64 protein-coding genes and 1 riboswitch (1 of these 65 only partly in view) are annotated in these 56,667 nt (G+C 42.3%); of the genes, 12 read left to right on the forward strand and 52 right to left on the reverse strand.

Translation table 11 applies throughout. From position 1 onward, the window contains the following. Positions 1 to 1,090 (forward strand): DNA/RNA helicase domain-containing protein (locus ERX35_RS07570; protein ID WP_149459323.1); only part of this gene is annotated, 1,090 nt, incomplete at its 5' end. Between the two features lie 133 nt (positions 1,091 to 1,223). After that, on the forward strand, positions 1,224 to 2,780 hold the full coding sequence (locus tag ERX35_RS07575) for a DNA cytosine methyltransferase (protein ID WP_149459324.1): 1,557 nt from the start codon (positions 1,224 to 1,226) through the stop codon (positions 2,778 to 2,780). 30 nt (positions 2,781 to 2,810) lie between these two features. Here ERX35_RS07575 and ERX35_RS07580 read toward each other — a convergent pair whose 3' ends face one another. The 8 genes from ERX35_RS07580 to ERX35_RS07615 all read right to left on the reverse strand — a co-directional run bounded on the left by ERX35_RS07580 (position 2,811) and on the right by ERX35_RS07615 (position 9,505). Next, positions 2,811 to 4,055 carry an MvaI/BcnI family restriction endonuclease gene (locus ERX35_RS07580; protein ID WP_149459325.1) on the reverse strand — a complete coding sequence of 415 codons (1,245 nt, stop codon included), beginning with the start codon at positions 4,053 to 4,055 and terminating at the stop codon, positions 2,811 to 2,813. Further along, on the reverse strand, positions 4,052 to 4,525 hold the full coding sequence (locus ERX35_RS07585; protein ID WP_149459326.1) for a helix-turn-helix transcriptional regulator: 474 nt from the start codon (positions 4,523 to 4,525) through the stop codon (positions 4,052 to 4,054). The genes ERX35_RS07580 and ERX35_RS07585 overlap by 4 nt, the downstream gene beginning before the upstream one ends. Positions 4,526 to 4,712: 187 nt before the next feature. After that, on the reverse strand, positions 4,713 to 5,564 hold the full coding sequence (locus ERX35_RS07590; RefSeq protein ID WP_149459327.1) for an HNH endonuclease: 852 nt from the start codon (positions 5,562 to 5,564) through the stop codon (positions 4,713 to 4,715). Between the two features lie 45 nt (positions 5,565 to 5,609). Beyond that, a complete protein-coding gene (locus ERX35_RS07595; protein WP_170234577.1) occupies positions 5,610 to 5,828 on the reverse strand; it encodes a helix-turn-helix domain-containing protein in 219 nt (72 codons plus the stop codon). Positions 5,829 to 5,961: 133 nt separating this feature from the next. Next, positions 5,962 to 6,945 carry a restriction endonuclease gene (locus ERX35_RS07600; RefSeq protein WP_149459329.1) on the reverse strand — a complete coding sequence of 328 codons (984 nt, stop codon included), beginning with the start codon at positions 6,943 to 6,945 and terminating at the stop codon, positions 5,962 to 5,964. A gap of 176 nt (positions 6,946 to 7,121) precedes the next feature. Continuing rightward, positions 7,122 to 7,472 carry a hypothetical protein gene (locus tag ERX35_RS07605; protein WP_149459330.1) on the reverse strand — a complete coding sequence of 117 codons (351 nt, stop codon included), beginning with the start codon at positions 7,470 to 7,472 and terminating at the stop codon, positions 7,122 to 7,124. After that, positions 7,469 to 7,681: a hypothetical protein gene (locus ERX35_RS07610; RefSeq protein ID WP_149459331.1), complete on the reverse strand. Its 213-nt coding sequence runs from the start codon at positions 7,679 to 7,681 to the stop codon at positions 7,469 to 7,471. The genes ERX35_RS07605 and ERX35_RS07610 overlap by 4 nt, the downstream gene beginning before the upstream one ends. A gap of 117 nt (positions 7,682 to 7,798) precedes the next feature. Beyond that, the gene (locus ERX35_RS07615) at positions 7,799 to 9,505 is read right to left on the reverse strand and encodes an acyltransferase family protein (RefSeq protein WP_149459332.1); all 1,707 of its coding nucleotides are present in this window, start codon (positions 9,503 to 9,505) and stop codon (positions 7,799 to 7,801) included. A 224-nt stretch (positions 9,506 to 9,729) separates the two neighbouring features. Here ERX35_RS07615 and ERX35_RS07620 point away from each other — a divergent pair, with 224 nt between their 5' ends. Continuing rightward, positions 9,730 to 9,936, forward strand: a complete 207-nt coding sequence (locus ERX35_RS07620) for a VraH family peptide resistance protein (RefSeq protein WP_149459333.1) — start codon at positions 9,730 to 9,732, stop codon at positions 9,934 to 9,936. 47 nt (positions 9,937 to 9,983) lie between these two features. On the opposite strand, the gene ERX35_RS07625 is transcribed toward ERX35_RS07620, so the two are convergent. The 5 genes from ERX35_RS07625 to ERX35_RS07640 all read right to left on the reverse strand — a co-directional run bounded on the left by ERX35_RS07625 (position 9,984) and on the right by ERX35_RS07640 (position 12,946). Continuing rightward, positions 9,984 to 10,253 (reverse strand): hypothetical protein, encoded by a 270-nt coding sequence (locus tag ERX35_RS07625; RefSeq protein ID WP_246143143.1) that lies wholly within the window; start codon positions 10,251 to 10,253, stop codon positions 9,984 to 9,986. After that, a complete protein-coding gene (locus tag ERX35_RS07630; protein ID WP_149459335.1) occupies positions 10,253 to 10,846 on the reverse strand; it encodes a glucosaminidase domain-containing protein in 594 nt (197 codons plus the stop codon). Before ERX35_RS07630 ends, ERX35_RS07625 begins: the two co-directional genes overlap by 1 nt. A gap of 221 nt (positions 10,847 to 11,067) precedes the next feature. After that, positions 11,068 to 11,199 (reverse strand): hypothetical protein, encoded by a 132-nt coding sequence (locus ERX35_RS11655; protein WP_281290589.1) that lies wholly within the window; start codon positions 11,197 to 11,199, stop codon positions 11,068 to 11,070. Then, entirely contained in the window at positions 11,196 to 12,071 is an 876-nt protein-coding gene (locus ERX35_RS07635) for a helix-turn-helix domain-containing protein (protein ID WP_149459336.1), read from the reverse strand. The genes ERX35_RS11655 and ERX35_RS07635 overlap by 4 nt, the downstream gene beginning before the upstream one ends. A gap of 164 nt (positions 12,072 to 12,235) precedes the next feature. After that, a complete protein-coding gene (locus ERX35_RS07640; protein ID WP_149459337.1) occupies positions 12,236 to 12,946 on the reverse strand; it encodes a transaldolase in 711 nt (236 codons plus the stop codon). A gap of 145 nt (positions 12,947 to 13,091) precedes the next feature. Between ERX35_RS07640 and ERX35_RS07645 the strand changes: the two genes are divergently transcribed. The 3 genes from ERX35_RS07645 to ERX35_RS07655 are packed head-to-tail and all read left to right on the forward strand — an operon-like array spanning position 13,092 to position 14,083. Next, positions 13,092 to 13,394, forward strand: coding sequence for a hypothetical protein (locus tag ERX35_RS07645; protein WP_149459338.1), 303 nt, complete (start codon positions 13,092 to 13,094; stop codon positions 13,392 to 13,394). A 42-nt stretch (positions 13,395 to 13,436) separates the two neighbouring features. After that, positions 13,437 to 13,778 (forward strand): fluoride efflux transporter FluC, encoded by a 342-nt coding sequence (locus ERX35_RS07650; RefSeq protein WP_170234578.1) that lies wholly within the window; start codon positions 13,437 to 13,439, stop codon positions 13,776 to 13,778. Continuing rightward, positions 13,775 to 14,083, forward strand: a complete 309-nt coding sequence (locus ERX35_RS07655; protein ID WP_149459340.1) for a fluoride efflux transporter FluC — start codon at positions 13,775 to 13,777, stop codon at positions 14,081 to 14,083. Before ERX35_RS07650 ends, ERX35_RS07655 begins: the two co-directional genes overlap by 4 nt. Before the next feature lie 367 nt (positions 14,084 to 14,450). On the opposite strand, the gene ERX35_RS07660 is transcribed toward ERX35_RS07655, so the two are convergent. Both ERX35_RS07660 and ERX35_RS07665 read right to left on the reverse strand, forming a co-directional pair. Then, complete coding sequence (locus ERX35_RS07660; protein ID WP_149459341.1) at positions 14,451 to 15,290, reverse strand: aldo/keto reductase; 840 nt, start codon at positions 15,288 to 15,290, stop codon at positions 14,451 to 14,453. A gap of 78 nt (positions 15,291 to 15,368) precedes the next feature. Beyond that, positions 15,369 to 16,280 carry a nuclease-related domain-containing protein gene (locus ERX35_RS07665; RefSeq protein ID WP_170234579.1) on the reverse strand — a complete coding sequence of 304 codons (912 nt, stop codon included), beginning with the start codon at positions 16,278 to 16,280 and terminating at the stop codon, positions 15,369 to 15,371. 214 nt (positions 16,281 to 16,494) lie between these two features. Between ERX35_RS07665 and ERX35_RS07670 the strand changes: the two genes are divergently transcribed. Beyond that, a complete protein-coding gene (locus tag ERX35_RS07670) occupies positions 16,495 to 16,734 on the forward strand; it encodes a hypothetical protein (protein WP_149459343.1) in 240 nt (79 codons plus the stop codon). A 35-nt stretch (positions 16,735 to 16,769) separates the two neighbouring features. On the opposite strand, the gene metK is transcribed toward ERX35_RS07670, so the two are convergent. After that, positions 16,770 to 17,963, reverse strand: a complete 1,194-nt coding sequence (metK, locus tag ERX35_RS07675; protein WP_149459344.1) for a methionine adenosyltransferase — start codon at positions 17,961 to 17,963, stop codon at positions 16,770 to 16,772. A 101-nt stretch (positions 17,964 to 18,064) separates the two neighbouring features. After that, a riboswitch (SAM riboswitch) is annotated at positions 18,065 to 18,172 on the reverse strand. A gap of 184 nt (positions 18,173 to 18,356) precedes the next feature. On the opposite strand from metK, the gene pckA reads away from it, so the two are divergent. Beyond that, positions 18,357 to 19,955: a phosphoenolpyruvate carboxykinase (ATP) gene (pckA, locus tag ERX35_RS07680; protein ID WP_149459345.1), complete on the forward strand. Its 1,599-nt coding sequence runs from the start codon at positions 18,357 to 18,359 to the stop codon at positions 19,953 to 19,955. A 54-nt stretch (positions 19,956 to 20,009) separates the two neighbouring features. Here the strand turns inward: pckA and ERX35_RS07685 are convergent, their stop codons facing one another. From ERX35_RS07685 to ERX35_RS07695, 3 genes are all read right to left on the reverse strand, one after another. After that, positions 20,010 to 20,834, reverse strand: coding sequence for a formate/nitrite transporter family protein (locus ERX35_RS07685; protein WP_149459346.1), 825 nt, complete (start codon positions 20,832 to 20,834; stop codon positions 20,010 to 20,012). Between the two features lie 92 nt (positions 20,835 to 20,926). Then, a complete protein-coding gene (locus ERX35_RS07690; protein WP_149459347.1) occupies positions 20,927 to 21,688 on the reverse strand; it encodes an alpha/beta hydrolase family protein in 762 nt (253 codons plus the stop codon). Then, entirely contained in the window at positions 21,688 to 22,122 is a 435-nt protein-coding gene (locus ERX35_RS07695) for an NUDIX domain-containing protein (protein ID WP_149459348.1), read from the reverse strand. Before ERX35_RS07695 ends, ERX35_RS07690 begins: the two co-directional genes overlap by 1 nt. Positions 22,123 to 22,182: 60 nt before the next feature. Here ERX35_RS07695 and ERX35_RS07700 point away from each other — a divergent pair, with 60 nt between their 5' ends. Both ERX35_RS07700 and yidD read left to right on the forward strand, forming a co-directional pair. Continuing rightward, positions 22,183 to 22,938: a hypothetical protein gene (locus tag ERX35_RS07700; protein ID WP_149459349.1), complete on the forward strand. Its 756-nt coding sequence runs from the start codon at positions 22,183 to 22,185 to the stop codon at positions 22,936 to 22,938. Positions 22,939 to 22,947: 9 nt separating this feature from the next. Continuing rightward, positions 22,948 to 23,169: a membrane protein insertion efficiency factor YidD gene (yidD, locus tag ERX35_RS07705; protein WP_149459350.1), complete on the forward strand. Its 222-nt coding sequence runs from the start codon at positions 22,948 to 22,950 to the stop codon at positions 23,167 to 23,169. 41 nt (positions 23,170 to 23,210) lie between these two features. Here yidD and ERX35_RS07710 read toward each other — a convergent pair whose 3' ends face one another. From ERX35_RS07710 to ERX35_RS07735, 6 genes are all read right to left on the reverse strand, one after another. After that, the gene (locus ERX35_RS07710; RefSeq protein WP_149459351.1) at positions 23,211 to 24,176 is read right to left on the reverse strand and encodes an enolase C-terminal domain-like protein; all 966 of its coding nucleotides are present in this window, start codon (positions 24,174 to 24,176) and stop codon (positions 23,211 to 23,213) included. Continuing rightward, positions 24,163 to 25,554, reverse strand: coding sequence for an o-succinylbenzoate--CoA ligase (menE, locus tag ERX35_RS07715; RefSeq protein ID WP_149459352.1), 1,392 nt, complete (start codon positions 25,552 to 25,554; stop codon positions 24,163 to 24,165). The genes ERX35_RS07710 and menE overlap by 14 nt, the downstream gene beginning before the upstream one ends. A gap of 67 nt (positions 25,555 to 25,621) precedes the next feature. Then, a complete protein-coding gene (gene menB, locus ERX35_RS07720; RefSeq protein WP_149459353.1) occupies positions 25,622 to 26,440 on the reverse strand; it encodes a 1,4-dihydroxy-2-naphthoyl-CoA synthase in 819 nt (272 codons plus the stop codon). Next, positions 26,433 to 27,212: a 2-succinyl-6-hydroxy-2,4-cyclohexadiene-1-carboxylate synthase gene (gene menH, locus ERX35_RS07725; RefSeq protein WP_149459354.1), complete on the reverse strand. Its 780-nt coding sequence runs from the start codon at positions 27,210 to 27,212 to the stop codon at positions 26,433 to 26,435. The genes menB and menH overlap by 8 nt, the downstream gene beginning before the upstream one ends. Beyond that, positions 27,178 to 28,854, reverse strand: coding sequence for a 2-succinyl-5-enolpyruvyl-6-hydroxy-3-cyclohexene-1-carboxylic-acid synthase (gene menD / locus ERX35_RS07730; RefSeq protein ID WP_149459355.1), 1,677 nt, complete (start codon positions 28,852 to 28,854; stop codon positions 27,178 to 27,180). The genes menH and menD overlap by 35 nt, the downstream gene beginning before the upstream one ends. After that, the gene (locus tag ERX35_RS07735; protein WP_170234580.1) at positions 28,851 to 30,083 is read right to left on the reverse strand and encodes an isochorismate synthase; all 1,233 of its coding nucleotides are present in this window, start codon (positions 30,081 to 30,083) and stop codon (positions 28,851 to 28,853) included. The genes menD and ERX35_RS07735 overlap by 4 nt, the downstream gene beginning before the upstream one ends. 189 nt (positions 30,084 to 30,272) lie before the next feature. On the opposite strand from ERX35_RS07735, the gene ERX35_RS07740 reads away from it, so the two are divergent. Then, entirely contained in the window at positions 30,273 to 31,193 is a 921-nt protein-coding gene (locus ERX35_RS07740; RefSeq protein WP_149459357.1) for a 1,4-dihydroxy-2-naphthoate polyprenyltransferase, read from the forward strand. A gap of 75 nt (positions 31,194 to 31,268) precedes the next feature. Here ERX35_RS07740 and ERX35_RS07745 read toward each other — a convergent pair whose 3' ends face one another. Together ERX35_RS07745 and ERX35_RS07750 are read right to left on the reverse strand one after the other, a co-directional pair. Then, positions 31,269 to 31,532 (reverse strand): hypothetical protein, encoded by a 264-nt coding sequence (locus ERX35_RS07745; protein ID WP_149459358.1) that lies wholly within the window; start codon positions 31,530 to 31,532, stop codon positions 31,269 to 31,271. Positions 31,533 to 31,550: 18 nt separating this feature from the next. Next, entirely contained in the window at positions 31,551 to 32,036 is a 486-nt protein-coding gene (locus ERX35_RS07750; RefSeq protein WP_170234581.1) for a PH domain-containing protein, read from the reverse strand. Between the two features lie 417 nt (positions 32,037 to 32,453). Here ERX35_RS07750 and ERX35_RS07755 point away from each other — a divergent pair, with 417 nt between their 5' ends. Continuing rightward, entirely contained in the window at positions 32,454 to 32,852 is a 399-nt protein-coding gene (locus ERX35_RS07755) for a hypothetical protein (RefSeq protein WP_149459360.1), read from the forward strand. A gap of 16 nt (positions 32,853 to 32,868) precedes the next feature. On the opposite strand, the gene ERX35_RS07760 is transcribed toward ERX35_RS07755, so the two are convergent. The 25 genes from ERX35_RS07760 to ERX35_RS07885 form a co-directional block, all read right to left on the reverse strand. Further along, complete coding sequence (locus ERX35_RS07760; RefSeq protein WP_149459361.1) at positions 32,869 to 33,513, reverse strand: hypothetical protein; 645 nt, start codon at positions 33,511 to 33,513, stop codon at positions 32,869 to 32,871. Between the two features lie 176 nt (positions 33,514 to 33,689). Next, complete coding sequence (locus ERX35_RS07765) at positions 33,690 to 33,953, reverse strand: hypothetical protein (RefSeq protein WP_149459362.1); 264 nt, start codon at positions 33,951 to 33,953, stop codon at positions 33,690 to 33,692. A 105-nt stretch (positions 33,954 to 34,058) separates the two neighbouring features. Then, a complete protein-coding gene (locus ERX35_RS07770) occupies positions 34,059 to 34,631 on the reverse strand; it encodes a hypothetical protein (RefSeq protein WP_149459363.1) in 573 nt (190 codons plus the stop codon). Next, complete coding sequence (locus ERX35_RS07775) at positions 34,632 to 35,027, reverse strand: DUF6941 family protein (RefSeq protein WP_149459364.1); 396 nt, start codon at positions 35,025 to 35,027, stop codon at positions 34,632 to 34,634. Between the two features lie 137 nt (positions 35,028 to 35,164). Next, complete coding sequence (locus tag ERX35_RS07780; RefSeq protein ID WP_149459365.1) at positions 35,165 to 35,965, reverse strand: CHAP domain-containing protein; 801 nt, start codon at positions 35,963 to 35,965, stop codon at positions 35,165 to 35,167. Between the two features lie 33 nt (positions 35,966 to 35,998). Beyond that, on the reverse strand, positions 35,999 to 36,370 hold the full coding sequence (locus tag ERX35_RS07785; protein WP_149459366.1) for a hypothetical protein: 372 nt from the start codon (positions 36,368 to 36,370) through the stop codon (positions 35,999 to 36,001). Beyond that, a complete protein-coding gene (locus ERX35_RS07790; RefSeq protein WP_149459367.1) occupies positions 36,367 to 36,807 on the reverse strand; it encodes a hypothetical protein in 441 nt (146 codons plus the stop codon). The genes ERX35_RS07785 and ERX35_RS07790 overlap by 4 nt, the downstream gene beginning before the upstream one ends. A 24-nt stretch (positions 36,808 to 36,831) precedes the next feature. Further along, positions 36,832 to 37,116, reverse strand: coding sequence for a hypothetical protein (locus tag ERX35_RS07795; protein WP_149459368.1), 285 nt, complete (start codon positions 37,114 to 37,116; stop codon positions 36,832 to 36,834). A gap of 113 nt (positions 37,117 to 37,229) precedes the next feature. After that, positions 37,230 to 40,100: a hypothetical protein gene (locus tag ERX35_RS07800; RefSeq protein ID WP_149459369.1), complete on the reverse strand. Its 2,871-nt coding sequence runs from the start codon at positions 40,098 to 40,100 to the stop codon at positions 37,230 to 37,232. 11 nt (positions 40,101 to 40,111) lie between these two features. Next, positions 40,112 to 40,330, reverse strand: a complete 219-nt coding sequence (locus ERX35_RS07805) for a hypothetical protein (protein WP_149459370.1) — start codon at positions 40,328 to 40,330, stop codon at positions 40,112 to 40,114. A 10-nt stretch (positions 40,331 to 40,340) separates the two neighbouring features. After that, complete coding sequence (locus ERX35_RS07810; protein WP_149459371.1) at positions 40,341 to 42,056, reverse strand: phage tail spike protein; 1,716 nt, start codon at positions 42,054 to 42,056, stop codon at positions 40,341 to 40,343. Further along, positions 42,057 to 42,494 (reverse strand): hypothetical protein, encoded by a 438-nt coding sequence (locus tag ERX35_RS07815; protein ID WP_149459372.1) that lies wholly within the window; start codon positions 42,492 to 42,494, stop codon positions 42,057 to 42,059. It lies immediately after the preceding gene. After that, positions 42,491 to 49,186, reverse strand: a complete 6,696-nt coding sequence (locus ERX35_RS07820; RefSeq protein WP_149459373.1) for a phage tail tape measure protein — start codon at positions 49,184 to 49,186, stop codon at positions 42,491 to 42,493. Before ERX35_RS07820 ends, ERX35_RS07815 begins: the two co-directional genes overlap by 4 nt. A gap of 42 nt (positions 49,187 to 49,228) precedes the next feature. Continuing rightward, positions 49,229 to 49,441, reverse strand: a complete 213-nt coding sequence (locus ERX35_RS07825; protein ID WP_149459374.1) for a hypothetical protein — start codon at positions 49,439 to 49,441, stop codon at positions 49,229 to 49,231. A 26-nt stretch (positions 49,442 to 49,467) separates the two neighbouring features. Beyond that, the gene (gene gpG, locus ERX35_RS07830; RefSeq protein WP_149459375.1) at positions 49,468 to 49,917 is read right to left on the reverse strand and encodes a phage tail assembly chaperone G; all 450 of its coding nucleotides are present in this window, start codon (positions 49,915 to 49,917) and stop codon (positions 49,468 to 49,470) included. 65 nt (positions 49,918 to 49,982) lie between these two features. Continuing rightward, a complete protein-coding gene (locus ERX35_RS07835; protein ID WP_149459376.1) occupies positions 49,983 to 50,225 on the reverse strand; it encodes a hypothetical protein in 243 nt (80 codons plus the stop codon). A 13-nt stretch (positions 50,226 to 50,238) separates the two neighbouring features. Beyond that, positions 50,239 to 50,883, reverse strand: a complete 645-nt coding sequence (locus ERX35_RS07840; protein WP_149459377.1) for a major tail protein — start codon at positions 50,881 to 50,883, stop codon at positions 50,239 to 50,241. Positions 50,884 to 50,904: 21 nt separating this feature from the next. Further along, positions 50,905 to 51,300 carry a hypothetical protein gene (locus ERX35_RS07845; RefSeq protein ID WP_149459378.1) on the reverse strand — a complete coding sequence of 132 codons (396 nt, stop codon included), beginning with the start codon at positions 51,298 to 51,300 and terminating at the stop codon, positions 50,905 to 50,907. Further along, positions 51,293 to 51,673 (reverse strand): HK97-gp10 family putative phage morphogenesis protein, encoded by a 381-nt coding sequence (locus ERX35_RS07850; protein ID WP_149459379.1) that lies wholly within the window; start codon positions 51,671 to 51,673, stop codon positions 51,293 to 51,295. Before ERX35_RS07850 ends, ERX35_RS07845 begins: the two co-directional genes overlap by 8 nt. Then, a complete protein-coding gene (locus ERX35_RS07855) occupies positions 51,670 to 52,020 on the reverse strand; it encodes a phage head closure protein (RefSeq protein ID WP_170234582.1) in 351 nt (116 codons plus the stop codon). Before ERX35_RS07855 ends, ERX35_RS07850 begins: the two co-directional genes overlap by 4 nt. After that, the gene (locus ERX35_RS07860; protein WP_149459381.1) at positions 52,007 to 52,330 is read right to left on the reverse strand and encodes a head-tail connector protein; all 324 of its coding nucleotides are present in this window, start codon (positions 52,328 to 52,330) and stop codon (positions 52,007 to 52,009) included. Before ERX35_RS07860 ends, ERX35_RS07855 begins: the two co-directional genes overlap by 14 nt. Positions 52,331 to 52,343: 13 nt before the next feature. Beyond that, positions 52,344 to 53,474, reverse strand: coding sequence for a phage major capsid protein (locus tag ERX35_RS07865; protein WP_170234583.1), 1,131 nt, complete (start codon positions 53,472 to 53,474; stop codon positions 52,344 to 52,346). A gap of 117 nt (positions 53,475 to 53,591) precedes the next feature. Continuing rightward, positions 53,592 to 54,257 carry a head maturation protease, ClpP-related gene (locus ERX35_RS07870; RefSeq protein WP_149459453.1) on the reverse strand — a complete coding sequence of 222 codons (666 nt, stop codon included), beginning with the start codon at positions 54,255 to 54,257 and terminating at the stop codon, positions 53,592 to 53,594. 16 nt (positions 54,258 to 54,273) lie between these two features. Next, positions 54,274 to 55,524, reverse strand: a complete 1,251-nt coding sequence (locus tag ERX35_RS07875; RefSeq protein WP_149459383.1) for a phage portal protein — start codon at positions 55,522 to 55,524, stop codon at positions 54,274 to 54,276. A gap of 182 nt (positions 55,525 to 55,706) precedes the next feature. Continuing rightward, positions 55,707 to 56,667 carry the 3' portion of a terminase large subunit gene (locus ERX35_RS07885; RefSeq protein WP_149459385.1) on the reverse strand. The gene runs 734 nt beyond the window's last position, so the window shows 961 of its 1,695 coding nt (coding positions 735–1,695); its start codon lies off the right edge, out of view — the gene reads right to left on this strand; the stop codon is at positions 55,707 to 55,709.

Below are 56,667 nucleotides of genomic sequence, written 5' to 3' on the forward strand. Positions count from 1 at the left end.
TGGTAATGAAATTGAAGAATGTGAATTAGGTGAGTTAGTTTCACTGTTAGAAGCTTTAAGTTCTGAAAATTATCAAACAAATTTAAAACAGATTATTAAACCAAACAATTACTTGGTTTCACCGTTCAATGATGTTGATTTATTTATGAACTCAAAATACTTTCTAGCTCCGATTCAAAATGAGAGAAAAAAACTATTTCTTTCTTCACCTCATAAATACTTTACTGTAAGCGGCCCTGCTGGAAGTGGTAAGTCTTTGTTTATTTATGATTTAGCAAAAACTCTTTATTCAGAGAATAAAAATATAAAAATAATACACTGCGGCTATTTGAATTCTGGTCATGAAACTCTAAATAGTTTATATGGCTGGGATATTTGTATGGCTCATCCAAATACCATAGAGGATAAAGAGAGTTTTTCCAATTTAGATGTTTTATTTATTGATGAAACTCAAAGACTTTATAACAATCAATTAAGAAATTTGATAGAGTATTCACTAGAATATGATTATAAAATAGTTTTTAGTTTTGATAATTTTCAAATTCTGTCGAATTCAGATCCAGCTAGAGAAAATGAACTTTATATAAACAATAACCTCGAAAACTTAGTTGAGCTGAGATTAAATGATAAAATTCGCTCTAATGCTGATATTAATATTTTCACAAAGCAAATATTCAATTTCCAACCAAATAGGAAACAAGTCATTAAAAAAGTGACCATCGAATATATAATCGAAGATGAAAATGTCATGAATTTCATACAGGCACTTGAAGAAAAAGATTGGGTATATATACCTTTCACCAGAAGCAGAGACAATATATCTTATCATCGATACTGTTATCACAATGATCATTTAAATTCACATAGAGTAATTGGTCAGGAATTCGATAAGGTAGTTGTTATACTAGATTCCAGCTTTTATTTTGATGTGAATAACATTTCTTACAGAGGGGATGCATATTATCTTCCAAGACAAATGTTATATCAAAATATGACAAGAGCTAAAGAACAACTCAAAATAGTAATAGTTAATAATTTCGATTTATATAAATCATTAAATAGAATAGCAATGGGCTTAGATCCACAATAGATGCCTTGGCTATATCACTTGTCTAATTAGATTTTCTACTTAATATAGGCTAACATCTAATTTTAAGCACTGCCTGGACTTTTACTGTTATATTTGCTATACTGTGATAAGTAATCCGAAAGGCGGCGTTAAAATGCCCTATGCAATTGACTTATTCTGTGGTGCCGGTGGATTTAGTGAAGGTATATTACAAGCAGGTTTTGATATAGTCTTTTCAAGCGATAAAAGTCCAATGGCACAACAAACTTATACTAACAGACATACACAATTAGGAATACTAGATGGGATAGATACTCATTTTGAACTGGCTGATATAAAAGAACTAACTGCGGAATTAATTTTCGATTCTATCAATAGATTAAAGTACGGTTCAATATTTGAAGTGGGTTCAATAGATGCTATTTTTGGTGGTCCTCCTTGCCAAGGTTTTAGTAGGCTTGGAAAGAGAAACTCAAGCGATCCTCGAAACATGCTTTTCCATGAATATTTAAGGATAATTAGAGATGTAAGACCAAAATATGTCGTGATGGAAAATGTAACTGGCATACTAGATATGTCTATGTTAGACTTTCCAAGCGTCATTGACGATGGGACATATGAAGGTCAGCATTTAGTGCCTTCTATATTAAAAGCTGAACTGAATTCTTTAGGTTATAATGTTCTTGATATTGAGATTTTAAATGCTGCGAATTATGGCGTTCCTCAACAAAGAAACAGAGCTATTTTTTTAGCATACAGAAATGATGTTTCTCCTATAAAATATCCTAAAATTCAAAATGACTATGTAACGGTGCATGATGCTTTCGGAGATTTATATAGTAACCATGCCTATTCAACTAATTATTCTTCTGATAGTGTTAAAGGACGTACTAATTCTAGAAAAACTAATTTACCAATTAAATCATTAGCACCTTCTAATATGGAAGTATCTAAACATGACGAATTAATTACTGAACGATTTTCATTATTTAGATATGGTGAGAATAGAATAAAAGTTTTAGATCGTATTAGAACTAGTGGTATAAATTTATTAGAACTTTCTCCAAGATTATTTTATGACACACTTTTTCAGTTGAACAATCTTACTAATGTTCAAACTATAAAAGACGAGTTAGAAAAATTAGAAGTTTTACCGACTAAAGAGCTGACTTCAAATTGGCTTACATTAACTAATAAGCAACTTTCTTTGTTAAGACAATATGATTCGAGCTACTCTTTATTTACTACCAAGCAATTTAACCAAGAATTAAGTACTTTATCAAAAAAGCTCGGTATTTCCATAGAGCAAACTTTAATTTTCTGGAACAATATTAAGGATTCCTTAAATACTGTTTATAGTGAGCAGCTCCTTCATCAAGAATTATTAAATGGAAATATAACTGATGAAATAGCAAATTCTTTATTAACGAAAAAGAATATTAGAAGTCGTTTAAATCCTGAGTCGATTTCACCCACAATGGTAACTTTGCCGGATGATTATATACATCCAGATTTCAACAGAATATTGACCGTAAGAGAAATGGCAAGGTTACAATCGTTTGATGATAGCTTCGAGTTTCTTGGCAAACGTACAACGGGGGGTAGTAAAAGAGCATTGGAAACTCCCCAATTCACCCAAGTCGGTAATGCTGTCCCTCCCTTGCTTGCAAAAGCAGTTGCTGATGAAGTAATGAAAGCATTAATGATGTGAACTTCCCTATTAATTTCAATAGGGAAGTTTTTATATTAATTCTATCTTTTCAATACTACCAAAAAGTAAAGCCCTTGATTTACTTTTTATTCTCCAAGCATTACCATGATTCTTCCCACTGTACTTACCTTTAGGAGTCGTATAACCTCTCCAATCATAGGTGATAACTCCTGTTTTTATCATTGCAAGAAAAGTAGCAAATTGAGGAGACCTTGTAAGCTCTACGGAGTGATATTTAAACTCGCATATATCTCCATTTTGTCTTTGATCAGCCTTGACCCATAAAGTAGCTGGGTGCTTTGCATGCAATTCTTTTTCTAGACCCTCAAATGTCCAAAATGCTACTACTTCACTTACTTTATCAGTTATTTTCTTCCTTATTTCAACTCTCTTCTCTTCATCAGCAACTTCCAAGTAAAAACCTATACTGTTCTGCGGAGAAATCTTTGTCCCTATAGTAACGTATAGACTCTTATGATCGGGATGTTTGTCTGAGAAGTAACCATAGTGTCGAGTAAATGCTGAAACTCTTGATTTATCAATAGGTTCAATGCTAGCTATATAAGTTCCTTCAAAATTCGGACGTAAAGTAAATAAAGTATCTAATGTTTTACCCAGTTTTGATTTAATTTCAATTTTTTCATCAAAATCAGCTTTTTTTGAATTATTCGCTTTGATTCCCAGCAAAAATTCTAATGTATCTCCTACATCCTTTGGTGCTACTTTTCCTATCCCTTTAGAGTTTGGATGATATCCTTGTCGAGCAATATCTTTAATTAATGGCAATAATTTATCTACCGAACTCTTAATATCATCTATCCCGAAAAATGAAGTGAGAAGTTCTTTACTGGGTGTATTTCTTGATGTATTTACTAAAATCACTTTAGGTTTATCATCTATGACAGCCACAGTAAAATACAGTAAATCTCCTCGAGCAAGTACTCCCTCCTCTACGAGCTTTTTAATTCCGTAAATGGAGAATCTAGGATCACTTCTTTTTCCTTTTACTTTATAAAAATTCATTCGTACATTTAGCTGATTGTTATTGTATATCAAAGTCGCAAAAGCAGAATGACCATTACTGCCACCATTTAGAAGTTTTTCGTAATCCAACACATTATAACGTTTTAGTAGTTCGCGTAATAAAACATTAGCATCAATATTATTTTTATTGAACATTGTGTCAGTTAACCTAATAAGTGCATATTCTCTGCTATTATATTTATGGATTAGTTGTATAATTTCCAATTCGTCAGTATATGGCTCAAAAATCATATCTTAATTCCTCCTCTTGTAAATAGTTTTTCTAATGGTTGATCTACTGTCTCTGATATTTTTATTAAAGTTCTTAAAGTCGGATCTATTGTTTTACCGGTCAATAACTCACTTAAAGTTGATTCACTTGCTCCTGGACTTGCTGACAAGCTCTTTTGAAATCTCTTTTTAGAGATGCTTTCTAAATTGTTTTTAAAAATTTCTAAGTAATTATCATCAATAAACTTGTTTTCTCTAAGGAAACTTTCATCAACATCAAACCTTGAGAACATACTTGAAAAATTTACATCTAATGCCCAAGCTACTGAGATACAAGTTGATAATTTAAAGCTGGGTTGAATGTTTTGTGAACAACTAGAGATTTTAGATATCGTTTGTCTTGATAAATTAGATTCTTTAGCTAATTGATTTTGAGTTATTTTTTTAATAACTAAAATTTTTCCTACGTTCTCACAGAAAAGAAATTCCATTCAAGTTTCCTCCTATTGAATTACAGTTATTTTATTCTTTTATGCCTTTTTAAAATTCGGTTTAGTTTACATATTTAAAGGCAAAAAAGCCGATGTACCCTTAAAGGAGACATCGGCTTTTAACTAACTAAAATATTCTAATGTAGGCACCTAATACATCAAAAACGTTGTAAAGTTATCATTTAAATTAAATTATTTGATAATAGGTATATAAATCGTGATAGTTAATATTAATTCCATAGGATTTATAAAAAACACTTCTTTTCTTAAACAATGTGTTAACAATTTCTTTTCTCTGTTCTTTTTTTGCATAATGGATTTTCCTATGACAATTCGGACATAAGCAAGTTATATTATGGGCAAAGTCAATGCTATAATCATATAAATCCTGTACTGCCATAGGTATTAGATGATGGGCTTCTATGTATGGTTTATTATTATAGTCGCTTATAAATGTTTGATGATTACTATTATATTCACACGTCCAGTTCGCTAATTCCTTAGCTTTATTGACTTCTATAATACTTCTAGGATATTTCATACTCGCATTATGATTAACTTTATTTTCTTTTAATAGTGGCTCTACTTTTTCATTTCTTTCTTTATAAGAATAAATCTCTTCTTTATTCATTTTAATGTTTTCATTTAATCCATTAATGTAATCATCTATGGGCTGTTCATATAACATTTTCAAATTTGTCAAAAATGAGAGATAACATCTTATAGCAGCATTAGGAAATCTAGCTTCTTTCACGTTATATTCACTAAACCCCTCAAATTTAGTTAATTTTTCGATGAGCTTGTATGAATAAAAGGAGTATGGATCATTTATAGTTGTGCCGGAAATATCATCAGCTATTAAAAAAATCCTTATTAAATATCTAGTATAAGAGCCAGCTTTTTCACTTTTACCATCCTTTGCTCTACCAGCCTTAACAGTTAAAGTAGAAGCAAATTTTTGATATTCTATGAAAAATTCTTGATGCTTAGCTTTCATAGCTATAAACTCTTGTTCCGTGGCTGCTATTTTTCTAAACAACCCAAGCCCTCCTTATCTTATATCGTTTTATTTTGTTTCTCGCTATCACTTTTTTCTGTCCGGTATCTTAACTATTTCATCTACTGTCATACCGAAAAACTCTGCAATCTTCACTAATTCCACTCCTGTGATGACCTGCTCACCATTCTCTATCTTTGAATATTTCGACGATACATGGCCTAACATCGCTGCGACATCTTTAGCTTTAATCTCCAAGTTTTCTCTATGCCACTTGATAGCTGTGACTAACTCTTCATTATCCATCATTTTACCTCACTTTTTTAAAGTGAGGATATCAATTTACATATAATAAAAACGAATTCTTCCCATCTTGGAAAGAATCCGCAATTCGCTCTATATTTATGATATAATAAAGGATTAATATTAACCCTAAAACTTAATTAAAACTTTCTTCATTAAAATTGAAACCCGATTCAACCAGCATTTCAGCAAATTCTTTTCCTTGAATAATTCTTATTCCATTATCTAAAGGTTCATTTTCAGCATTTTCTATTACTTCCCCAGTGTTTATTAACCACTTTATTACTTGATAATTGTTAGAATCCTCATCTTTTTCTACTTGGTATTCCACTAATTGTTTGACACCATCTAGATTTGAAATTCCCTTATGAAGTTTCGCTTGTACATAGATCATAATTTTTATCTTTTCAAATACAGCTTTAACATCAACATCAGCTATAAATTCGTTACTAGGCATTTTCACATTTTTAGCCGGTATAGTGACCTTATCTGCTCCGACATTTTTGAAATATTCTTTAATTAATTTTTCAAATGTAATATCCGTTAATGAATTTTCGATATAATCTTGTACTACTTCAATCAATTTAATTTTTGTTTGAAGCACTTTATTAGATACTTTTATCTTTTTTCGATAATGATCGATAACTTCTTCTACATCTTCCTTCAAGTCACCATGAAGCACTAAATTAGAGCCCTTAAACTTAAGTTTTTTATGTAATTCTCCAGTTATGTAATCTTTTCTTGAAATACCTTCCTCTATTGACTCCACTTCAACAACGAATCCTAAATCGTACGTATCTATGTGAGATACAGGCTTTCCCTTTACTTTGTAAATAGATACCTCGTTCGGTGAAGGAACTATAACAGTATCTCCTTCTCTTAGCGACAAGAAATTAAATAGAAACCAAGCTCTATGGCCCGACAATCCTTCTTTACCAACTTCTTTTACTGCGATTCTATATACTTCTCTTCCTTGTTTTGCGGCTTCAGCAAGCTTCTTTTTTTCTTCCCCGGTAAGTGTTCCCCATCCTATTGATAGCAGCCTTGTTTTATCATCTTTTGTTCCCAATAACTTTCTTGCTCGGTCTCCTTCATGAGTAATACGATGAATTAAATACATTTATAATCCCCCTTTAGATTTGTAGTTAACCACTATCATTAAAAGAAATATTTCATAAGCATTATATAATATTTGAAGCACTTTTATGTAAAATAACCTATTATTGAGAAAAAACGGATTCTTCCCATCCTGGAAAGAATCCGCAATTCACTCAATATTTATCATATAATATATAGTTACCCTTTGATTACTTCTATCATCTGCTCCTCAGGTAACTGCATGAGATGTTCTGCTGTCAGCTGGTCTACACTGATGATACTTCTATCTTTAACATAATACGGCTCAATATTACTGCTTAATGCATGTGTGATTTCCACAGTGCAGTTCTGGTGTGCCGCCATATGTTCTTGTATCACCATTAGCAGCTGTCTGAATGCTGTTTTACCCGGGTCATAATGCATCTCATACTGAAAGATGAATTGGTTGAGTGATGTTTTGTCTTTATAAGCTCGGTAATTCCCAGCTAATGCCTCCATCACTGGACTAATTATATCGTGATTAGATCCGATATAAATATAATAAGTCACATCTGTTCCTCCTCGATAGGTCGCTGATAGAGCATCAGATCCACTTTCGTCACTGACTCCCCGATGGTCACGACTTTGCCGCGCCACAAGTTGAACTCATAGTAATAACCTTTGTCTTTCAGCTGGGTGATTTTTAAGGGCTCATGTCTGTCGAAATACTTCGCGTAATGATTCTCCAGATAACGTACAATCAGCGGCTCAGGCAACATGGTCTCTACCCCTTTTTGACGTTATTGTAGCTTATGAGCTGTCCTCAAAGATTTATTTTTCCACTATGGAAATTTTACACAATAAATCTACATGTTATATTATAATATATTTTTACGTCACTCTGCTGTCAGCGCCTGTTTGATCAAGTTCTTCATCGCTTCCACTCCCGGCGCCTCTAGGTGGATGCCGTCTGATGCGAAGTATTCGGGATGGTTCACTGATGCTGTGTACCAGTCGATCACGTGTACATGGCGGTGTGTTTCAGCCGCTTCTTTCATCAGCTGATTGACATGCGCCTCATAATCCAGCGGCACTTTCGTCGTCACCAGGAAGACATCCGCTTTGTCGAAATAGCTGAGCAGTTTGTCCAGGTGTTCTTTTGTGAAGTCGCCGTTTGTACCGACATGCAGCACGACTTTGCGGGCCGGATGATTGAACGACTGATACTCGGCAGCAAGCGGAATCGCCTGATAGATATTGCGGCCGACTTTGCCGTCTATCTCTGCATCCGGGTATTCTTCTTTCAGCGCATAGTAGATGTCAACGAGCAGCGAATCGCCGATGAACAGCGGCGCCAGCTGCTGTTCTGCTGTAGTACCGGGATGTAGTTTAGCGAGCGGCTTCGGTTCAGGCAGTATGCTTGCCGTCGATGTCATCCGTGCTTCCTGGATCGGCGCATGGTAGTCGACGTATTTGTAGCCGGTGAATAACGTCACAGCGGCCAGTGCCAGTGCGACTGGCGCTGTTTTTAGCGATACGCCTTTTCTGAACGGCTGTTCGACCAGGTGATAGCTGAGGACGGCGAGACCGATTGTCAGCGCGATATCGATGCCATATATGTATGACGGCAGCTCACCTTTGTTGAAATGTGCATGTGTCAGCACGATGACCGGGTAGTGCCAGAGATACAGGCTGTATGAATAGCGGCCGATAGTCGTCAGCAGCTTCCAGCTTAAGAGCTGATTCAGCAGGCTGCCCGGAAAGACACATGAGGCGATGATGACCAGCGTGATGATGCCGAGTACACCGAACCCGCCCTGGTATAAGTAGCCGCTTGAATCACGGACGACTACGAAGGCGCCCATCAGCGTGAAGAGCGCCGTGAAACCTAGAATACTCATAATTGTTCTCGTCATGACCCCCGGTTTCGCCTTCAACTGGTGGACCGGCCAGATAAACGCGAGCAGCACCCCGAGCATTAATGTCTGCAGCCGGGTGTCCGTCCCGAAATAGAGGCGTGACGTGTTCATGCCCGGCTCGTATAAGTAGTTCATCCATAGACCTGAACAGACCGCAAGGAGCGCGAAATAGAACAGTGTCAGCTTGCGGTTATTTAATGTCAGAAAGAGCAGCAGCATACAGGGAAATACGAAGTAGAACTGCTCTTCGATGGCAAGTGACCATAAATGCTGCAGCGGCTTCGGATTAAATGACTGAAAGTAATCGACCGTATCATAAATGTACCACCAGTTGGTCACATAGAGCAGGACGGCGACGATGTCTTTTCTCAGCTGTTCAATGAGCGCCGGCTGAAAGAACAGACAGTAGTTGAAGACTGTCACGATCATCAGCAGCACGGCCGGGAACAGCCGCCGTATTCTTTTCATATAGAAGGTTGTCAACCGGATAGTGCCGGTCTCGCGATGTTCTTTTAAGAGCAGTGTTGTAATCAGGAAGCCGGAGATGATGAAGAACGTGTCGACCCCTAGAAAACCGCCGGGCAGTATCGCCGGATTTAAATGATAAATGATAATAGCAATGACGGAAATGGCACGCAGACCATCGAGCCCCGGCATATAAAATAAATGGTTTTTCGATTTCATGGCATTACCTCGTTTTGTAATATTAACGTAATATAAATGTAATATATTTCATAGAATTAATCAACAATAAGTAAATAAAAGTAAATTTTCCGATAACTTGATGGGTCTCCTCTATTGTACTCAGCAGCTTAAAGTTTTCTTAAATTAAGTGTCTATTCGTGATTCCATAACTTGGACGGAGTATAATTAAAGCTGTACTAATTAATTGATAAGGAGATGAGCATATGGATTTCAGAACAATAGTAGATTTTTTGAAGGACAGACAGTGGGAGAACAGAGAGCTCGGCATGGCCTTATTATTCATTGTCATCGCAAGTATATTCACTACACCGATTCTTGGCGTGCCGCTCGGAATCGCCGCTTACCTTTATGTCTATCAGCGGGAGAACATCGCACAGTATAAACGTAACAGAGACCAGTTTAAAAAATAATAAAAGAAGCTCCCTGGCGTTCACGGTTAAGTGATGCCGGGGAGCTGCTATTTTTTATAGTAATATCTTGTAAAGAACCTGCCTTCCAGACCCATCTTCTTATAGTAAGCTGCCATCTGCCGGGCATTATGATAAGCCCACATGACGTCTGTGGCATATTGATGGTGGCCGGGATTTACCGGATTGAAGCGCATCGAATACAGCGTGTGCTGATTGTCACGTGATAAGTATTCACTGTGAATAAACTCAGCGCCTCCTCTCACAGCCTTCTCCGGCGTGTCCCAGCCGCGCTGCTGCGCCAGCCGGGCACCGTCCATCACTGGGTTTTGGTCATAAGCGCCGATACCGAAGAAGTTATAATAACGCCGGCCCGGCCCGACTCGTCTCTCTCGCCTTTTTTGTTCAGCTTGATTCCCCGCGCAAGTTCACTTCTGCCCTTGCCGGTTTCAAGCATCGCATGGCTGATCAAATAAATCTCGTTGACATCTTCTTTCTTTGACGCCTGATGAAACGCATGACCCATCCCGTCCAGTATGCCCTGTCCTTCAAGCAGCTCATCAAGCGCCGATGCACGAATATGCTGCGACATCTTCAAGTTCAGGAATTGATAGCGCTGCTCTGGATGGAAATACAGTTTATCCGGCTGCATGAAACGGTCGATATCACCTGCATCTGCCCTTGTCCATGTGACACCGTCAGAAATCACAGGCCCTGCTTTCAACTGAAGATTCCGTGCCTGCTTGTATGTAGCATTCACAGTGATCCGCCTGTCTTCCATGCTTTCTTCATAAGCCGCAGTAGACATCTTAATCATCGTATAAATAGCAACCCCGATCAATACAAGAATGCCAGTCATAATCCATTTATTCCTGAGTTCAAGCTGTCGGTTCGTCATCCGTCTCTGTGCCAAAATAAACCTCCATGTTTAACCCGGTTTTAAAAGGGGTAATTTGTAACTATACCCCTCTTTACTATCTTGCTATACACCTGCAGCTCACTCCTGCAGGTGCTTTTTTCATCTTAACTTTAGCAAATAGCCGCGCCAAAAGAAAGATATCCTTTTCACAGAAATCTGTTGCAAGAAAAAACAAAATAAAAAAGCCGAACCCTGGAGGGCTCGGAGTGAAATTCTTAGTGGAAGTTTCCTTCATCTACTTTAACATAGTTAACACTTGTCTGATCAGTCACTTTAAATGTGTTGACTCCGAATAATACAGCTAATAATGATAATGCAACTAATCCTTTAGATAATTTGTTTTTCATTTTGCTTCCTCCATTTTAGGTAATAAATTTTTGAATGCTGTTAATTCTTGTTCATATAATTCGATTAAACCAATCTCATTCTTAATTTTTGCTAGACCGTAGCCGAGAATAAATAAATCTTTATCTCTGTCACTAATACTATTGATGTCCTGCTTGGCACCACAATACAAGTATAACAAGCGATCAAACAAATACATAATGTTATTGTCCAGGCACATAGTTATACCCTCTTGTGCAAACTCTATGCATCTATGATAATCATTGCTCATCATTAATAATCTTGCATATTGATAATACACTTTTACAGCTGTTTCATTATAAAGTTCATTACTTTTAATAATGTACTTCGCTTTTTCGATAGCTCTATCTGCTTTTTGCAGTTCATTAATATCCCGGTAGAAGATTGCAAGTGAGTTGTAAATGCTTGCTTCCAGTTCAGCATCTTTAAAATTAATATCTTTACCGGCTAGCTCTTCAAGGCGCTGGATAGAATCAAGCAAATCCTTTGAAGTGTAGGCTGAACACACTGCTTTCACCCAGTTAAAATACCGATATTCATAATCGGAGATTATAGTCTGTAACTGTGCATCAACAAATACTTCTAAAGTGTCAAACTCTCGTGACTCCAAGTAGTCCTGACATATCTTCTTACCTCTAATGGTGTTATTGAGTTTCTCCACTCCGAAAAAGTAATCCATGCTTACATTCAGTTTATTCGCTATTAAAAACAGTGTTTCTGAACTCGGCATGATTTCATTTTTCTCAATTCTACTGACTTGACTTTGCGTGCAAATATCTTTTGCCAGCTCGGATTGAGTCATTTTCACTTCTTTTCGTCTTTTAATAACTTTATCTCCAATGCTAATCGGCACAACTTCCCTCCTTCCATTGCGTAAATATTCTGAATAAGGTGCTATAAATAATATACCTCATAAATATATTATATGCAATATTGCATGAACACATTTAGAAATATTTTTCAGTTAATGTCAAATAAAAAATATCCTCCCTTTAAAGGAGGATATCGTCGTCATTCTTATAAAATTTTCAAGCCGCTTTTCTCGATATCTTTTGCGAAGCCTTTTACTGTATCAACTGACAATTCGTTAACGTCGCGACCGATATTCGGAATCTTCTTAACGACATCACCCGGACATGTAATGATGTCACAGCCGATTTCATCCGCTTGAATGACATTGTACAGTTCACGGCAGCTTGCCCATAACAGCATAACGCCTTCTTTAGAGTGACATACTTTTTCTGCTTCTTTCATCAGCGGCAGCGGGTCTACGCCTGTGTCCGCGATTCTTCCCGCAAATACAGATACGTAAGTCGGCACTCCTTCTTTTACCGCTTCAGTGATTTCTTTCACCTGTTCAATTGTGTACACTGCCGTCACGTTCAACTGAACGTCCTGTGCAGATAATTCTTTGATCAGCGGGATCATTGATTCGCCGTGTGTATTAACGACTGGAATTTTAACGAAGACATTGTCGCCGTATCCTTTTAAAATCTCTGCTTCTTTACGCATTGTGTCAAGATCATCCGCGAAAACTTCAAATGAAATCGATGCATCCGGAATGGCTTTTACTGCGTCCAGTGCAAACTGCTTATAATCAGTCACACCCGCTTTCGCCATGAGTGAAGGGTTTGTTGTGAAACCATCCACCTCTTTGTTATTGTAAGCTGATTTCATCTGCTCGATGTCAGCACCGTCCGCAAATACTTGTACTTTCAAGTCTTTCATTGTGATTCCTCCTGTAATTGAAGTTTTGTCATTTTCACTATAACTTTTATCTTTTCTAATTACAAACGAAAGAATCCAGTATTACAGTCGTGTCAATTTCCATTCTGCATGCTAAAATGGTTTCATACTACTTGAGGAGGCTTCTATGTATAAAGGACATAAATTTTTCTACCTCTCTATTATCTGTGTCTTACTCAGTATATTTCTGAGCGTTCATAATCCGGTCATTAAAAGTTTATTCGGCTCAATCAATGCGATTATTTTATTTACAGGTCTGGTCAATGCCATTTTACTCGTCATCAGCATCGTATTAATTGATAAAGCGATCAAGCATCCGGAGCAGTCATCTGAAGGTGTCTACAGATGGACGAAAGTCTGGCCGTGGGTCATTCTTGTAGTGATTATTTATCACTTATTGTCCGGTTTATTTTTATTCGGCATTATTTAGAAATTGTACGCTTTGTGCAGTTTCTTTTCTATGGAGGTTAGCATGAAATATTTGTATGTATGCATATTTGCATTTATAGGCGGCGCACTGCGCTATGAGATAAGCATGCTGGTCGACATCGGCGGGACATTAGCCGTTAATCTCGCTGGTGCCTTTATTCTCGGGCTGCTGTCTGTTAAGTTGATGGCGCTGGATCAGAATTTAAGGACCGGCATTACAGCGGGATTTGTCGGCAGTTTCACAACGTTTTCGACGTTCAGCAAGGAAAGTATTGAACTGCTGCAGACAACTGTCTGGTCAGGAATAGGATACATCGCTGTAACTATTATCTTTGGAGTGCTGCTGGCCTATGCCGGCATGAAAGTCGGGGAGGTGACGCAATGATCACAGTAGGTATCGGAGCTATGATCGGTGCGTGTATCCGTGTATTTCTAAGTCAGTATAACGGCAAGTTTCCGTGGATGACTCTACTGGTTAACACTATAGGCTCACTGCTGCTCGGTATATTCGTAAGTACTGATCATTACTTGTTCCTCGGAACCGGGATGATGGGCGGTCTGACGACATTCTCGACATTTTCAGTGGAAACAGTCACGTTACTGCGCACTCATTTGATGACAGGAGTGCTGTATATCGTATCATCCATCACATTGCCACTGTCTTGTTTTCTTATAGGGACGCAGTTTTAATATATTATTGCAAGTTTTTATAGTTTGAAGGCCACTTCTTCAGTATTTCTGCTGATTTTTTGTAATTTTGGCCTTCAGGAGGCGTTTGAAGGCCACTTCTTTAATATTTCGACTGGTTTTCTAGTAATTTTGGCCTTCAGGAGGCGTTTGAAGGCCACTTTTTTAATATTTCGACTGGTTTTCTAGTAATTTTGGCCTTCAGGAGGTGTTTGAAGGCCACTTCTTCAGTATTTCGACTGTTTTCTAGTAATTTTGGCCTTCAAGCCAAAAAAATAAAAAAAGAAAAGACAAACCCATTCTGAAATGAGTTTGTCTACAGTCTGAGGCCCTCTCTATAGAAGGGCCTTTAGTGATTAACATGGCTGTATTATGCGCCTGTGAATTCAGCTGGGTCCGGACCGATTCGACGGTCCTCGTTCAACTGTTCAATCTCGTATAAATCTTCCTGGGATAACTGGAAATCAAAGACGTTCAAGTTTTCTTCAATACGGGCAGGTGTCACAGATTTCGGAATGACGACGACATCGTTCTCGATATTCCAGCGGATAACGACCTGCGCCGGTGTCTTACCGTGTTTCTCAGCGATGTTACTGATGACCTCGTTCGTCAATATTTCACCGTTCATTAATGGAGACCATGATTCCATGACGATCTGTTTGCCCGCTAAATAGTCGCGTAACTGCTTCTGGTCAAAGTAAGGATGGAATTCCACCTGGTTGATAGCCGGTTTGACGGCAGCCTGTGCCAGCAGTGCTTCCATATGTTCAACGCTAAAGTTGCTGACGCCGATGTTTCTTACTTTGCCTTCGTTGTACAGCTGCTCCAGCGCTTTCCATGTATCGATGAACTTCGCTGTATCTGTTCCCGGCCAGTGGATTAAATATAAATCTAAATAATCAAGCCCGAGTCGCTCAAGTGATGCTTCATACGCTTGGATTGCCGTATCAAAGCCGAAATCATCCAGCCAGATTTTAGATGTGACAAACAGTTCGCTGCGATCGATTCCAGCTGCTTCAAGGCCGAGGCGGATTCCTTCGCCGACTGACTGCTCGTTCTTATAGATCATTGCTGTATCGATGCTTCTATATCCTGAAATAATCGCATGTTTCACCGCATCCACTGCTTCCTGTCCTTCCTGCACTCTGAAGACTCCTAGTCCTACTTGCGGCATAGTATTACCATTATGAAATGTTACTGTTGTTTCCATGTGTCGACACCCCTTTGATTAGTTATCATTCTATACCCTGACTCCCACTAAAAAAACCGACCTGCCGGCCGGTTAATGTTATGGATTTAAATGTTCGATTCTATCGCGGATCTCTTCCAGTTCGTCTACTGAGTACTGGAAGCGGCCGTGGAAGACATATTTCTCGAAGAAGAGCTCAAGTTCTTCTTCACCGATGACTACTTTCACTTTCTTATCCCGCGAGTAGTTGTTCATCGTTCCGGCATCGTGACCTTCTTTATTGAAATATGCGATAGAAGTCACTGGATATTTCAGCTGGAATGTCTCCTCCACTAATTCTGCGCGGCGTTTCAAATCTTCAATATTGTCTCTTAACGAACGGAAATAAACTGTGTTCTTCTCATCGTCCCGTTCCATCACCAAAGTCTGTTCAATATAAGGATCAATATCAAGCAGGCTGAAGACATGTTCAAACATCGGCTCAGCCGAAAACTGTGTCTGATCGACGCCGTGATAAATATGACCTTTCCAGTAATGAGAATCGAGAATGTAAATACCTGTTCTTGTCAGCACGATATGCGCGATTTTCTCTGTGCGCTTCAAGTCACGGCCCGGTATGAAAATGTTGGCAAGTACATGCATGTCTTCTGGTCTGATACGCTCATTTCTCACGAGACGTTCTTTCAGCTGAATCAGCGTCATATCTGTTAAATATTCGCCGCCGTCTTTTGACAGATGTTTTAAACTATCAATCTGCAGTGCCTGCTTTGAGACAGTTTCGTCGTATGATTGTTTCTGCTGCGCAAAAGCTTTATCCTGCTCCAGCCGTTCTTTCTCAGCTTTATCCTGCAGTTCAGCTGACAGCTTCTGCTTTTCGTCGGCATGCTGTTCAGCAAGTCGGTTCTGTTCACGTTTCGCTCTAGTCTGTGCGACCAGCCATAGTATAAGGAACAACAGTGCCAGTGCACCGAGTGCAATCATAATGTAATGAAGCGGTGTTAGTTCAGTCATGTAATTCTCCTTTATGTATATAGATTCCTTCATATTATAAGCAAAATTTACGTTTACTTCAGTAAATTTAACGTATTTCCACATGATAAATTTTTTTAATGGAATATTTACACTTTTTAAAATAATTTATCCTATATTTATAATCACTTCATATGTTTAAGAGATAATGACTTTAGCCCTGCACATAGGGACATCATCCTCAGGAGGTTTAAAATTGAAAAATTTAAAACAATTTTTACTAGTCGGTTCATTTGCTTCAGCTTTATTGTTAGGTGCCTGCAGTAACGACAGTTCTTCAGACAAATCTTCTGAAGATACTTCTACTGAAGAGACAACTGAAGACGCTACAACAGAAGAAGAGACAACCGAGGACACTACAACTGAAGAGATGACAACTGAGGAAGAAACAACAGAGGATACAACTACTGAAGACACAACTACTGAAGCGGCATAATAAGAGCCCCCATTATAAATGGGGGCTTCATGCTGTTATTTAGTAAGTGCCGCTTTCAAGCTGTCCACTTTGTCTGTTTTCTCCCAAGGAAGATCGATATCTGTACGGCCGAAGTGTCCGTATGCTGCTGTCTGTTTGTAGATTGGACGGCGCAGGTCAAGCATTTTGATGATGCCTGCCGGGCGTAAGTCGAATGTGCTGCGTACTGCTTCCACTAATTCCACTTCAGAGTAGTCACTTGTACCGAATGTATCGACAGCGATAGATACAGGATGTGCAACACCGATTGCATAAGCAAGCTGTACTTCTGCTTTATCAGCAAGTCCTGCTGCAACAATGTTCTTCGCAACGTAACGTGCAGCGTAGGCGCCTGAACGGTCTACTTTCGTTGCATCTTTACCAGAGAACGCACCGCCGCCGTGACGTGCATAACCGCCATAAGTATCTACGATGATTTTACGGCCGGTAAGACCTGCATCCCCTTGTGGTCCACCGATAACGAAGCGGCCTGTCGGGTTGATGAAGTATTTTGTCTCATCATCAATTAATTCAGCTGGTACGACTGGTTTGATGACATATTCTTTAATGTCTGCCTGGATCTGCTCCAGTTCGATTTTCTCGTGGTGCTGAGAAGAGATGACGATAGTGTCGATACGCTTTGGTTTGTTGTTTTCGTCGTATTCAACAGTGACTTGTGTTTTACCGTCAGGACGCAGGTAGTCTAAAGTGCCGTTTTTACGGACTTCTGTTAAACGGCGTGCCAGCTCATGTGATAATGAGATTGGTAATGGCATTAAGCTTGCTGTTTCATTACATGCATAACCGAACATCAAGCCCTGGTCTCCTGCACCGATTGATTCGATATCTGAATCAGAGAGTTCTTCTCTGTCTTCAAGCGCACGGTCAACCCCCTGCGCAATATCAGGTGACTGCTCATCGATTGCAGTAAGGACTGCCATCGTCTGGAAGTCATAACCGAATTTCGCACGTGTATAACCGATTTCCTTAACTGTTTCACGCACGACTTTAGGAATATCTACATAAGTAGAAGTAGTGATCTCTCCTGCGATCAATGCCATACCTGTTGTCACAGACGTTTCACAGGCAACACGTGCTTTAGGATCTCCTTTTAAGATTTCGTCAAGAATTGCATCAGAAATCTGGTCTGCAATTTTATCTGGATGTCCTTCTGTTACTGATTCAGAAGTAAATAACTTACGATCTGCCAATTTAATTTCTCCTTTTATATAAAGTGATTTACGGTTTATCCATAGAGAAAAGCCTTCTCCACAATTAAGAGAGAAGGCCCTGAATCATACAAGTCCATTCACTCTTATCGTTCAGAATTAATCTGCAGACGGTTTGGCACCTTGTTTCCCGAAAGAATAGGTTGCTGGGCTTCGTAGGGTCCATGTCCCTCCACCACTCTGGATAAGAGAATCCGCAAGTAAGATAATACTAAACTATTTGTTAAACGTCAATAAATTATTGTTATCCAAAATTTTCTGTCTTTAAATTCACTTGTAACTATCGTTTCAATAGTATAGACTATTAAGTCTCTTATGTTATACTATTTGATGAAACTGCTTACATTGCAGAAAATATTACTGGGGGATTATAACATGAACGATACGTCGACGTATAAAGAAAGTCTGGATCAATTACTTACAAAACCTTCTACTTTAAAGCAGCTGTCACGCACACAGCTCATTCAGGAAATACTGAACAATGGTGAAGGTGTTCTTACAGACTCAGGAGCCGTAAGAACAGAAACAGGGAAATATACGGGTCGTTCGCCTAAAGATAAATTTATCGTCAGAGAAGCAGAGACAGAAGACAAGATCGACTGGAATGCGATCAACCAGCCTATCGAAGAAGACGTCTTCTTAAAACTGCTTAATAAAGTGACTGACTACTTAAAATCAAAAGACAAAGTTTATGTCTTTAACGGTTATGCCGGCGCAGACGCTGCGACTCAGCTGAAACTTTCCGTCATCAACGAAATGGCATGGCATAACTTGTTCGCCCGCACGATGTTCATCCGTCCTGAAACGACAGAGGAAGGTCTGAATATCACACCGGACTTCACTATCGTCTCTGCCCCGCACTTCAAGGCAGACCCTGAAGTCGATGGTACAAAATCAGAGACATTCATCATGACAAGCTTCAAACATAAAATCATCTTAATCGGTGGTACGGAGTATGCCGGTGAAATGAAAAAAGGTATTTTCGGTGTCATGAACTACTACTTACCGGATAATGACGTCATGAGCATGCACTGTTCAGCGAACGTCGGTGAAAATAAGGACGTTGCTTTATTCTTCGGTCTGTCAGGCACAGGTAAGACGACTTTATCTGCTGACCCGCAGCGTAAACTGATCGGTGACGATGAGCACGGCTGGAATGACAACGGCGTCTTCAACATTGAAGGCGGCTGCTATGCGAAGACAATCGACCTGACACGCGAAAAAGAGCCGCAGATCTATGATGCCATCCGTTACGGTGCGATTCTGGAAAACGTCAAAGTCGATGAAGAAGGCTTCCCGAACTATGAAGATAAATCACTGACTGAAAATACACGTGCAGCATATCCGATTGACAATATTGATAACATCATACTGCCTTCTATTGCGGGTCATGCGAAAACAATCATCTTCCTGACAGCTGATGCATTCGGGGTGCTTCCTCCAATCGCTAAGCTGACGAAAGATCAGGCAATGTATCACTTCTTAAGCGGATTCACATCAAAGCTTGCTGGAACTGAACGCGGTGTCACAAGCCCGCAGCCGGTATTCTCGACATGCTTCGGTTCACCGTTCCTGCCGATGCACGCGACGGTTTATGCGAACAAGTTAGGCGAACTGATCGACAAACATAACGTCGATGTCTACCTGGTCAACACAGGCTGGACAGGCGGAGAATATGGTGTCGGCTCACGTATGAACTTGACGCATACACGTTCTATGGTCCGCCGTGCTATCAGCGGCGCACTGAAAGAAGTGGAATACAGAACAGACGATATTTTCGGACTTCATATTCCTGCTCATGTGCCGGGCGTACCGACTAACTTATTGATGCCGCGCGAAGCATGGGTATCTGATGATGCTTATGACGAGAAAGCGAAAGAACTTGCTGTCATGTTCAAAGAGAACTTCAAGAAGTTCGGCGAACGCTCTGCAGCAATCGAAGCACAGGGCGGCTTCACTTATAAAGGTGAATAAATCGAAATTAAATAAGCTCCCATTCAAGCAGTCGCTTGAATGGGAGCTTATTTTTTATCTTGTATAATCGTTTCTTCTGCCGTTTAAGTAGGCAAAGACAAGACCGACGAAAATACCGCCGCCGATATAGTTGCCGATAAAGGCAAACACTAAGTTTTTAAGAACATCGAGCCATGATAAGGCATCGATATTATAGTACATCATTCCGGCAAAGAGACCCGCATTGTAGACAACGTGCTCAAAAGCCATAAAGACGAAGATAACAACACCAAGTGCAATGAAGAATGCTTTAGCCAGCGCTTCTTTACATTGAATCGCCAGGAAAATCCCCATGTTGATGAAGAAGTTGGCAAAAATCCCTTTGATCATAATTGCCAGCCATGTCGATTCCACGGTTTTTGATGCTACGGATTTAGTGAGAGCTCCCACCATCTCCGGTGTCATGACATTAGTGCCTTTCATCAGGCCGAATAAAATAAAACCTCCGATAATGTTGCCGATGAAGCACAGCAGAAATATTTTAGCTGCTTTACTCAGTGAGATTGTTCTGTAATACAGACCGACCGTAAAAAACATGAAGTTACTCGTCAATAGTTCGGCTTTAGTCAGCACAATCATGACGAGAGCGATACTGAATGCAGCAGCCCCCATTAAGTTGATGACGCCGTGATTGACACCGTCAAACTGCGTTTTAATGGCAAGCATAAACACTGTCATAATGGCGAGTAAGACACCTGCCATTATTGACTTCAGCATAAAGCGTCCTAGACTTCTGTCTGCTGACGTTTCTTTCGTTGCGACTTGATTGAGAATATCGTGGATATTGTCGATATTTGTGAACGTATCCTCAACTGTTTTTACTGGTATTTTATTTTCCATACCTTTCTTCCCCTCTGTTAAAATATATGAATACATAGAACACCTTTTATAATACCCTGTTATCAGCTGATACAACAGCTAAAAATGAATTTTTATCCGTCTTCGACTGCCGTCATCCACTCTTGAATCTTCTTCAGCGTCTCGCGTTCTTTCGGCGGCGTGAACACATGACCTTCGCCTTCCACAATGTGCATCTCGTACGGCACACCGAGCGACTCCAGCCGCTGCTGTAATATATAGGCATGCTGAATACCGACCTGGACGTCGCTCGTGCCGTGGATGATCATGACCGGTGGACTCATCTCAGTCACATGCTGATAGCCGTTGCGCCGGTCATAGGCCTCTTTGTCGACGGCGGGCCTGCCGATGAGCCGCTTCATCATGCCGCGTAAATCATGCCGTTCCTCAAACATCAGGTAAATATCTGTGACGCCGCTATGGCAGATGAATGACGCCGCCCCGACGTCCTGATATGTCAATAACCCCTGTATCCCGCCCCGCGAAAACCCGATCAGATGGATCGGCACGTCTCCGTAATTTTCTCTCAGCAGACGCACGAGCGACCGCACATCTTCCAAATCTGCACCGCCGAACTCGTCTTTCCCGTTGTCACTTCTAGTCCCTCTGTAATAAGGCGCAGCGACAAGTGTATGAGGGCCGGCAAACTGCATGAGCCGGACCGGTCTCACTTGACCGACCCCGCCTTTCCCGCCCCGCAGATAAATGACGATGCGTCTCACATCTGCCGCTTCAAGGAGCAGCGCCGAAACAACAAATTCATCTGAATAATAATCCACTTCAACCAGCTGTCTGCTTAAATACCAGGCAGCGACCGGTCGTTCTGCCAGCCACATCAAATCACCTCCGACACAATGTAATTAATGCAGTCATCATCAAGCAGCCTGCTGCGCAGCGCTCTTTCCACTTCGTCAAGCCTGTCAACAATGACCGGCCCGTAAGTCTCGTAGTAATGGTCACGCGGCTCAAACGATGAGATGACTGCCGTGAATACATCTTTCGTAAACGGTGTGTCTGCATGCACTGTATAAGTTGTGATATATTTCAGTGATGACGTGCGCCCGCCTGTTTCCTCAAATAATTCGCGTCCTGCGGCCTCTATGGTTGATTCATGCGCTTCCCGCTTGCCGCCCGGAAATTCAATGCCGCGCTCTTTCTGATGGGTCAGTACGAACCGGCCCTGATACGTCGCTATGACCAGCACATGGTCATGGACCGGTTTATCGCGCTGCAGCACTACTCTGCATCCCAACTGATCGATAAATTCCATAAGCTATCCCCGTTCACATCTCTATGATAAAATCAGACTATAAAAACAAAAGAGGTTATCATGAAGAAAATTGTTTATATCATTACTATATTATCATTAATTACCGGCGCATGTAGCAAAGAGTCACCAGCGCCCAGGACAAAAGACGAAACATTCAGTCAGATGCAGCAGTCCATCAAAGCGATAGCCAGCTTGAGCAGTGAAAGTGAAAATAAGACGACCGTTATATATAATAAGTTCACGACACAGTTCACACAGAAAACTAACAGCCAGACAAATACAGCAGACCAGTTCAATCTGAGAGTCAAAGCAGCCAGCAACAACATGCACTACCCCGTTAAATCCTATAAAGCCGACTTGAAGAACGGCGTACTGCAGGCCGACCCGAAACCTGACTATATTACTTATCAGGCGCGGCATGCAGATACAAAGTACATCGAATCCACTATCGCTGACATCTTCAATCTGAAGCACCTGCTGCAAGACGTCATTAAGCCTGAAGCTGATCACATGACAGTCAACAAAGACAGCATGCATTACGAAGGACACGGAGCAGTCATGACAGCACTGTTTGAATACGGTCTCGCTTCCTCCAGCTTGAATCAAGTGGAAAGCCTCGCTGACATTCAGGACTTGAAAGTGAAATCCGGCAGTTATACAGTGGACTACTCGCCTGTCAATGTATATCCTAAGACGCTGACATTCGATGTAGAGATGACTGGCACGATAGACGAGGAACCGGTTCATATTCATATGAAGCAGACAACGAATTACTATGATTTCAATAAGACTAAAGTTAAAGACCTGATAAAATAGGAGGCTGCTATGAAACGTGTACTATTATCTTTAATCCGGTTTTACAGAAGCTATATCTCGCCGATGACACCGCCGACATGCCGATTTTATCCGACGTGCTCTGAATATGGATTAGAAGCGATTGAAACACATGGTGCGCTGAAAGGCGGCATGCTGACAGCAGCGCGCATCAGTAAATGTCATCCGTTCCATGAAGGCGGCTTTGACCCCGTGCCACCAAAAAAAGACTAAACGTCAAAAGCGTTTAGTCTTTTTTATATTGCGGTCTACTCTTATATTTCAATACGGCTGAGCCTTGATTCATCGACTGCCGGAAAACTCATCGTCATCATTCCTGCTGTAATCTCTTCGTTCCAGTCTGCATAATCGGCATTGAAATAATAGCCCCGCGGTGTAATGTCAGGTATGGTCCCCATCTGTTCGGCAAGCGCTGCGGTGAAGTATTTGCTCAGCCCGAACTCATACATCCCGCCGATGATGATTGTTTTGTCAGGCATTGCCTCTTTCAGCATCATGACGGGATAGCCGCCGCCGAGTCGTGAGTACTTCGCTATGATGATGTCGACGCCCACTGCAGTATACTTCAGAATAGTTTCGATGCTGTCTGCTGATTCATCAATCGCAAGCGGCAGATGGCTGTACCGCTGATACAACGCGATATCGCTGAACGGCTCTTCAATGTAATCGATGCCGTACAGCAGGCAGTCTTCTATGACGGGCATGTCTGCTTCAGTGAGGCTGCCGTTTGCGTCAATACAGATCTTGATATCGGGATAGCTTCTGCGGATGCTGCTCACTGTCGTCACAATATCAGTCGTCCATTTGACCTTCACCCGGTTGCTCATGTGATCAGGGATAGCACTGTGGACCGTGTAACCTAACGGCACTGTGACCGGCGGACAGCCATGAAAATACTGCCAGCCGATGTAATCGAACAGCGCTATCGCATGCGGCGTCTCTTTGAATCGATAAAGTGCATGACCGAGCTCTGTATAGTCTGTAAATGTCTTATCCTGCAGTGCAGCAAATATTGCCCGGACAGCTGACGCCGTACTGTCTATTGTTTCATAATGGTACCACGGCGCTGCAAAAGCATTGCTCTCTGCATAACAGCTCGTACCGTCGACGTCAAGCGAGATGACCAGCACTTCGCGTTCAGCCATCTGGACTTTCACCGTCTCGACCGGCTGATGAAACGGCGCCTTGTAACGGAATAGTTTTAAGTTACTGAATTTCATTCAGCAGCCACTCTCTGACGCGGTGTCTTGAGATCTTACCGTTACTTGTCCGTGCAATATGTGCCCGCTTCATCATCACTGGGTGCTTGTACTTGGCGATGCTCCCGGCGATCACCTGCCTGATCTCATCATCCATATTTTCCGGTGCCTCGTAAACAAGCGCCGGCCGCTGCCCCCACTTGTCATCTTCAATGGGAACGACGGCACATGCGCTGATGGCAGGAAGTGCGAGAACGACCTGCTCAATCTCGCTCGGATAAATATTCTCGCCGCCTGAAATAATCAAGTCACGTCTCCGGTCAAGGACATACAAGCAGCCGTTAGTAATACGGCCGACGTCTCCGGTCATAAAGAAGCCGTCTGTAAATGATGTCGCATTCGCCTGCTGCGGGTAAAGATAACCATTCATCACGTTATCGCCCTTGACAAGAATTTCACCGGCACCGTTCAGCGGTGCCGCTACTTTAATGTCCGGTGTCACCCGGCCGACGCTGTTCGGATATTTTGCGATATCTTCAGGCGTTGCCGTAATAAACTGGGAGCAAGTCTCAGTCATGCCGAATGATGTATAGATCGGCAGTTCACGTTCCAGACTCTTCTCAAGCGTCCGTTCATCCATCTTAGCGCCGCCGATCAGCAGGCCCTGCAACTGGTGACGCTCGAGGCCTGCATCAAGCAGCCACTCAAGTGTCTGCGGCACAAGCGAAATATGTGTGATGTTCTGGTCCTTAATGCTCGCTAATACGTTGACGGCATCGAACTTTTCAAACAGTACTATCGTGAAGCCTTCTATAGCGCTTCTCAGCAGTATGCTGAATGCTGAAATATGATATAACGGCAGACAGAGCAGCCATCTTGAATCTTCGTCATAAGGAAAGGACTGCCTGCAGCGCTTGGCACTGGCATAATGATTCCTGAATGTCTGCGGCACTGCTTTTTGGACGCCTGTTGTGCCTGATGTGAACATAATGGACAGTATATCGTCCTCTTCAAACGTTGTCATCGTCTCCGTGTCTTCATCAGCATCAAGGAGTAACGATTCCGGAGAGATTGAATGAATAGCTGTATATTGTCTGTCAGTAATCAGTACTTCCACTTGAATGGACGACAGCTGCTGCATCACTTCGCTCTCAGTCAAATGCGTATTGACCGTCACGACTTCACGGCCGGCGAGAATTAAGCCGTGCATGATAATGACTGAAGATAATTGATTGTGAGGCTGAACCGCAATGCGCTGCGGCAAGTTCAGGGCAGCGATATGCCCGCTGACTTTCTGTGCCCGGCTGTAGAGCTTGCCGAATGTCAGTTCCAGCCCGCCGGTTATCAATGCGATTCGCTCTGGATTGTTCATTGCTTGTGTATATAACCAGTGATTCATCGTTAGCTGCTCCTTATTAAAAGACGCGCCTTCCGTGCAGAAAGCGCGCTGTTCAAGTTATTTATTCTTAAGGGAATTTAGGGAACTGGTCGAAGTCCGGCTGGCGTTTTTCCTTGAATGCATCGCGGCCTTCTTTCGCCTCGTCAGATGTGTAATAAAGAAGTGTTGCATCTCCTGCGAACTGCTGCAGACCTGCAAGACCATCTGTATCTGCGTTCATCGCAGCTTTTAAGAAGCGCAGCGCTGTCGGTGAATGCTGAAGAATCTCTTTACACCATTTCACTGTCTCATCTTCAATGTCAGCGAGTGGTACAACTGTGTTGACGAGTCCCATGTCCAGTGCTTCCTGCGCATTATATTGACGGCATAAGTACCAGATTTCACGTGCTTTCTTATGACCGACAATACGTGCCAGGTAGCCTGAGCCGTAACCTGCATCGAATGAGCCGACTTTCGGACCTGTCTGTCCGAAGCGCGCGTTATCAGCAGCAATCGTCAAGTCACAGACGACGTGCAGGACGTGGCCGCCACCGATTGCATAGCCGCGGACCATCGCGATGACCGGCTTAGGAATGACACGGATTAAACGTTGAAGATCCAGCACGTTCAGACGTGGAATATTATCGTCACCGACATAACCGCCGTGACCGCGGACTTTCTGGTCTCCTCCTGAACAGAATGCCATATCGCCTTCGCCTGTTAAGATAATAGCACCGATACGCTGGTCGTCACGGGCACGTGAGAAGGCATCAATCATCTCCATCACCGTGTTCGGTGTGAATGCATTACGAACATGTGGACGGTTGATTGTGATCTTACCGATCCCTTCAAAGTATTCGTATTTTATTTCTTTATATTCTTTGACTGTTTCCCATACTCTAGACATGGTTAGCCTCCTTAATGAATTCTATTACTATTGTATCAAAAATCTCTGGATGTTCCACATGAATTGTATGCCCTGCAGGCAATTTAATATGCCGGCTGCAGGGCAGCAGACGATGCATCCGGCTGTTTAGCTGCTCGAATTTACTGTCTTTTGTCCCCGTCAGCAGCAGCACCGGCTGCGTGTAATCAGCAAGACGATGCCAGACAGACGGCTGTGACCCTGTGCCGTAATCGATCAGTGCCTTATTCAGACCTGCTGGATGCTGACGTCTTCTCATCGCATCAAGCTGTGCCGCCGCTTCATCCGATAGCGGTTTATCGGTCTCAAAGAGCGGCAGTGCTGCCCAGTATGTCACAAAGCTGTCGAAGTCGTGCATGATGCGCTTCCCGCGTTCAGCATCGATGATTCGTCTTTCTGCGCGGCGAGCGGCATTGTCAAGCCCAGGTGAAGCACTCTCAAGTATAAGACCGTCAACATGATGATTGAGTGCATAATAAAGGGCGATTCTGCCGCCCATCGAATAGCCGTACATAAACACCCGCTCATAGTGCAGCGTATCAACGATTGCTTTAATCTCAGAGATAATCCAGTCAAACGTCCATTCCTGGTCATCTTCGAGACTGCTGCCATGGCCCGGCAGATCGATCGCCAGAACGTCGAGCTCAGCCATTCTGTTCACTGCTTCATCAAACGCCCGATGGTCTCCCATAAACCCGTGCAGCATGATGAGCAGCGTCTTACCGGGCCGTGTTGTTAAGCGATAGTTCAGCATAGACCGCTTCCCTTACTCTCTCTGTCAGTTCTTCGTGCGCGGTGACGTTGTCCTGTCTGTTCGTCATGACTTCTATAATATGCGCACCAAATGACGGCAGCTGGATCTTATCGTATATTTCGTGGCGCTGATAATTAAAGCCGTATAATTTTGCCGTATGCTCAAAGTCAAGGTCAAGCGGCGTGCCGTACAGCCGTTCAAAGAGCAGCTCTTCTTCTTTCTGCGGCAAGTAGCTGAATATACCACCGCCGTTGTTGTTCATGACTATGATGCGGATATCAATGTCTTCCAGCTTCCTCATAATCAGCCCGTTCATATCATGGAAGAATGAAATATCACCGATGACGAGCGTGACTTTCTTATGGACTGCCATGCCCATCGCCGTAGAGACGACACCGTCAATACCGTTAGCTCCGCGGTTGCAGTATGGTCTCGCAGCCCCGTCGATAAAGAATGTGTCACAGTCTCTGATCGGCATGCTGTTGCCGAGGAAAATCACGTCATCTTCTTTCAGCTGGCGGGCCAGACGGGCAAAGATCGTCCCTTCATCGTTGACGGAATGAATATGCTGACCGATGACATTGACTACTACTGCATTCAGATGGGCAAACAGTTCAAACCAGCCGCGGTTGATGACCGGGCTTTCTTCCGCCAGCTGTCTGAAGCAGTCATTCGCTGTCATCTCAAGATGAATGTCAGGCACGACTGGAAATGTATCAGGCTGCAGCGTGTTCTGCACAAGAATCTGCGGCGACTTGACCGCAGCCAGCCATTGGTTGACCGCTTTCGAGACAACCGGCTTACCGACACGGATGATATAGCCGGGGTTAAAGTTCTTGTAAACTTTGAACAGTGTATCCCCGGTTGATAAAATGTACGGCGAATCCTGGTGACGCAGATGGCTCAGTGGATCAGCGAACACAGGCAGCTGATGTATCGCTGCAAATAACAGCAGCTGCGATAAATCCACGTTCTGACAGTCGCCGACGATAATCATTCCGCTGCCGCGCTTCATCAGTTGTCTGACCGGTTCGAGGTCGACCGTCTTCTGATAAGTCAACGGACTTTTCGGTTCGACGGTGAGAAGTTCTGTCGCTGATAAATCCGGAACGAGCGGCTCACGAAACGGCATATTGAAATGCACCGGGCCGGATTCAGGACCGGAGAAGAAACGCGACGCCTGCAGCAGCACAGCATCCACAAAATTATGCGGTGACTGGAAGTCATCCGCGAGCGGGAAATCCACTTCATAGTTGACGAAATTCGTGAACATCCGCACTTGATTAATAGCTTGAGGTGCACCGACATTGCGCAGTTCATGCGGTCTGTCACTTGTTATGACGACAAGCGGCAGCCTGCTGATGAAAGCTTCTGACACTGCCGGCATGTAATTGCTCGCTGCTGTACCCGACGTACAGATGACAGCGACAGGTCTTTTCGTCGCTTTGATCAGGCCGAGCGCAAAAAAAGCTGCACTGCGTTCATCCGGATGAATATAAGTCGTCATCTTTGGGTGCACTTCACACGCCATCGCAAGCGGTGTCGAACGGGAGCCCGGTGAGATAACGACTTCATGCACGCCGTAATCATAGAGTCCTTTTATTGTTTTGAAAACTTGTTTTGTAAGCTGTTCATTTTTCACACTGACACCCCTAACAGTTGCAGCATAGGCTTAAATTTAATTTCTGTTTCATGCAGTTCTTCTTCCGGTCGGCTGTCCTGTACAATGCCGCATCCTGCATACAGCACTGCCTCATCGCCGTGCAGCACCATCGAGCGGATCGCTACGATGAACTCACCGTCCATATTCGCATCGATATACCCGAGCGGTGCGCCGTAAAATCCTCTGTTCCCTTCAGCCTGCTGAATGAAAGCAGCAGCAGCAGCCTTTGGAAAGCCGCCGAGAGCAGGTGTCGGATGCATCGCTTGAGTGAGTGTCAGTACATCACTCTCATCGATAGTGCCTGTGATCGGTGTATACAGATGATAGAAATAACGGTTGGCAAGTATACCGGGAGCAGCAGGAATGTTCAGTTCAGAAGAATAAGGCTCAAGGTCCTCTTCAATGCTGCTGACGACGATTTGATGCTCTTTTAAGTTTTTCTCATCTTGCAGCAGCAGCGACTCAGCGTTTTCAAGTCGACTGCTCATCGTCCCCGCGATGGCATTCGTGCTGAGTTTCTGAGCGGTCACTTTGACGAGCTGTTCCGGTGTCTTTGAGACGTAAGTACGGTCGTTGTTCTCCAGCAGCACAAAGTAGCTGAACTCCTGGTCATGAAAGCCGCGTCTGATTAATGCACTGTTATCAATTGCAGCGGCCAATCTGACTTTTTTGCGTCGTGACAGCACAACTTTTGTCAGCTGCCCCGCTGCCATCGCGTCCACTGCCTGACTGACATTGGCAAGAAATAGTTCAGCGTCTACATTTCGCTGGTCAATGACTTCCGGCAGTTCAGCAGCAGGAACGCTGTCATCCAGTTTCGCCAGGAATGCTGCTATTTCGTCTTCATCCATATTAGTGAACGACAAATAATAGCAGCCGGACTTAAACAGCACTTGAATCTTCGGCCAGATGAAATGACTGTGACCGAATCCTGCAAAGTCCTCATTAGTCCCTTCATCAAACTGAAAGCCGCCGAACAGCCGGATCAAGTTCGGCGTGATGCCCGTCACTGTGCATGTGCTGAGCATCTTCAAAAACACCTGATTGACATAGCTCGGCGAACGGTGATTGACGTTGATCAGTTTCTCTGCACCGAGACCAAGCAGCCATTCATCTTTTTCTTTCGTCATAAAGAAATAGCGGGAGCCCGCATATTCTTGATATATATTGAATAACTGGTGCGGCAGAAGCTCTTTGTCCCACTGCACCTGATATATGTTTCTTCTGGATGTATAATCCTCCATCATTCCACTTTCAGCTTCTTTCACTTCACTTTTATAGTCCTATATAGTTTACCACTTTTTCCGTAAAAGTGGACATCCTGGCTCTCGTACATTGACTACTATTTCAAATAAGAATAAAATACAATCTGTAAATGAACGAATAGGAGATTATACATGTCAGAACATTTAGCAACGCACACTGGATTTAAAAAATATTATCATCTCATGCGCCCGCACACACTGACTGCAGCATTTGTCCCTGTGCTTGTCGGGACAGCTGCTGCCCGCTACTTCGGACCTGTCCGTTTCGATCTGCTCATCGTCATGCTGATTGCATGTCTATTGATTCAAGCAGCAACGAATATGTTCAATGAATATTTTGATTACAAACGTGGTCTTGATGACCATACGTCTGTCGGTATCGGCGGTGCCATTGTCAGAAACGGCATGTCGCCGCAGTCCGTCTATAACTTAGCGGTAGCTTTCTACATCGTCGCAGCTATTCTCGGCCTTTATATATGTGCCAGCTCATCATGGTGGATACTGCTGGTCGGCATGGTCTGCATGGCAGTCGGCTACCTTTATACCGGCGGCCCGTTCCCGATTTCATGGACGCCGTTCGGTGAACTATTCGCCGGCTTCTTCATGGGATTTGTCATCATTATGATCACATTCTACATTCATACAGGGCATACACACTGGTATCCTGCGCTGATGAGCATCCCAGTATCGATCAATATCGGCATGATCAATATGGCTAATAACATCCGCGACCGTGTCAAAGATAAAGCAAGCGGCCGTAAAACGTTTGTCATTCTCGTCGGGAAACGCATTGCTATTATTACGATGGCGATATTGTACTTCATCAGCTTCGCTGTCATTCTTTACATCACTTTCGCAAAACCATACGGCTCGCTCTTCCTGCTGCTTGTGCTGCTGAGTGCCAACCTGCCGATCAAAGCAGTCAACAGGTTCTTCAAAGGAGACAAGCCGCTTGAACTGATGCCGGCGATGAAAGTGACCGGACAGTTCAACACATTGTTCGGCTTCCTGCTCGCTATCGGCTTATATATATCTGCAGTGCTGGCCATCTAAAATCAAAAGAGTGATGGATTCCAGTCTTCGTTTGAAGATCGGAATCCATCACTCTTTTTTGCTGCCTCTATTTATTTAGACGTATTTAAAATATTCCTGTACGCGCGCCGCCACTTCTTCAGCATCTTCCGGCGTCACTTCTCCCGCTACACCTGAGCGGTTCAAGTCCACTGTATAAGAATGTGCATCATATGAAATGATGACTTGAGTGCCTTCTGCACGCACAGAGTTAGGTTTAATTTCCGCCACTTTATCATCTTCGTAATTCTCGCGGTAATCAGAACCGAACTGTCCTGCTTTCAGTTCCGCGTACTGTACTAGTTTGTCAATGTTTGCCATGATGATACCCCTTTGTCATTATAGTTTGTGTGATGACGTTTTCATTTTAATAAATTCGACGATTTCAGGCAAGTCTTCACGTTTCAGGCTTCTGATTGTATAATTTTTCAGCGCTAAGTTTTTACGCTTAACTTTCAGGAATAATGCACCGTACTGTTCATCTTTATTGTTCTTATCCTGACGATTGAAGTCGATTGCAGCTATTCTGCTGTATTTAATTCGGTTGAAATGCACAAGCTTTGTCTTTACCTTGCCATGGGCAAGAATAAGACGGTCATCAAGCAGAATAATGACGCCGCGCTGGTTTAAGTTCAATTCACTATATGACGCATAGTGAACAAGCTCTTTATTCTGAATTTCGGCGCAGTATACTTTCAATAGTTTAATGAAAAAACGTCGGTCAGACTTCTTTACATTTTTAAACAATTTAGAAAACTTTTTATACTTCACTGGATAACTCATTTCTTCCAGCGCTGCTCTGAAAGATGGTTTCTTCTTTGCCATACTAACCTCTTTTATCCGTTTTATTGAATGCTGATGCATTATTACTGCAAGTAACAAAATCGTACAAATTTTCTGAGGACTTTTCAACCCTTAAATGCAAAAAAAGACTGACCCAAAGTTTTATTATCCCTTTGAAAACAGTCTTCTTGATTAACGGAGGGCAAGGGATTCAACGAAATTAAAACTAACGGCGTCCTTATGCGATTTTCCCTCTTTAAAAACGTCGATTTGTGGATAATTGTGGACGTTTTTTTCAGCTCAAAAATTCGTTTAAATAGGAGAATTTATTATACTTCGATTATACAGACGAAAGTTGCTCTCTATTGAGCAATCTTCGTCTTTTTTTATTAATCATAATATCTCATATATTATAATCTAATGGTAGATTTATTTATAAATATGTTTAAGGAGATTAATATGAAGCTAGTGATTGATATTGATAATGATGTGCTGAAACATCTGAATGACTACTGCATTATTCACGACACTGACATATCGACTTACCTAACCGATAAAGTTATCGAAGAAATGATTGATCCATATCTCAATATGCAAGAAATCAAAAAGAGTCAAGCCGCTTACGATTCGTTTGTTAATCTGTTGAATCTGCATATCCATCGTGAACTGGCACGATTAAGTGATAAGTATCTGAATCATCCGGCAGACACGCAGGAACAGCTGGTAAACAGGCGTATGCTCGAAGTAATCAGACACATCTACATTGATGCATCAAATACCAGGATAAAAACGATGAAGCTATATAATATATTCCGCGCTAAAAAGAATGTCAGATATAGACAGGAGAAAGCCACCTGATTAGGTGGCCTTCTTTTTATTGAGCATCAAATTTATAAGTGCTATCGTTAAAGTTTTCTTCGAGCAATGTCAGAACTTCATCTGTGTCATTCGCTTGCTCAACGTCCAGAATCAGGTCCTCGAAGTCCAGGTCGTAGTCAGTCGACATGTTATTGAGTATTTCAACTGTCCATTCAATAATGTCCTCTTTGTAGCCTGTCTTCGTTTCCTTGACGTCTCCTTCTTCAACAAAAGCGACAGTCGCTTCTTCCTCAAAAGTCTGATAGTAGGCTTCTGATGTGCTTTCTTCAATCGCCTCTTTATATTGATCTTCTGTCCAATTGCTGCGATCCGCGTTTTCGTACTGCTCATCAATGATGTTGCCATAGCCGTATTTTTCTTCGATGTTACTAAATAAATCGTAATAACCTTTTCCCTCCGCTGAAAAGTGTTTGCGCCCGTCTGTCGTTTTACCTGTCCATCTGATGTTTTTCATGTTTAATTCCTCCCAGTATTTTTGTAGTTTTTTACAAGTGTCAAATGTTAAGTTGCCGAGTTTTCTTTCACCTAATCTAATGCGCTGTATTGCTGAGGCGCTAACTCCTGTTTCAGTTGCGATTTTATTTGCGGCTATGTCACTATTGATTAACTGCTGTAGATCCTGTTCTGATACTTTAGTCATAACTTATTCCCCCTGATGCTTTCAGTATGTCTTGCTGTTGAATATAATATACCATGCCATATGTCATGGTGTCAATAATAATTATGACATATGGCATGATAATTTAAAAATTATTTTAAGAGCCTTTGTGTATCAGTGTTTTCAGGCAAATAAAAAAGACCTGTAGTTGAACAGGTCTAAATTTTCTCATTCATCTTTAGCATTTCAATCATCAGTTCTGTTACTTTGATAGTCTGCACGCGCTCCTGGTTAACGTCTTTCATCTGATCCACATCATCAGTGTCATAAAAGTAATCAATCACTGACGCATAGGATTTGCGGCCAACGACAATCGTTTCACCACGTTCCACTTTAATCTGGCCATCCGCAATAACTAGACCTTCTTTTACATCAGCATGCAGCTCATGTATTAAGTCGTTGTAATCATAACTCAACTTCATCCCATCACCCCTATTTAATTATACAAAAAAAGCCGCCTATCTCTATATGAAATGAGCGACTTATAAACTGTTATTAATGATATTAAAGGTTAAAGCGGATGTACCTTACCACCATCCCGCTAATTTAGCTATTACACCAAGTATTGCTACTCCGAGGCTAGTACCACTTATTGACCACCCTATGATAGTATTGCGATCAGTCTTTCTTTCCTTACGCATATTCTCTTTCATTGAAGAAAAGTCATCTTTTTGCTGCAATTTTAGTTCATTGAACTGTTGTTGCTGGGTAGTTCTAAATTCATTGAACTGCTGCTGCTGATTTATTATAGATTCACTGTTCTGCTTCTGTTGTTCTAATTGGATGTTTTTAAAACCATTTTCAATTGAAGCAGTGATACTTGAAGACAGAGATTGAAATTTTTGTTCTTGAAGCGTCTCATGATTTTTAAATTTATCATCAATATAACTTCTTATATCCATTTCTAACTTCATAATATCAACTCCTTCATTTGAACTATTAATTTCATTATACCCATAAATCAACTTATCAGCACTATTATTGATGCTGTTTAAATAAAAATTGCTTGAACTAGAATTAAAAGTGGCATCAGATTCTTCCAACATTTCATTTGGTTGAAACTTTGGATTATCGGAGATCATATGTATGTCAGCACTCATTTATGATTCCACTTTCTCAACATGAAGTAAAATTTTTAATTCACTATCTGCAATCTTTAGAGAAATATAATGTATACCAGCTTCTTTAAATTCAATGTTAGAAAGAAATATAGTAGAATACATATCACCTAATACAGGTTTATTAGCATCTTCAGGTTCAAGATCGAATGAAATAGAACCGCTACTAATAATATCTTTAGTACATTCATGTCCTATTTCAATATTTAACTCATGCCTTTTATGTTCAAGTTCAATAAGTCCAAAAGCCAGTTGAAATGAGTAATTATTAGGTAAATTTTTAAGTTGTATCGTTGTAAAGGGTTCATTTAAAGCTATACTTCCATTAGAACCATTAATTGCACCTTTAGCAACAGCACCCCATGCTACTCTAGCCATCACTTACACCTCTCTTCAATAGTTAAAGTAAATATAACTTAAAAATTTAGATTAAGATAGAAAGAACATATATTCGTATTAAATGTAAAAAGCCGCCTACTCAAAAGAGATAGACGGCTTTGACTTTTATTAGGTTATTATTTAAACACTTTACTCACTTGCAATCTATCTAACCAGATCCAGTCGTTGCTGCCCTGTCCTGTTAAATCTCCTGTGTAGATACGCCCCCATCCGTCGTGCTGCTCAAAGATATAGACTACGTCGCCAGGATTGAGCGAGTAGCCGGCCTTTGAATCCCAGTTAAATCCTGTTGCTCTGCTGCCTTTACGTTTACGCACCTCTGCACCCCAGCTGTCGATGGTACCCATCACATAGGCCTCGTTTGACCGACCACGATTGACATCAGGTTTAAATGTTGGTGGCAGTACTTTAGCCTTAACTTTTTGAGCTGCTCTTTTAACAGTCGCTGCTGCCTTTTTAATGACTGATTGATTGTATAATGGCCGGATAAACCACTGCGGATTGTCATAAGCATGCACACGCTTTGTCGCCATCTCCCAGCCTGTGCCGCCACGCTTCGGACCCTCTGTCCAGCCGCCGTTTAACCAGTTCTGCTCGACGACCACAATCTGGTTAAAGTCGGCACTTGAAACGACTGCGACGTGACCAAAGCCATTGCCTAGCTGACTGCCCCATACTACAATGTCACCAGGCTCAGCAATAAAGTCGGCGTCATTTTTATAGACAGTCGCAAGGCCGGTAAAGTCGTTGCTAAACGGGATGTCTTTTGCCCCCTCACCATGCAAAGTACCGCCTGTTACAAAATTATAAAAAGCGTTCGCATAGTCAAAACATTGAAATCCATAATAACCGTCAAAATCATACTTGCGTCCGATGGATTGAGTGATCCAGTCTAAAGCCTCTTGTCTAGTTTTCATTTATTATTTCCTCCCTATATTAAAATGACAGCCTTATTGGCTGTCCTTTGTGTTATCTACTTTGACTTGTGACTGATCAGTTACTTCCTGTTGTCCTTTTATGATTACTTCCATGTCCGGGTCTGTCGGTCCGACTTTCTCTTGATTAAAACGACTGTCTCTCCAAGCTCCTTTAATATCAAAAGATTTAAGAGACGCATACAAAGTCGTCAGAAAAGTGATAATAAGGTATGGATTCGAAAAGAATGTCGTAATCAGTAGATGCAGACGAGGCCAGCTGTTTAAATCAGCCAGTGATGTATTTGTCATGGCCATAACCGGCATAAAGGCAGAGAGTATAATTGGCACGTAAATCCATAAGTTCTTGAGCTTTGCTACAACGTTGTTTCCTGCAATCATTTTCAATGTGTTTCCTCCTTCATTTGTTCAAAGTGTTTAATAGCTCGCCGCTGCTGCTTGAGTTTCCTTTTCTCCTCAGACACTGTGATGATTTTATACATATTAATCACTGTGCCGATAACCAGAATAAGCGCGTATGCTAAACCGACTGTCGGATAATTGGTAAGGAATGTGGCTGCATTACATACAATGTAAACAAATCCATATAGATTAACGATGAATCTGTACAAGTCCCACTCTATAAATAGCATCGTGAAATAGAGAACAAGCACGATGACTGATGCAATCACTACATTCTCCTCACTGCCGAACAGCTGCTTATAACTTGTATAGATGTCCAAATCGCCGCGTGAATCGAACATGTCAGGCGATATGATTAATGTGATAGCTGTGATGAATGCAAAAAGCGACATCGCAGCCTCATGAAAATTAGGTCTCTTCATACAGTTTTCTCCCTTCTTTTTGTACTACCATTTAATGATTCCTACTCTGGCCATAATTAAATTGACAATAGCCAAAATGATGGCACCGAGGGCAATCCTCAATGCCCATTTTCGCCATTCCGATTCAGCTTCGATGTGCTTCAGTACGCTCTTCAGTTCCTTGTCGTCAATGATATCCTTGTCCTGCAAGGCTCTTACTAACCCTTCCAGTTTTTTAATGGCATCTGCCTGATCGCTCTGTGTGTTATATAGCGTCATCAAGATGGTATACAGCAGTTCATCTTTGACTCTCTCTATCAATCCTTTCATCCCAATAAACCGCCCTCTTTTTTATTTAGTTATAATAAAAACCCCTCACAACGTAAGAGGTTTGATATTAAAAATTGTTAGCTACAATATCAATCTTTTGCTTGATATCTATATCACTTTGACTCTTCATATATCAATGCGGACGTCCCCTCATTTAGCATGATCTGATCCATCGTTACAACGAGACTCGTTGGCGTTGCATACTTATAGATAAATGCTTGCTGATATGACTGCAGTGCAGCACCTGAAGCTGACTTACCACAGCTTGTAGCAGTCGCAGAATCGTAACCCCACCGTCCGTATGAATCTGTTTTAAATGTGACGGTAACTGTCCGTGGTGCTGATGATGCCATGACCGCTGTCGAGTTTGCAAGATAGTATGCTTCAGTGTCAGGTGTTGCTGTGAGCTGATAAGAAAGTGTATATAACGTGCTTTTTTGCAGCCCTTTAAACAGCATGTAAATATACCTTTCATTATTTGCTGTGTTAGCGCCATCATAACTTGCGTTGCGGAACACAATTTTGTCCTTGCCGATTGTCCAATTCGTTGTCGAGATGCCAGACTGAACATTGTTCCAGTTAAGTTCAAGGCGTGTGTTCAGCGCTTTACTTGCCGTCACGCCAGCAGCCGTATTAGACGTGGTATAAGCCGTATTACTCATTAAACCAAGTGAATTGGATGACGTGCCTGTCTGTTCAGCCAAACGTCTTAAAGTATATTCCAGAGTCCTTGTGTAACTATACTGCATTAATGATTCAGACCCATTGTTATGCACCATATACTGTTTAGTGCCTGTCTTAAATTGATGAGAACCTTTAACTTTAAACCGTTCGAACTCCGAATGATAATCGCCCGAACCGAAGCCGACAGAGATAGGAGTATTTTTTTGGTTGATTAATACGCAGTCAATCAATACACCTCCCCAGATGTCAAAACTGTTAATAGCACTGTTAGCCGTGATGACGTTGGTTACGTTGTTGAGTAAAAATTTGCGTTTATGCTTTAACCTAAATAAACAATCAGTACACATTAAATCTTTGAGTACACCGTTGTGTAACCCATACTCGCCTGACGGGATATCGTTGAGGATAGACGAATCGCCTAAATAATCGTTCATGTAAAAGTCGCAGCCTTCAATTTGACCACCTGAAATAGTGCTGAATACATTAGCTGCTGCGCCTGTTAATACGCCTGCACTATTCACATTATCAGCGGCATACATCACGATTCTCGATAGCTTCCCCGCAGCCGTTTTGCCTCGTAATTCGACACCCTCCAATGTCACGCCCTGCGCTGTCATGAGTATGATCGGATAGTCTCCCGGGTGGTCTGAAGGTGTCTCAATCAAGATGTTCTTGATGAACACGTTCTTAGTCAGCAATGTTGATGTGACAGATAAACCTGAACACGCATTGTTACGCATAATAATATTAGTCAGGGTGGAATTACCATTATACAAATGTGTCTTCCACGCTGTATTAGTCGTATTGTCGTTGCTGATTGGTGATTGATGCGGTTCTAAATCAATCCCGCCCGCAGGATTAAATGTCATCCAGATGCCCTCTGTCGTCTGATTCATGCCGTTATTTTCGGCGATAATATTATTAAAGCTGTTATTGGCATAACCTAAACCACTAATCCCGAGCCTGCCGTTACCATTAACCGTAATATTGTTTAATATGCCATTTGTCGATTTAACTGCTGTGCTTGTGCCATAGTCAAGATAAAAGCCATCTGCAATACCATCAACCTGCTGATTGCATGAGGTCACATTTTCGATGACAAAGTTATTGCATCCTTTCAATAAAACACCGTGTCCGCGTCCTGTTTCTAAACCGTGACCGTCTGTCCAGCGCGGATTGTCAAATTTTTTAGAGGTAAATCCAGTCTGTAATTTTGTCTTATAATTCTCGCCGTCCACGATGAGATTCCGAAGGGTAAAGTAAGCCGCTTTTTCAAATAAGAAAGGAATGACTGGCTCTTCTTTCGAATACCACAATCGGGCAGATTCATTGTGAAACGAAGCAGATCGTGTATAGCCGTCCAACGGCATATTGACGACTTTCGCACCGTTGAAGTCCAGCGTGAAACCAGACCCTTTAATTCTAATGTGGTCTGCACTACCTGCTTCAGGAACACCATCAACATTTTTTATCGTGACATACCTGTTAATTCGGTAGACAGCTTTTCTGATGGTGCCGTTGTCATTGTAAAACGGCAAGAATCTGATGTTCGCCCCGCTGTTGTTATTAATATAGTTCGCCATGCGTTGAAACGCTGCATAATTATCAGTCACACCGTCTCCGACAAAGCCGAACTCTTTGTTTGCATTAGTAGTTAATACTTTAATGTCATAAAGCGCATCAAAATTTATGTTATACAATACAATCCATTTCTTTCCGTCAAATACATATACTTTATTTTCAGCGATTACGCCTCGTACTTCTTTAAGTTCTGCGGGGGTTGGTAATTCGCCAAATGTTTGTTTCGGCTCTTTAAGTTTAAACTCATTCTGAGTCAGCCACTGTGCTGTCGCTTCCTTGTCCACATACTCCTGTGTATTCGCAGAGATAAACGTCTTGACTGACTGGTCCAGTTCTGCAAGTGCCTGATCTCTTGTCAGGCTGTTGATGACCCTCAGCTCTGCTTCATCATGCGTGATCGAGACAAATACTTCAAAGTTGCCGTCACTCGGAAACTTGACGCCGGCATTTGTGGTTACTTCCAGTGTGTGTGTATGCGCCTTAAGGTCGTTTTTAACCTTAAACGATAGCATGCCGTTTGTAATCTGTTCCGTGCTTTTCTGTCTAATCTCATTGTCCACCATATCAAGCAGCGTGACCGTGCATGATGTCGTCAGTGTGTTCAGAAGACTACCGTCTGGTCCGCAGAGTAATAACTCGATGGGCGATGTATTGTCTGACTGTTTAATCGTGACATAGTTATGGTAGTAGTTCTTTGTCTTGATACTATTAATGTCCATAGATGCCCTCCTTAATTAACTTTAATTTCATTGAGTACATCAAGTGGCGTCAATTCGATGCCGTCCTTGACTTTGATTTCACCCTCGACAATCTCCAACTTGTCAATCTGCCGTGCATGCTGCTCGTCAGTGATGATAGTCGCTGAGTAGTTGTCATCGACCAGCATGTTCAGGCCGCCTTTGACGATAACCGACTGCCTGTCAATCTCCTTAATAAGTAATGACCACATAACAATCCTCCTATAGATTAGTATTAGTCGTGCCTACAAACATCTCACGGGTGTAAATGGTTGCCCCGGGTGTGGCCGAGTTAAACCTTAAATAAAAGTCCAACCGCTCGCTCGTGATCTGCTGAAGGTCAACTGTCAGTGTCACCTGTTGTTGATTGCCAGACCCGACTGACGTGATGGTCGCCGATTGATAAAACTTGGTCTCTGCCCCTCTAAAGTTGATAACTTCGACCATCCCAGTTGCGCCCGGCGTGTCCATGTAACATGATAAAATAATCTTTAAATAGCTCTGCTGCGGTACAATCTGGTATGCGTCAAACACAGATGGTTCTGTGTTTTGCGTGTCAAAAAATACGCTGTCCTCTGGTTGATTGACGCCCGCCACTTTAAACTGCGGATGATACCGCCAGACTGCTAGGTTAAACTGTGTTACACCATTTTTGATAGGTTGATAACCGTTGGCGTCAGTCACTGTCAGTACACCACGGACTTTACCGGTAATAACTTCCTGATGGTAATTGACTTCCTTCTTAATGTCATTCGTCGTAGAGGTCAATCGTCTTTCCATCAGACGACTCTTTTCTGCTGCTTGCTGTGCCTGTACTTCTGCAGAGGTCAATGGCCGTTCACCAATCCGGATAGACTTGTTCTGCGGGTTCATAATGTCCTCTGTCGTGGCCACGATCCTTAACACCTCGCCATTAATACCGAGCTCATCCACATAGCACCTATGTTTGTTACCTCGCTGAATCTGATCCGGCTCTAGGTCAATGGTTGATAGATCCAGTACATTGACGTCAATCTGGACCTTTGCTACCTGTTTTTTTATCTCCGCTACTTTTGCCTGTCCTGCCTGAAGTACAAGTTCCGGCGAATCCTTATCATCAAATACTTCTGTGCCCGTCTGGATGCCATAGAGTTTAATGAGTTCCGGGATGTCAATGTAGGACTTGCCACCGTTGACAGAATCGATTGTGATACGCGCCTGCTGATTATACTGATTGGTTTCTGCTGACCCTAGTGGAATTAACCTGGTAATCACATCGAGTGGATCAATCGTCTTTTTAATTGACTTGATGTTCCTACCGATTTTAAAAGGTGTCGTCTTCACAACCGTCGTTTCATCGAGCCAGTCAATGTACGTGCCGTCAGCTTCATATCGTGCATAAATCTCACCGCCCCACCGATTAACGCCGTCATCACGTATGTGATCCATCGTGGACTTTTCAGGCGTCGTATAGGCATAGCGCGTGGTGTCATATGACGGGTCTGTCGAAACCTCAACCTTTTTGGTAAACGTCACGTTCCCCAGCTTGAGTTGCTTGTAAGGCTCGACAGCTGCATTGTGCTTTGATAATAGCGCCGATAAATATTGCCTTGGCGTATAGTTGGTATACGTTGCATAAGATGGATAGCTGTCGTGCAGATAAGCCATCGCACCTTCAGCTGTGTAATCGGAGTCATACAGGCCATCCTCACCCATCTGATTCGATGGCAATAAAATACGCCCGCGAAACACAATCTCGTTGGTTTTGAGATTCTGTACTTCAATGAGCGTTTTTAATGAGCCGATATATAAGTTGTGATGGATCATATCAAATCTAAATTCATCAATCGCATCCACTGCTTTCTCCAGGGTTCCGGATTTGAGCAGATTGTCGTTTGATAAATAATCGAAGATGGCCGAACGAGGTCCGCCATCTTCGTAGATATCTACCTTATACAATTAGAGGACCTCGCTTCCATCAATGATGTTAACCGCATAAGGCTTTGCCTCGAACTTAAAGTCAACGTTTAGGCGTCCTTTTGCGATGTCATGCTCAAAGTTTAAACTGGTGCATTTAGCGACGTAGCAATAATCCTTCTCATAATCCAGAACAAGCTGCAGCCATCCTTTGTTCAGCAGCCACGCTGTCAGTTCCCGCTTTGTCTGAAACTGACTCGTGTTGCGTTCCATCTGGATATAGCCTTTGACTGTTATCTCACGGTTGTTATACCGCTGTCGTCCGGATATTGCAGAGAAATCATAATCACCGTCCATGTGAGCTACTTTATCACGTATCTCAATGGCCTCCGGATTAGGAGTGGCCAGCTCCGTAATCCTCAGCTCAAAAGTCAACGAGTGCCGGCCATTATAAGTAAATCCTGTAGACCTTATTCTCATGATGACGTCTTCCTCCTTGCTGATGTCTTAGCATTTGTAGCCTGATGTTTATCGACCTGCTTTGATACTTTGTAGCCGTCCATCAGGATGTTCGGATTCTTATCAAGGATCTTGGCCATCAAGTCAATAATTTTGTCGAAGTTCTTGCTCTGTTTGCCCAGTTCTTTTTGCAGATCGGCAATCACTTTGTCGTTCGATTTGTTTCTGTCGTTCTTAATCTGCTCAATTTTACGATCTAACTGTTGAGCATAGACATCGTTCTTACCGACAACATTCAAGCGTTTGGCAGTAGCCACGATAGCCTTAGTCGCATTGTTCGCTACCTGCGTCTTTTTCGCTGTCGGCAGAGGTATCACCTTTTTAGTGCCTGTCATGTACTTTTTACTGCTTGCAGCTAAGCCGGTCTTTTGATTGTTTAAATTCTTAATCTGCTTGGCCTGACTGATGATTGACGGATCATAGATGATACCTGACTCAGACTTACCAGAATCACTCGCCAGTTTGTTAATCTTGCGCTGCATGTTATTGATAGAAGCAATGCCTGACTTGCCACCACGAAGCAATACTTTCACTTTGCCGTATGAGTTCTCGACACCGCCTTCAATCAATTCGCGTAGAATCTGTGGATCCAGTCCGAGTTTGCGCAGTTTGACTAAATCGTTATGGAATTCAAGCATGCGTTTGTAACGGTAGTTCATTACTGATATAAAGTCTTTTGTTGAGTTGCCTGATGTAGCACCGAATCCGCCATAGTTCTTATAAGCATCACGAACTGACGTATTCAAGGACGCCTTTTCTTCAAGCGTGGTTTTGTACTTACCCTGTTTAGCAGCAAGCTGTGTACTGATGGCAGAACGCTTCTTGACGATGTTCTCAATCACGTTGCTCTTTAGTACTTCATTTCGCTTGACCGAGTTCAGATAATTAATCTGTGACTGAATCGCCTTATTCTCAGCACGGACATCAGCAATGACTTTCTTATTGCCTTTACTTTTACGGGCCTTCGCATAGTTGGCAGCTATCTTTGCCTGGTCTGCCTTGATGGTGCTGTTGACCTTCGCTCTGACAGCCTGGATGTTTTTCAACATTGTCTCAGGACTGTCTTTATAGATGTTCTTCAGACCAGCACTCATAAGTGAGCCGATGTCCCCGTAACTCTTAACGAGGCCGGAGTAGTTGGTCGTACGGCTTCTACGCATCAAATTGTTAGAGATGCCACGCAGTATACCTGCTCTGTTAGTGACTCGTGTAGTCTGCGGCCGTTTAACAGCTGATGACTTGGATGTAGACTTCGCAGCTGACTTGACCGGCACCAGAAGTTTACATCCGGCATAGATCATATCAGACGTCAGGCCATTGACCCGCTTAAGCTCCTTGACCGTCGTACCGAATGTACGGGCCAAGTCCCAAAGCGTATCACCCCAGACAATGTTGTGAGTACGAGTGGACTTCGATTTGGTTGTGCCGGATGACAACTTGATGAGCTTGTCATCGTTAACGATGTTGTTGGCTTGCGCCAGTAATGGCCGCGCTCTATGCTTCTTGCGTGGGTCGAGTGGAATAATCATTTCTGGATATTCTTCGCCTGCGATGACGGTCTCATTCTGGATGATGCCACCATTCGCGAATCGACGTAATCCGGATGGTCCCCAACCGCTTCTGCCATATGGCAAATCTCTGCGCCAATTACTGTTGTTGAAGAATGCCAGCAACTGATCATAGCCACGGCGCATGTTCTCATGGCCAGCAACCGCATATTTCCGGAACGTCTGCGGAACGTACTGCAGTAAACCTTGAGCCGGATTACCACTCGCAGTATTAACATCCCAAACTGATGAAGACTGAACGACTTTTTCATTACCGGTAGATTCACGATTAATTTGAGCGATGATGCCTTTTAGTTCTCTGCTTGTTAAATCAACATTCATTTTAGCTGCAGCGCGTTTAATGGTACTTGCCCAGCTCTGTGCGTTACCTGCAATGCCATTGCCTTTACCTTTTGCATAATGCTTTGCCCAATACTCTGGGTCAATCGAATCTTCGTTATATAAATAGCCGCGTCCTTTATTTACCTGCCAATGCAAGTGATCGCCGAAAGAGTTACCAGTATTACCAACTTTTCCGATAATCTGGCCAGCTGTAACACGGTCACCTTTTTTAACTGTTCTGCTGCCATTTAACATATGCATCAAAATGTGAGTAAATCCATCCGCGAATATCTGGACTTCATTACCACCAGATGGTTGATTCGGAGAGAACCAAGACTGAATAACTTCTCCTGTAATCGGAGACGGAACTGGTGTTCCAGCCGGCATTGCATAGTCAATACCTGCATGACCGCCTTTTTGCCATCCACGCCCTGCTGTTTTAGTCCAACTTGCAAATGGATTGTAACCACCACCTGCAGATTCGAACCATTCCTTGATTTTTCCTTGTAGCATAATCTTCAGTTTGCTGTAAGCCAGCTTTGCCATTGTACCCGTCATTCCCAGACCGCCGAAGTCAATACCCATGCTGCCCATTACTTTATCAAGCAAGGCCTTTGGATTTTTAATGTAATCCATAACATCTCCGATAATATCTCCGGCTTTAGCCTTGACTGCACCTACAGTTTCCTTAAATTTTTTGCCAAGAGTTCCGATACCGTCCATCGCATTACCTGCCATGCCACGAATATCAAATTGCTTTGCGTTGGTCCAGAAATCATCTTTATCTGTGCCTTTATCGAAGTGTGGCAGACGGCTCATATATGCATGTGTTTTACGTCCACTGTGTACTTTATCGCCTTTATCGAGTCTGACGAGCGTATCTTTTGCAGGCGTAAGGTACTTAGTGCCATTTGCTTTTTCGATGATTTCGCGACGGTACCCGCCTGGGCCATTACCTGGTCCACGGTCACCCACGATAGCCATCGTAGGTTGTGCGATTGCACCGTTTCTAACAATTGCAGAAGAAGCACGCGTTCCAGTGTGAAGTTCTGGAATCTTATCCATAAGATTCTTCTTGGTGATGGCTTTAGAAATCGTATTGATTCCGCCAATCATTTTGTTCAGTCCCGAGATAGCCCCATTAGCCACAGATTTACCGAGATTTTGAGCCTTAGTTTTCATGCCTTCTTTAGCATTTGAGATGTAAGAACCTATACTATCAGTCCATTTTTTAGCACCGTTGTACATGCCCATAAATTTATCGACGGCATTTTTTTTCATACTGCCAGCAAATGAGCCAACATTTTTAGTGATTGATTCCCATCTATCATGCACTTTTTTGCCGGTTTCATCGTTCCATTTCTTGACGCCTTTATACATATCAAATGCACTGCCAACACCTTTCGACAGCATTTTTCCTGACCATTTAGCAACGCTGCCAGATGCTTCTTCCCACTTGGATTTTACTCGTCCTGTTTGAGCATCAATGTGCAGTGTAACACCTTTGTTTTGTGCGGCTGCTTCGTTAACCACTTTGTTATGCTGCTTTTCAGCATTTTTCTTTGACTCTTTGTACTGACGTTCAGCATCCTTAATGATTGCATCGGCTTGTTTTTTGGATATTGACTTTGCCACATCGCGTTGATAAATAGCCTCATCAATCACTTTATCACGCTTCTGTTTTGCATTTTTTATGGATTCATTACGCTCTTTAGCAGAATGTTTGATGACTTCTGCCGCTGCTTCGAGTGAGAGTTTTGATTTATTCGATTTTAATCGTCCCAAAATAATTCGTTGTTCTTTTTCACTTTTAGAGAGAGAAGCCACAACTTTTTTATCCATCTGACTTTGCAGAGCGACAATCTTGTTTTCCTCAGATTTAGTTAAAGCTCGTCGTTCCATTCGTGCTTTAGTATAGATAGCTTTTATATCATTCTGGATTAATTGTACAGCCTGAATCTCTTTAGAGTTACCTGTCTGTGCTTTTACAAGAATACGCTGTTCTTCAGCATTTGTTAGACCCCGCGTTGCTGAGAAGATGCCCCTGAGACCCGCGACTTCGCGCTGCTTGCGTTGCGCTATTTTTTTAAGCACACCGGACGACATGTCTGCATATAACTTCATCATCTCCAAGTACTGCTTTTCTCCGATTTTTTTATTCGACATACGCAGTTCTTCGAGCTTTTTTGAAGCCTTCATCGATAAATTAGTATAGCCTTTAAGTGCCGTTTCGGTTGAGCTGCTGACTCCTTTACCATATACATTTGTTTTATCAGTCGCTTTTGTGACTGCTTGATTCACCAGACCAAAGAATCCTTTTGCGGCTACACCTGCAGGAGACAATTCAAATCCTTTTTTAGCGACGTAGCCAAGGCCGTCTCCGGCTTTCTTAAATCCTGTGCCAATTTTTCCAACCCAGGAGAAATTCATCTGAGGTGCAATCTCTTTTAAAAGTTTGCCAGTGTTATCGACACCAGTCCGGAACCATCCGATGTGTTTATAGGCAAGCTTAAATCCTGCTGCTAGTAGTGTTACAGCAGTAAGAGTTATGCCTACCGGTCCAGTTACAAGACCGATTCCGGCACGAAGCAACCCGGCACCTCTTGCTAGTAGACCGACTGATCTCGTCGCACCGCCGGCGTTTTTGCCGAACACATTAAACATACCGCCAAGCTTTCCTACTGGTCCAGCAGATTTACCTAGAGTTTTTCCAGCCGTCATATTAGCAGTAGCATTAGCTTCAGCTGCTACTGTGTTAGCAGCATACTTACCAGACAGACGGGCCAAGCCGTCAGCCGCAGTTCCCGTTGCTTTTGCCACAAGTCCTACTCCTACAATTACAGGTCCAGTAGCCGCAGCTACAAGTCCAATACCAACTGCAGTTTTTCTTGCCCAACCTGGCATCTCACTGAATTTAGTAGCTAGAGACTGCGCTCCATTCGCAAGTTCTCTGATATATGGTGTCATATCCTGTCCGATTTGAATGCCGACAGTCTCAAAGGCGCCGCCCATTTCCTCTACCGCACCCTTAAGATTGTTCATCATGGCTTTAGAGGCTTTCTGTGATGCACCGTCTGACTCTTCGAGTGACTTTGTCATCTTACCGATTTTGTCTGGACCTTGCTCCATCATAACGAGCATACCTGATACTGCCTCTTTACCAACCAACTGCGATAAGTTAGCTGCTTTCTGTGTATCAGTCATACCTTCCATTGAGCTTTCCAGATTGCGAACCAGCTGCTCCATACCGACGAAATTACCCGATGCATCTGAAACCTCCACGCCCATCTTGTTCATGAGCTTAGCGTTCTTTTCCGATGGATCCAGGAGGCCCAGTAATGCGCCACGTAAAGTGGTACCAGCTTGTTCACCCTTCAGACCTGAATCAACCATCATACCGATAGAAGCAGACGTTTCTTCAAGGCTCATACCGAGTGACTTTGCAGGAGCCGCGGCGTATTTTAGTGCATACTCCATATCAGTGATATCAGCAGCTGATTGATTGGCAGTTTGAGCGAGTACGTCAGCTACATGAGAAGACTTACCAGCTTCGATACCAAAGGCATTCATTGCACTGGCCATAACATTCGCAGTCTGAGTCATATCGCTTCCGGATGCTTCTGCAGCTGATATAATACCAGGCATCGCTGCCATAATCTGATTCGCATCATAACCTTTGGCAGCCATCTCCTCCATACCTTTGGCCACTTCAGACGCTGACTTGGTCGTGGATGCACCGAGTTCCATTGCGACACGTTTCATTTCTTCAAACTTCGAACCTGTCGTGTCTGAGATTGCGCCGACACGTGACATCTGTGCATCAAAGTCCATCGCTGTCTTGACACCCATTGCACCAATACCAGCGAGTGGTGCAGTGACGGCTAAGGACATTGACTGCCCGGTAGACGTCCATTTATCTCCAACGGACTTCAATTTAGAAGAATAGGCTTCCAGTTCCTTCTGCCGCTGTGTGAATGGTGAGTTCTTAATGGCCTCAGCCTTATTGAAGTCTTGTAATTCTTTTGTTGTCGCTGCAATATCGTCTTTTAGGTCGTTTAGTATCTTGGTCTGATCTTTGAGTGCTATATTCGCTTTGACTGCCTTCTCACTGTTCTCGCCGTAATCTTTAGTGAGCTTTCGTACTTCTGCAGCTTGAGCATAGACTGCTTTCTTCTGCAGTTCCATCTTGTCGTTGAGTGACTTGATCTTACCTTCAATCTGGCCATACTGATTACCAGCTAGTTTCATCTTGGACAAGTTATTTTGCCATTCCGCATCAACGAGCTTCATCTTGTCCTGGAGTGTCGCCTTGCTACGGGCCATCTCCTGTTCCTGCTTCAGTAACTTCGCCTGCTGTCCTTCAACTTTCTTCTGTTCAATGGATGACTGCTTCATCTCATCAGTCATCTCACCGATAGACCGCTTCAAATTACCATATACGCCTTGCTGTTTAACCAGTTCTGCGTTCGCTTTGATGACCTTTGTATGATTCTCACCATACTCTTTTGTTAAGTTCTCTACCTTACGCTTGTGCTCGTCTACAATCTTTGTCTGAATCTGTAGCTTGTCGTTCATACCTTTTACACTTGTAGACAATTTCTCTATACTACGATCTGACTGTTTAAATGTCGAAAGTGACGACTTCCATGTATTATCTGCAAGTTTCATCCTTGCATTAAGGTTCGACAGGCCACGAACCAGACTGGTGTCATTTAATCCCACTTCAACAACCGTCTTGCCGACGGGTTCTCCTATGACGCTCATTAAACTACCTCCTTCCCTAAAAAAATAAACCTGTTAAAGCGTTCAGTTGAACGCTTCAAACAGGCTATAGACTCTTTTAGTCCTATTCACTTTCTTCTGTTCGTTTCTGACCATTTCAAATTCATCTTCGACTGCAAGGTTATACTGATGCACATAATAGTGAAAGTCTCCATTCAGCAGTTCGATAGGACTGATGTTAAAATACTTTGCTATCATGGCCATATTTTTATCAAGCTGCCGGATGACTTGATTCATTGTCAGTGATTCAACTTCTTCATCCGTTATTTCGCTTGATTCTCCAACGGAACTATAGCGTTTCCCAACGCACTTGCAAAGATTTGTGTCAGTGTGCCTTGATACTTACGTGCATCCAGACCATTCTGCAATTCTTCAAGTGTGAACTGATCATTAAAGTACATCACTGCAAGATTTTCGTACAAATTCAATATCTTTTCTTCAGTCTCAAAAGTGAACACGACAGGAATCAATTTACCTTCTTCATCACGTTCATAATTTTCTTTACCGTCATGTTTAAAATTAAGTTTCTTTTCTTCATATTGAAGCTTAATCGCTTCACGGTAGACGTGTCCAGGTACTGATTCGGGGGCTTTGATGACACGTTTTGCGCCCTTGTTATTAACTAATGTGATTGATTCTACAAATCCTAGTTCAACTTCTTCAGATTTTTCAGTTGCTACTTCTACTTCTGTGTTTAATAATTCTTTTGTCATTATGGATTCCTACTTTCAAATATTTTTATTTTGGCCAAAATAAAAAGGGGAATAATCCCCTCTGATTAATTTTCTTCTAGTTCTTTGATGTAAGATTTACCGTTTGGATGGCTAAGCAGCTCTTGAATACGTTCTTCGCTCACTTTTTTGTTTGCTGGATTAGGATAAATATTATTGATCTCGTATTCTTTATAATTGTCCTGAGCATCTGTAAATGCACGGATTACTTCGTACTTCTTCGTTTTTGTTTCCGTTGATTTAGGAGTTTCTTCAGTTGTTTTAGTAGCTGTCTTTTTAGCTTCTGCCATTGTTTATTCCTCCTTAAACGATTTCTGGACGTGGTTTCCAACCTTTAGGTTGCGCAGTCACGGGTGCCGGTTTGCTGAACACTTCGATGAAGAATTTATCTAACGTCGCATAGTCGTCTTTTTTAATGATGCGGCGACGCTCTTTGATGTTATCGCAGCGGCGCTGAGTAAACTCACCACTCATTGAATGATTGCTGAAGTCTACTTTACCTTCTTCAGATGACTTGCCTTCATCGTCTCCAACTACATAAGTTCCTCGAGTGAATCCGATTGCTTCAACATCTTTGTTCAACCGTTCTTTGTAGAAGATTGTACCAACAACTGGAGGATCGATTACACCTCCATATTGAGTAACGAGTCCGTCTTCAGAAACCTCCATACCTGCTAACCAAGCGCGCAGTTCTAACGGCAGAGCAAACGCCTGTAAATCGACCTTAGAATCGCCTTGAGACACAGCTTCTTCCTGCTTCTCACCGTCGCCCCAGTTAGCTACGCTCTCCTGGTCTTTGTTTACTTTAATGTCCTGAGAGCCGCGCACATGATAGATTTCGCCGTAAGCTGCCGGCTTCCCTAATTCGTCAGTCGTCAACTCCGCTAAGTGCATACCACTAATATTCACTGTTGAACCTAATGTTTCAGTGATCTTAATCATTGCCATAATGTGTTTCCTCCTAAAGTTTTAATAGATTTCTTCTTCTGATAATTCGTAAGCATAAAAATAGCGAGCAGCGTCACGATATAAAGTGACATTGTCCGCTACTTTTTCAGTATGTTGTTCTAATCTGTCTACAAATCCAAAGCCATGTTCCTTAAGCAACCTTTTAATTTTGTTACCGACCGTCAACAAGCCGTTCGTCTGCCAGATATCAATCTGGAAAAAGAGACCAGCTGCCATTATTTCGCCGTCTCCAAATTCAAGATCAGGTGTATCAAGTAGAGAAAGACGGATATACGGTGGTTTTGATTTCATCGTTTCAGGTATATCAGCAATCCTGATATTGTTTGCAGGTATAATACCTATTATTGAAGGATCACTGATAATAATGTCCCTTAAAAATTTGTATGGATCATCCATTCAAACCATACTCCTTTCGCATCACGGTGTGCATGGCATTCAGCCGTTTCTCATGAGAATCCTTGACAGCTTTAGTAATCTTGAGCTGCGGCTTCTGATGCACTGTGCCCCATTCAACGAAGTGGACACGATACTCAACTTTTGAACCTTCAGGCCATCCGATTTTTATAATCGTCTCGCCTTTCTCGTTCTTGTGTGATTTACCGATTACCACTTTATCGCGGGCAGTCCCTTTATCGACAAATATATCTTTTTTGATTTGTGCTAATGTAATTTCTGCTCCGGCCTTAATGATTGCATCTTCCGATCCCTTAATACGCTGTATCAGACTTTTAACTTTGCGATCATCAAAAGGTTTGATTTCTAAACTCATAGAGTTTTCCTTTCAATAACCAGATACATGTATTTCTGCCTCGAATCTTCATCCAGGACATCGATAATAGCGTACCTGTTACCCTTGTATTCGACGGTCATGTCAGTTGTAATGCCAACCTTATAGCGTATTCGAAACTGCAGCAGATTGCTTGTACCAGCTTGAACGGATAACTCATAATCTTTGGAACGATTATCTATAAGTTCCGCCCAACATTTGTGATAAACATCTTCAGTGGGGTTGCTCCATCCATCTTCAGAAACATCATCAGTTGCGTAAATAATTAATCGTTTATCCAGCTGGCCAACTTTCTCAGTAGTATACTGACGCTTTTTAAACCGAGGCATAATCAAAACCTCCATACTCAATCTGCAGATGGATAATCATTGAATTCAGGGACATTGCAATCAGTTCACCGGAACCAACTGGCTCCCTGTTCTCATACCAGTGCAGACATAGCATTTTCAGCGCAAGAAATGCCTGAGCATTTTCCATGGGCTTACCTTCTAAATCTTTGAAATAATCAAATCGATAGTTTGTCTTGGAGTAGATGAAAGGTTTGGCAGCCATCACGAGTGACTCAACAGTGACGTTCTCCTCATCACCGTCAATCTTCATAAACTCTTTAACATCATCCAGCAATTCAGTTTCCGTCACTATTCATCACCCCTTACACTACGTCAGGTGCAGCAACTGTGAAGTTCTTGTCGATTTCAGCATAGACTACAGCTTCTTTGTCAACGAATTTGACATCTTCACGTTCAATGAATCGCATGTCAGTAGAATTACGTGTGAACGCTTTGCCACCAATATTCGTTGTCAAGATGGATTGCTGCTGACGATCGAACAATGTGATAGCTTCTTTTAGGTCGCCGATGATGATAGGTGCCTTACCAGCATTTGATGGCAGAACTTTATTGCTGAACATGATGACGTCTTTACCTTCAATCTGTTTTTTCGTCGGATCAATTGGATTAGGTTGCATCACGTATTTTCCATCTTCGTATTTAAGAAGATCCAACACATTGAATCCATCCTGATTTGTGATAATAACTGCACCGCCATGAAATACTGGATCGAGCGTTACATTAATTGCCGTCTTGATACCATCAACAGAATTAATAGCCTGGACTGGCAACTGCTTAATCAAGTTAAGAACCAGTGAGTTACGAGTGACAACAGATTTACGAGCGCCCCATCGCGCAGCATAGGCTACTACATTTTCATCACTATCTTGGATTAAGTCGTTGGACATCGGCAGGATACCTGCGTAGTTCTTTACCATGAAGTTAATACGTTCAAATCCTGGTCCTTCGATTTCAGGAATCTCAGTCATTTCTTCAACAGCGACTAACGGTGTCATTGTTGAAAGTTTTTCATAAAGACGAGATCCTTTCGGTCGAGACACAGGCTCTACATTGACATAGTCTTCAAGCGATACATACTCGCGTTTGTATTCATTGATCTTGAATGAGATATCTTCCGGAACAAGAAGCCCACCATCTTCATCAACCTTTTCAACCATAGCGTCAGAGATAAGTCCCGTGCGCATGAAGTTAACGAAACTTTTAACTTCTGTCTGTTTGTCTTGGATGACAGGATCTTTTGGCATTTGATTGAAGTCAAGTACCTGGTTTACTTTCTCTGCTTCCTGAATTTCACTATACGCTTCAATCTGTGCATTGATTTTGTCAATCTCTGCTTTGTGTTCCTTGTATTTGTCCATATCGCCGGCATCAATTGAGTCGTGCGCTGCATCTACTGCTTGTGCTTTTAAAGCCTGCAAATCTTTAAATTTCATGCATATTTCCTCCTGTTTTTTAGTTTTTTGCATAAAAAATAGACATCACCGTTTGGTATGTCCTTGACTGTATTTTTTCTGGTGTCCAGCTTCACCAAGATATATGATCACCTCCGGCTACTGGGCTATACTGATAATCAGATCCTTGTATGCCTGAGCCTTTTCAGATTGCAGATCATCTTGCTGCGTTAACTTCTTAGGAGTGTTCTTGTATTTCGCTGCATATTCACGGTCAATACTTGCCGCGACTTTAACCGCTTCAGTGACTTCATCAATGAAGCCGTAAGCTTTAGCATCGTCAGCTGATAGCCAGGTCTCTTCCTGCATCATTGTTCGGATGTTTTCTTCAGTTGTCTGGCCATTCGTTTTGTTCAGGTACGTATTGATGATGGATTCATTAATCTTGTCCAGGTCAGCAGCCACCTTACGCATCTCGCGTGAGTTACCAATAGCGAATGTCCAAGGGTCATGAATCATCAGCATCGCGTTATTCGGCATTACAATCTTGTCGCCGGCCATCGCAATGACTGAGGCGATAGAAGCAGCAAGCCCGTCAACACGAACTGTCACAAACGCTTTATGTCTGTTCAACATCGAATAAATCGCTTGACCTTCAAATACGTCTCCGCCCGGCGAGTTGATATAAAGGTTAATCTGTGAGACGTCACCTAGCGATTTAAGTTCATCGTTAAACTGCTGCGCGCTGCTTTCAGAAAACCACCCTTCAGACTCAATCGCACCATAGATATGGATGTCTGCAGTGCTTTCGTTAAGAACTTTCATTGAATAAAATTTGTTCTTATTTTTGCTCATCTTTTTTATCACCTCCTTCATCGGATGTTTTAGATCTCGCTTTGGCCAGCTGATAATCTCTCATGATGTCGAGTGGCACCAGATTCAAGTTGCCGAATCGTGTTTCACCTAAATCATTGTCTATCAGCTCCATGTCTTCCAGTGAAAGAACATTGTTGATGGTGTACGCTCCAATCTTCTGCATCGTCTCATAGAACTTAGCACGGCTCTCTGAGTCGCCTCTCAGCTCAGCTTCCAGATTGAACTTGCAGTAACGTCCTTCTTCTTCGTCAACGATGGTCAGCAGCTTAGAATCAAGTTCCTGTTCGATGTTTGTTACGAGCGGAAGGATTGTATTAATCACGTATTGCAGTGACTGCTGCTCAATATTTGAGAAGGTTGCTCTATCAAGTTCACCGACTTTATGCGGTGGCACCTTATAGATGCTTGCAATCTGCAGCTTATTGAACTTCATCGATTCGATAAATTGAGCGTCCTTCTGCGGAATAGTAATCGTCTGGAACTCTAGCGCTCCGTCAACTACCGCAACATCTTCATCATTGTTCACTTCGTACCATGCCTCACGCAATTTCTTTTTGTTGTCAGGACTAATGACTTCAGCTGACTTCAATATACCTCTTGGAATGGCGCTCTTCTGATAAAAGCTCGATTGATGCTTGTTACCGCCAATATTTGTAGATAAGTTGTATCTGATGACCTGGATCGGCGAAAGTCCGACATGTCCGTCAAGACTTAAATCCATAAAGTGTAGTACGTCATCCGCATCAATCAGATAACTCTTATTGTTAAGCTGTGTCATGTAAAAGTATTTTTTCTTGTCACTGTCATAACGTTTAGCTGTCGTTAATGGGTTGAGTGGAAGAATCTCTTCGGCCTGCCCTCTGTTGTTGCGATTAATATAACAGTAGGCGTTGCCATAAACCATCATGTGCGTAATCATCAGCCGCTTCCAGACAAATGCAGTCATAAATTCATTCGGCTGCTTTTTCAGCAGACGATATACAGGATGATTGATTTCCCGTTCAATCGTCCTTTCCTTCTTGGCGAGAAGAGATATAGGATATTTAGCCATGTCATCGGCCAGTACCTTGATACATGCATACACTTCACTTGTCCGAATCGCTGTTTCTTCATCAACACGTCCGGCTGCATCTGTATTGAACATCGTATTAAACCAGTTCAGATTACCTGTATACGTCTCATTCCGTGGCCGTGATGCCTTTTTACTTAATAACATTTACTCACCTCCTTCCTGCTAGTATGGCCAGCAGGACGAAGCAAATACCCAGCATCAGCAATCCTACTTCAAACTCAAATCTGAATGCGGCTATGCAGATAAAAATCATACCGACTACCAGAAGAATGTCATCTATGAATAGCCACAATAAGGCCATTAGCTTTTCTATCGTCATCACCACCTTAAAATGTAAAATCTTGACTTGCTATGTGATCATTAATCGATGGCCCTTCATCCACCATTGCTCTTACAAATGCGAATATTGTTGCAGCTGCTGGGTCAATACGGTCCTTTGACTTTTTCTTATCCAGCATAATATTGCCTTGAGCATCCTGTTTTTCAACTGCATTCGACATGGCCCATGTTAATACTGGATTATTATCATGTCTGATTTTGCCTTCAAGCACATATTCTCTGAAGGTAGATGTCGGTTCACTGAGCACTTTCATGCTCTGCGAAATCTCCACTGTCTTAAATCCTTTGTTCTGCATGTTTGAAGCGAAATGAGTAGCATTGTACGGGTCATAACATATTTCTTTGACCTTCCACCCACGCTCTGCTGCATATACCTCTACATAATGTTCAATAAAGTTATAGTCCACTACGTCTCCAGGTGTATCAGTCAGATAGCCTTCTTCAATCCACATCGAGTAGGGAACTCTGTCAGTATTCTCACGTTCCTTCAGTGCCTCTTCAGGAAGAAAGGAATGCGATCTGACATCAAACGTTCCGTCCATATTCTTGAATACAAAGCTGAGAGATGTTAAGTCAATCTTCTTTGACAAATCGGCACCGACATAACATTCACGACCTTCAAGTGATGGTGCATTATCATCACCGCATGCATGCCATTTATCCATCTTCATATAGCCGTTATCCTTAGCGTCAACCCAGATGTTCATGTTCTTTGTCAGGAACGTCTTCATATAGGACGGAACGTCAAGTGCACGCTTCAACATCTTCCGCAGGTATGCAATACCTTCGTTATGGGATGCGGCAATCGGATTAGCTTTGACCCAGTTCGCCTCATCGCGTATATCATCCCCTTTATCCAGTTCGTTGATCATAACAAAATAGTTGTCATTCTCAATCGGGATATTCGGGTCTAGTATCTTCGTCACATAGTCATATTCGACTGTGTAG

Origin of the sequence: Macrococcus equipercicus (assembly GCF_004359525.2) — a bacterium.
Taxonomy (GTDB): Bacteria; Bacillota; Bacilli; order Staphylococcales; family Staphylococcaceae; genus Macrococcus; species Macrococcus equipercicus.

What these genes read in the sequence shown, in the direction of transcription:
- ERX35_RS07575 (WP_149459324.1), top strand. Translation starts at nt 1,224, where the DNA reads ATGCCCTATGCAATTGACTTATTCTGTGGTGCCGGTGGATTTAGTGAA.
- ERX35_RS07580 (WP_149459325.1), bottom strand. Translation starts at nt 4,055, where the DNA reads ATGATTTTTGAGCCATATACTGACGAATTGGAAATTATACAACTAATC.
- ERX35_RS07585 (WP_149459326.1), bottom strand. Translation starts at nt 4,525, where the DNA reads ATGGAATTTCTTTTCTGTGAGAACGTAGGAAAAATTTTAGTTATTAAA.
- ERX35_RS07595 (WP_170234577.1), bottom strand. Translation starts at nt 5,828, where the DNA reads ATGGATAATGAAGAGTTAGTCACAGCTATCAAGTGGCATAGAGAAAAC.
- ERX35_RS07600 (WP_149459329.1), bottom strand. Translation starts at nt 6,945, where the DNA reads ATGTATTTAATTCATCGTATTACTCATGAAGGAGACCGAGCAAGAAAG.
- ERX35_RS07610 (WP_149459331.1), bottom strand. Translation starts at nt 7,681, where the DNA reads ATGTTGCCTGAGCCGCTGATTGTACGTTATCTGGAGAATCATTACGCG.
- ERX35_RS07615 (WP_149459332.1), bottom strand. Translation starts at nt 9,505, where the DNA reads ATGAAATCGAAAAACCATTTATTTTATATGCCGGGGCTCGATGGTCTG.
- ERX35_RS07620 (WP_149459333.1), top strand. Translation starts at nt 9,730, where the DNA reads ATGGATTTCAGAACAATAGTAGATTTTTTGAAGGACAGACAGTGGGAG.
- ERX35_RS07625 (WP_246143143.1), bottom strand. Translation starts at nt 10,253, where the DNA reads ATGGACGGTGCCCGGCTGGCGCAGCAGCGCGGCTGGGACACGCCGGAG.
- ERX35_RS11655 (WP_281290589.1), bottom strand. Translation starts at nt 11,199, where the DNA reads ATGAAAAACAAATTATCTAAAGGATTAGTTGCATTATCATTATTAGCT.
- ERX35_RS07640 (WP_149459337.1), bottom strand. Translation starts at nt 12,946, where the DNA reads ATGAAAGACTTGAAAGTACAAGTATTTGCGGACGGTGCTGACATCGAG.
- ERX35_RS07645 (WP_149459338.1), top strand. Translation starts at nt 13,092, where the DNA reads ATGTATAAAGGACATAAATTTTTCTACCTCTCTATTATCTGTGTCTTA.
- ERX35_RS07650 (WP_170234578.1), top strand. Translation starts at nt 13,437, where the DNA reads ATGAAATATTTGTATGTATGCATATTTGCATTTATAGGCGGCGCACTG.
- ERX35_RS07655 (WP_149459340.1), top strand. Translation starts at nt 13,775, where the DNA reads ATGATCACAGTAGGTATCGGAGCTATGATCGGTGCGTGTATCCGTGTA.
- ERX35_RS07660 (WP_149459341.1), bottom strand. Translation starts at nt 15,290, where the DNA reads ATGGAAACAACAGTAACATTTCATAATGGTAATACTATGCCGCAAGTA.
- ERX35_RS07665 (WP_170234579.1), bottom strand. Translation starts at nt 16,280, where the DNA reads ATGACTGAACTAACACCGCTTCATTACATTATGATTGCACTCGGTGCA.
- pckA (WP_149459345.1), top strand. Translation starts at nt 18,357, where the DNA reads ATGAACGATACGTCGACGTATAAAGAAAGTCTGGATCAATTACTTACA.
- ERX35_RS07685 (WP_149459346.1), bottom strand. Translation starts at nt 20,834, where the DNA reads ATGGAAAATAAAATACCAGTAAAAACAGTTGAGGATACGTTCACAAAT.
- ERX35_RS07690 (WP_149459347.1), bottom strand. Translation starts at nt 21,688, where the DNA reads ATGTGGCTGGCAGAACGACCGGTCGCTGCCTGGTATTTAAGCAGACAG.
- ERX35_RS07695 (WP_149459348.1), bottom strand. Translation starts at nt 22,122, where the DNA reads ATGGAATTTATCGATCAGTTGGGATGCAGAGTAGTGCTGCAGCGCGAT.
- ERX35_RS07700 (WP_149459349.1), top strand. Translation starts at nt 22,183, where the DNA reads ATGAAGAAAATTGTTTATATCATTACTATATTATCATTAATTACCGGC.
- yidD (WP_149459350.1), top strand. Translation starts at nt 22,948, where the DNA reads ATGAAACGTGTACTATTATCTTTAATCCGGTTTTACAGAAGCTATATC.
- ERX35_RS07710 (WP_149459351.1), bottom strand. Translation starts at nt 24,176, where the DNA reads ATGAAATTCAGTAACTTAAAACTATTCCGTTACAAGGCGCCGTTTCAT.
- menE (WP_149459352.1), bottom strand. Translation starts at nt 25,554, where the DNA reads ATGAATCACTGGTTATATACACAAGCAATGAACAATCCAGAGCGAATC.
- menB (WP_149459353.1), bottom strand. Translation starts at nt 26,440, where the DNA reads ATGTCTAGAGTATGGGAAACAGTCAAAGAATATAAAGAAATAAAATAC.
- menH (WP_149459354.1), bottom strand. Translation starts at nt 27,212, where the DNA reads ATGCTGAACTATCGCTTAACAACACGGCCCGGTAAGACGCTGCTCATC.
- ERX35_RS07740 (WP_149459357.1), top strand. Translation starts at nt 30,273, where the DNA reads ATGTCAGAACATTTAGCAACGCACACTGGATTTAAAAAATATTATCAT.
- ERX35_RS07745 (WP_149459358.1), bottom strand. Translation starts at nt 31,532, where the DNA reads ATGGCAAACATTGACAAACTAGTACAGTACGCGGAACTGAAAGCAGGA.
- ERX35_RS07750 (WP_170234581.1), bottom strand. Translation starts at nt 32,036, where the DNA reads ATGGCAAAGAAGAAACCATCTTTCAGAGCAGCGCTGGAAGAAATGAGT.
- ERX35_RS07755 (WP_149459360.1), top strand. Translation starts at nt 32,454, where the DNA reads ATGAAGCTAGTGATTGATATTGATAATGATGTGCTGAAACATCTGAAT.
- ERX35_RS07760 (WP_149459361.1), bottom strand. Translation starts at nt 33,513, where the DNA reads ATGACTAAAGTATCAGAACAGGATCTACAGCAGTTAATCAATAGTGAC.
- ERX35_RS07765 (WP_149459362.1), bottom strand. Translation starts at nt 33,953, where the DNA reads ATGAAGTTGAGTTATGATTACAACGACTTAATACATGAGCTGCATGCT.
- ERX35_RS07770 (WP_149459363.1), bottom strand. Translation starts at nt 34,631, where the DNA reads ATGAGTGCTGACATACATATGATCTCCGATAATCCAAAGTTTCAACCA.
- ERX35_RS07775 (WP_149459364.1), bottom strand. Translation starts at nt 35,027, where the DNA reads ATGGCTAGAGTAGCATGGGGTGCTGTTGCTAAAGGTGCAATTAATGGT.
- ERX35_RS07780 (WP_149459365.1), bottom strand. Translation starts at nt 35,965, where the DNA reads ATGAAAACTAGACAAGAGGCTTTAGACTGGATCACTCAATCCATCGGA.
- ERX35_RS07790 (WP_149459367.1), bottom strand. Translation starts at nt 36,807, where the DNA reads ATGAAGAGACCTAATTTTCATGAGGCTGCGATGTCGCTTTTTGCATTC.
- ERX35_RS07795 (WP_149459368.1), bottom strand. Translation starts at nt 37,116, where the DNA reads ATGAAAGGATTGATAGAGAGAGTCAAAGATGAACTGCTGTATACCATC.
- ERX35_RS07800 (WP_149459369.1), bottom strand. Translation starts at nt 40,100, where the DNA reads ATGGACATTAATAGTATCAAGACAAAGAACTACTACCATAACTATGTC.
- ERX35_RS07805 (WP_149459370.1), bottom strand. Translation starts at nt 40,330, where the DNA reads ATGTGGTCATTACTTATTAAGGAGATTGACAGGCAGTCGGTTATCGTC.
- ERX35_RS07815 (WP_149459372.1), bottom strand. Translation starts at nt 42,494, where the DNA reads ATGAGAATAAGGTCTACAGGATTTACTTATAATGGCCGGCACTCGTTG.
- ERX35_RS07820 (WP_149459373.1), bottom strand. Translation starts at nt 49,186, where the DNA reads ATGAGCGTCATAGGAGAACCCGTCGGCAAGACGGTTGTTGAAGTGGGA.
- ERX35_RS07825 (WP_149459374.1), bottom strand. Translation starts at nt 49,441, where the DNA reads ATGAATCAAGTCATCCGGCAGCTTGATAAAAATATGGCCATGATAGCA.
- gpG (WP_149459375.1), bottom strand. Translation starts at nt 49,917, where the DNA reads ATGACAAAAGAATTATTAAACACAGAAGTAGAAGTAGCAACTGAAAAA.
- ERX35_RS07835 (WP_149459376.1), bottom strand. Translation starts at nt 50,225, where the DNA reads ATGGCAGAAGCTAAAAAGACAGCTACTAAAACAACTGAAGAAACTCCT.
- ERX35_RS07840 (WP_149459377.1), bottom strand. Translation starts at nt 50,883, where the DNA reads ATGGCAATGATTAAGATCACTGAAACATTAGGTTCAACAGTGAATATT.
- ERX35_RS07845 (WP_149459378.1), bottom strand. Translation starts at nt 51,300, where the DNA reads ATGGATGATCCATACAAATTTTTAAGGGACATTATTATCAGTGATCCT.
- ERX35_RS07850 (WP_149459379.1), bottom strand. Translation starts at nt 51,673, where the DNA reads ATGAGTTTAGAAATCAAACCTTTTGATGATCGCAAAGTTAAAAGTCTG.
- ERX35_RS07855 (WP_170234582.1), bottom strand. Translation starts at nt 52,020, where the DNA reads ATGCCTCGGTTTAAAAAGCGTCAGTATACTACTGAGAAAGTTGGCCAG.
- ERX35_RS07865 (WP_170234583.1), bottom strand. Translation starts at nt 53,474, where the DNA reads ATGAAATTTAAAGATTTGCAGGCTTTAAAAGCACAAGCAGTAGATGCA.
- ERX35_RS07870 (WP_149459453.1), bottom strand. Translation starts at nt 54,257, where the DNA reads ATGAAAGTTCTTAACGAAAGCACTGCAGACATCCATATCTATGGTGCG.
- ERX35_RS07875 (WP_149459383.1), bottom strand. Translation starts at nt 55,524, where the DNA reads ATGTTATTAAGTAAAAAGGCATCACGGCCACGGAATGAGACGTATACA.